Consider the following 57,671-nt stretch of genomic DNA (forward strand, 5'->3'; position numbering starts at 1 on the left):
CGATGGGTCCGCGCCCCCGCCCCCCGACGCGGCCTGCCCCCCCGGTGGGGGGGCCCCTTTTACCACACCCGCCCCCCCGGCGGGGGGGGGGGGGCCCCGGCCCCCCCCCCGGGCCCCCCCCCCGCCGGTCTGCTGGCAGGACGTCGCGCTGGCGCTCGCGGCCGTCGTCCCGGAGCTGTTCTACTTCGGGACCGTGCTCGCCCCCTGGACGAGCTGGGACCAGCGGGTGTGGATGTTCCTGCTCGCCCTGGGCGAGGCCGCCGCCCTGGTGGTGCGCCGCCGGTGGCCGGTGGCGGTGTTCGGCGCCGTGTGGGTGGTCTCCGCCGGCTCCGACCTGCTCTCCTGGGCGAACACGCTCGACTACGTGCCCTGCTTCGGGCTCCTGATCGCGCTCTACACCGTCGCCGCGTCGTGCCGGCGACCGGTCGCGTACGCGGCCCTGTTCCTCACCCTGGTGCCGCTGGGGCTGGCGATCGCCGAGACCATCGGCGACTACCAGGGGCCGCGCTTCGCCTCCGTCCTCGTCGCGAACCTCGCCTTCTACGTGCCGGTGACGCTGGTGGTCTGGGGCTTCGCCCGGTGGAGCCGGGCGGCCGAGGAGGCCGCCGAACGGCACCGGCGGGAGGTGGCCGACGCGCGGCTGCGGGTCACCCAGGAGCGGGTGCGGATCGCACGGGAACTGCACGACATCGTCGCGAACGCCGTGGCGGTGATCGTCATGCGGGCGGAGACGGCGCGGGTCACGGCCCTGGAGGATCCGGCACGCGGGGAGGCGTTCGGGCACATCGAGGACCTCGGCCGGTCGACGATGGCCGAGCTGCGGCACATGCTGCGGCTGCTCCGCAGTTCCGAGGCGGCGGTCGAGTCCGGGTACAGCCACGGCCTGGCCGATCTGGACCGGTTGCTGGCGGACGTCCGCAAGGCCGGTGTCCGGATCTCGGTGGAGACCCGGGGCGCCCCGCTGCGGATCGACGACAGCGTCAGCCAGACCGCCTACCGACTGGTCCAGGAGGCCGCCACCAACATCACCAAGCACGCCGGTCCCGGCACCAGGGCGGTGGTGCGGATCACCTGGGACCGGGCACTGCTGATCGAGGTGGTCGACGACGGCGCCGGGCGGCCGCCGGACGACCGGCGGGAACTGTCGACCGGGCACGGGCTGCTCGGACTGCGCGAACGGGTGGCGCTGTACGGCGGCCTGCTGAGCGCGGCCCCGTACGGGCCCGGGTACCGGGTGGCGGCGGCACTGCCGGTGTCCATGGCCGGCGGGGCCGGTCCGGGCACCGGTTCGGACGCCGGTCCGCGAGCCGCCGCGGGCACCGCTGCGGCGCCACCGGCGAACGGGGTCAGCGGAAGGCGTCGGAGAGGCGGGTGAAGGTCCGGCCGGCGGCGAGGAGGGTGGGGAGGGCGGCGGCCAGGCCGGGGGCGGTGCCGGCGGTGGGGTGGTTCATGTGGGCGATGACGATGCCGCCCGGCGCGGTGTCGAGGAGTTCCCGGCGGACCTGGGCGGCGGGGAGGGTGGCGCCGCCGTCGGCGTTGGTGCTGAAGCCGGCGATCCGCTGGCCGAGGTCTGCGGCGATCCGGGTGGCGACGTCGTCGTAGTGGGCGGTGCCGGAACGGAAGAAGGCGGGCGGGCGGCCGAGGAGGGCGGTGAGCTTGGCGAGGTTCCCCGCGATCTCGTCGTGGACCTCGCCGGGGTCGCGGGTGCCGGCGATGCCGTAGGCCGGGCGGCCGGTGACGGAGAGGGGGCGGTGGGCGGTGCCGTGGTTGGCGATCTCGAACAGCGGGTCGGCGGCGAGGTCCTCGAAGACGGCGGGGTTGGCGTCGATCCAGCGGGCGTTCAGGAAGAGGGTGGCGGGGACGCCGTGGCTGCGGAGGGTGGCGACGAGGGCGGCGTCGTAGCCCGAGCCGCCGGGACCGCCGCAGGCGTCGAAGGTGAGCGCGACGGCGGGGGCGGCGGCCCTGGGGAGGGTGGTCAGCACCCCGGGGACGTCGAGGCCCCAGGCGGCGGGGGCGGCGTCGGCGTAGCGGGCGACGACGGAGGCCCGGGTGGGGACGGCGGCGGGAACGGGGGCCGGCGCGGGGACCTCGGGCGCGGGCGCGTCGGGGGCGGGGGCCTCGGGGGTCGGGGCCGGGGTGGGAGCGGCCGTCGGGCTCGCGGTCGGCGTGGAGGCCGCCGGTTCCGAGGCCGGGACGGGCGCCGCACCGGTCACGAGCGGCGCGGTCGGGACGGGCGCACCGGGCGCCACCGTCGGCCCGGGCGGCACGGGGCTCGTCGTCGGCGCGCAGGCGGCCAGGGCGGCGCCGGCCGCGGCCGCCAGGAGGGTCCGCCGACTGAGTGACATCAATGCGCTCCGAATCTGCCTGACTGTCAGATGATCTGACTACCTCCTATTCAGGGCCCGCCCCGCCCCCCGGCGCAACCCGGGTCCGCCTTCACGGGGCCTCCGCCCGGTGGTGGGGCCCGGCTCACCGGGGGTTCACCGGAGCGAGCGGGCCGCGGGTAGGTACCGGCCGCGAGCATCCCCGACCAGAGCGGAGGCACCCGATGGCGGACGACGTGCACGAGGAGAAGGCCCGGCCGGGCCGGCGCGGGCTACTGGCCGCGGGCGCGGCGGGCGTGCTCGGCGCGGTGGCGGCGGGGGCCGGCAGCGCCCGGGCCGAGGGAGCCGCGGCCCCGGCCGCGCCCCAGGACCGGACGATCACCCTGACCGGGAAGCTGCCGACCGGCGCACCCGACTTCGTGTACCTGCCGTTCGACGTCCCGTCCGGCGTCCGCGAGGTCGCGGTCTCCTACCGGTACGACAAGCCCACCGTGCCGCCCGGCACCCCGGGCAACTCCTGCGACATCGGGCTGTTCGACGAGCGCGGCACCGACCTCGGCGGCCGGGGCTTCCGCGGCTGGTCCGGCGGCTTCCGGACCGAGTTCGCGGTGAGCCGGGAGCAGGCCACGCCCGGATACCTGCCGGGGCCGGTCCGCCCGGGCCGCTGGAACGTCGTCCTCGGCCCGTACCAGGTCGCGCCGCAGGGGCTGGAGTACCGGGTCGACGTCACACTGCGGTTCGGGGCGCCCGGCGCCGCGTTCACCCCCGCCTACCCGCCGGAGCGCGCCCGGGGGCGCGGCCGCGCCTGGTACCGGGGCGACTGCCACCTGCACACCGTGCACTCCGACGGGCGCCGCGAACCCGCCGAGGTGGCCGCCGGGGCGCGCGCGGCCGGGCTGGACTTCATCGTGTCCACCGACCACAACACCTCCTCCGCCCACGGCGCCTGGGGCCCGCTGGCCGGACCGGACCTGCTGATCCTGCCCGGCGAGGAGGTCACCACCCGCAACGGCCACTGGCTGGCGCTGGGCCTGCGCCCGGGCGAGTTCGTCGACTGGCGCTACCGCTCCCGCGACGAGGCCCTCCCCCGGTTCGCCCGCCAGGTGAAGCGGCAGGGCGGCCTGGTGGTGCCGGCGCACCCGTTCTGCCCGTACGTGGCCTGCCAGTGGAAGTTCGGGTACGAGCACGCGGACGCGGTCGAGGTGTGGAACGGCCCCTGGACGTACGACGACGAGTCGGCCGTGGACGGCTGGGACGCCCAACTGGCGGTGGCGCTGCGCGACGGGCGTTCCTGGCTGCCCGCGATCGGCAACAGCGACGCCCACAGTGCCCCGCAGGTGATCGGCTCGCCGCACACCGTGGTGCTCGCCGAGGACCTCGACCGCGACCACATCCTCGACGGACTGCGGTCCGGCCGCAGCTGGCTCGCCGAATCGGCCGCCGTCCAGCTCGACTTCACGGCGACCGGGAACGGCCGGCAGGCCGGGATCGGCGAGCAGCTGACCGTGCCCGCGGACGCGCCGGTGGACGTCCGGCTGGCCGTCTCCGGGGTGCCGAACGGCACGGTGCGGTTCCTGACCGACGAGGGCCAGCTGCACCAGGAGTCGCTGCCCGCCGACGGCACGGGCACGGTGGTCTGGCGGACGACCGCCTCGCTCGCCGCGTTCGTCCGGGCCGAGGTGCGGCACCCGAGGGCCGACGGGACCCCGGGCCGGGGCAACGCGATGGGCCCGGACCTCCCCTGGGGCCCGATGGCCGCGCTCACCAACCCGATCGTGCTGCGGGCCCGGGCGTAGGCCGCGCGGACCGGGACGCGGCGCGGACGCGGGCGTAGCGGGGAGGCGAACGGACGGCGTGGGGCCTGCGGGGGGACGGCGGGAGGTCCGGGGAGGGGAGGACTCCGGGGCGCACCGTGGACTAGGTTGATCCCCGACAGCAGTCACTCGTAGGGACGAGGCGGTCGGCTGTCCGCCTTGCCGGATTCGGCCGGTTCGTGTTCCGACTCCGGCCGGCCCCCGCGTGTTCCGCCCGTCCCGCCCGGCCCCGTCCGTCCCCGGCCCGCGAAGGGATCAGCAGCTGTGAACCGTACGACCGTAGGTGGGCCGGAGCTCGGAGGCGGACGGGGGGCGGGCAGCGTGGTCGTCCTCTCCGACCCGGCCGCCGGCGCCGGGAGCGGCGCGGTGGCCCCCCTGGTCGCGGACGCGCTCTTCCCCAGCGTCCACCTGCGCGCGGAGGACTTCCGGCGGGCGGTCCGGCAGGGCTACGTCGCCCCGGACCGCCCGGAGGCGCGGCGGCAGAACGTGACCGCGCTGGCGGCGACCGCCCAGGCGGCCTTCGCCTTCGCCTCGGGCGGCTACCAGGTGGTGGTGGAGGGCTCGGTCGCCCCGACCGCGCTGGACGCCTTCCGGCGGGAGAGCCGGGCCACCGGCGCGCCGCTGCACTACGTGGTGCTCAACGGGGGCACGGCGGGCGGTACGGCGGCCGACGGTGCGCCGAAGGCCGGGAGCCCGGCGGCGGACGCGGCCGAGGCCACGGCGGACACCGTGCTGGCGGGGCTGCGCCGGGGGGCCTACCTGCTCGGCTGGTGATCCCGCCGCCGCCCCGGGGGGAGACCGGGGCGGCGGCGGGAACGGAGCGGCGGCGAACGACGGCCGCTAACGGAAGAGGGTCGGTCGGTTCTGGGGGGACCGACCGACCCGTCGCGGCACCACGGCCCCGAGCGGCGACGCCCCGGCGCCCGCCCTCCCACAAGAGCGAACGCCGGGGCGGCCGCGGGCCCGGCGCCCGAACGGGGGTACGGACGCCGGTGGCGGTGCCGCCACAATGGTCAACGGGCCGCGGTGCGGAAGCGGTTCACGGCCTTCCGGTCCGGGTCCGCCCGGACCGGCCCCGGTTTCCCCAAAGGGCAGCGATCCGCGACGGTCCCCCGTCCGTCCGGACGGACGGACGGGCCTCCGGCCGCGGTCGTCAACCGGTCAGCCCGTCAACCCGTCAACCCGTCAGCCCGTCAGCCCGCCCAGGCCATCCCGCGGGCCTCCAGGATCGGCCGCAGGGCGCGGACCGCGTAGAAGCTGCGGGACTTCACCGTGCCGACCGGCACCCCCAGCACCTGCGCCACCTCGACCATCGACCGGCCCTTCATGTGCAACTGGACCAGGACGTCCCGGTGGTGCGGCTGGAGCTCGGCCATCGCCACCGCGACGTCCTGGGCGACGAGCACCTCGTCGTAGGGGTCGTGGGCGCCCGCGTGGTCCTCCGGGCTCTCGTCGGCGACCTCCTGGGCGCGGGCGGCCTGCATCCGGTAGTGGTCGATGGCGATCCGGCGCGCCACCGTGAACAGCCACGGACGGCTGTGCTCGGGGCCGCGCTGCACGGCCGCCGGGTTCTGCCAGGCCCGCAGCAGGGTCTCCTGGACGATGTCCTCCGCCTTGCCCCGGTCCCCGCTGGTCACCCGGAGCATCGCGCGCAGCAGGTAGCCGCCGTGCAGGCGGTACAGCTCGGCGAGAACGTCCTGGTCCAGGGTGGGCCGGGCGGCGGGCGCGGCGGGCACGGCAGGCGGGGCGGGCACGGCGGGTACCCGGGCGTCCCCGGAGGTCGTCCCGGCCAGGGCGGTTGCGTCGATGGCCACGGCTGTTGAGCCCCTCACACCATTCATCGGTACCTCGGTCGGTCGGTACCGGGGTCGATCGCTGTCTCGGTGCTCCGGGGCAGGCCACCGCGATCGGACGGCTCCCCGGGCGGTGCCACGCTGGCAGCCCCCGCCAACGCGGGGCCAACGCGGCCGCGACCGCCCGCGTTGGCGGGACGTTGGCGGGCCCCTGCGCGGCCTCACTCCGCCGGTGTCACTCCGCCGACGTCACTCCGCCGGCGGTGCCCCCGCGCCGGCCCGCGCCCCCGACCCCGCCCCGGCCCGCGCGGCCGCCCGGTTGCGGCCGACCTTGGCGGCGGCCGCCGCCAGGGCCAGCAGCGCCGCACCGCCCAGGCTCACCCCGGTGACCGCCGACGCCAACCGCACCGGCCTCCCGTCCGGCGGCGGCGGGACCAGCACCGGGTCGGCGGCCGCCGGGTCGGCGGATCCCGGGACCGCCGCCGGACCGGCGGCGGCCGGGGTGCCCACGGCCGTCACCGGGTCCACCGCCCCCCAGCCGACGCCCGGATCGGGCAGCGCCGTACCGGGCCGGTAGGCGGTCGATCGCAGCCGGTCGGCGAGCTGCTCGGCCGTCAGCGAGGGCGACCGGCCGAGCACCAGGGCCGCCGTCCCCGCCACCAGCGCGGCGGCGTAGCTCGGCCCGGAGACCGTGAAGGTGCCGCCGCCGGGGCCGGCTGCCAGCAGTCCCTCGCCCGGCGCGGTCACGTCCACCCGCGAGGCCCGCCCGGGGGCGGGGGCGGCGGCGCCACCGGCCTGGCCCGCCGCACCGGAGGAACCCGCGGAGCCGCCGGTGGAGCCGGAGGCCCCGGCACCGGCACCGGCCGGTGCGCCGTCGGCGCCGATCCCGGCCACCGCGAGCACCCCGGGGTACCCGGCGGGGTAGACCGGGCCGTTCACGGTCTGGCTGTCCGGTCCGACCGGGGCGACCAGCAGCATCCCCTTCGCCGCCGCGTAGCCGACCGCGTCGGCCAGGGCGGGCGCGGGCTCCGCGATCGGCGCCGCGACCAGGCCGATCCGGGCACCGCCGTCGGCGGCCGCGCGGATGCCCCGGGCGAGCAGGTCGGCGTTGGTGCTGCCGGCGTCGTCGGTGGCGGCCACAGCCAGCACCTTCGCGGCCGGGGCGACGCCGGCCGGGCCGCCGTCGGCGGGGCGGCGGCCGGCCACCAGGGTCGCGAGCGCGGTGCCGTGGCCGACGCAGTCCCGGCCGGCGTCGCCGTCCCCGTGCAGTCGGGGCCCGAGCGTGAGCCGCCCGGCCAGCGGGCCGGCGCCCGATCCGGTCGCGGCGTCCACCCCGGAGCCGATCACGGCCACCGTCACCCCGGCGCCCCGGCTCAACGGCCAGACGGCCTCCGGCCGCAGGAAGACCTGCGACCAACCGGGCCGGTCCGCGGCGCGGGCGGACGGCTTGCGGCACCCGTTCTGCCGGACGTCGGACAGCGTCTGCGCCAGTGGGGGGAACTCCGCCGCCTGCGTTCCCGCACCCCCGCCGGCGGCGGCACCGCCCCCGGCAGCAGCACCGGCGCCACCGGCAGCAGCACCCGGAGTGACACCCGGCACCGCGTTCCCGACGGACGGCACCGTGCTGGCCGCCGCAGGGCCGGCCACCAGCGGCCCGGCCCCGGACGCACCCGCCCCCGCGGCGGCGGCCGGAGCGAGGGCGGCGAGCGCCGCGAGGCCGCCGGCCACCGCGGTGGCGGGGCGGGCGAGCCGCCCCCCGCCTCGGCCGGTGCTCACACCGCGCTGCCGGAGCGGTCCGCGGCGATGTCCTCGGGCAGCAGCAGGCTGAGCTCCGAGAGGTCGGCGACGTCCAGCCGGCTGAGCCGCCCGGCCTGGCGGGTGATCATGCCCTCCAGGGTCTGCCGGGCGAAGCGGCCGTTGCCGAAGGTGCGGTCGCGCGGGACTCCCGCGAACAGCTGCCCCAGCGCCTCCAGCGTGTGCGGCGCGATCTCGTACCCGGCCTTGACCGCGTGGTTGCGCACGATGGTGACCATCTCCGCGTCGGAGTAGTGGCCGAAGTCGATCTGCCGGGAGAAGCGGGAGGCGAGACCGGGGTTGGAGGAGAGGAAGTGCCGCATCTCGTCCTCGTAGCCGGCCACGATCACCACCACCTCGTCCCGGTGGTCCTCCATCAGCTTCATCAGGGTGTCCACGGCCTCCTGGCCGAAGTCCCCGCCGCCGCCGTGCCGGGGCGTCAGGGTGTACGCCTCGTCGACGAACAGGACGCCGCCGCGGGCCCGGTCGAACGCCTCCTTGGTGAGCTGGGCGGTGTGGCCGACGTAGCGGCCGACCAGGTCGGCCCGGGCGGTCTCGATCAGCTGGCCGCCGGGCAGCACGCCCAGCTCGGACAGCAGCCGCCCGTAGAGCCGGGCGACCGTGGTCTTGCCGGTACCGGGCGGACCGGCGAAGACCAGGTGGTGGCTGATGGTGGCGGTGGGCAGCCCGGCCTCCTCGCGGCGGCGGACCTGCCGGATCAGGTTCACCAGGTCCTCGACCTGCTCCTTGGCGGCGGGCAGGCCGACCAGGGCCTGGAGCTCGGCCAGCGGCTCGGTGCCGTCGGCCTCCTTCACCGGCGGTTCGAGCTCGACGCCGACGTCCCCCGGGACGAGCACGGCGAGGTCCTGGTCGCTGATCTCGGCCTGCTCCGCCAGCCGGGTCGCCTGCCGGTCGACCATCTCCTCGAAGACCTTCCGGGCCGCGCGGCCGTTGCCGAAGTCCTCGCCGCGCGGCATCCGCTCGAAGAGCAGCGTCAGCGCGTCGCCGGTGCCCTCGGCGAGCTCGTAGCCGTGGCTCGTGGCGGCCCGCTCGACGATCGTGACCAGTTCGTCGACCTCGTAGTTGGCGAAGTCGACGGTCCGGCTGAACCGGGAGGCGAGACCGGGGTTGGAGGCCAGGAACTCGGTGATCTCGGCGGAGTAGCCGGCCACGATCACCACCACGTCCTCGCGGTGGTCCTCCATCAGCTTGACCAGGGTGTCGATCGCCTCCCGCCCGAAGTCCGGGCCGGAGCCGCCGGAACCGGCCGACAGGGTGTACGCCTCGTCGATGAACAGCACGCCGCCGAGCGCCTGCTGGAACACCTCGGTGGTCTTGATCGCGGTGCCGCCGATGATCGAGGCGACCAGGTCGGCCCGGGCCACCTCGGTCAGGTGCCCGCTGCGCAGCACGCCCAGGTCGGCGAGGATCGCGCCGTAGAGTCGGGCGACCGTGGTCTTGCCGGTACCGGGCGGACCGGCGAAGACCAGGTGGCGGCTCATCGGCAGGGCCGGCATGCCGGCCAGTTCTCGGCGGCGGGCCAGCTTGTTGAGGTTGACCAGGGTGGCGACCTGCTCCTTGACGCCGGCCAGGCCGACCAGCGACTCCAGCACCTCCAGCGGTCCGGGCGGTGCGGCCGGGGCGGCGGCGCGGCCGGGTTCGGCGTCCGGCCCGGGGTCGCCGTTACCAGTGGCAGCGGCCGGGCCCGAGCCGGTGGCGCCCTCGGCGCGCGGGCTGCCGGTGGCGGCCGCGGCGGTGCCGTGGGCGTCCGGAAGACCGTTCTCCTCGCTGGTCAGCTGCTCCACCGCGAGCCGCTCGCTCGGGGCCGTCTGCCGCAGGCCGGAGCCCCGGTTGCGGGACAGCGTGCAGCCGGTCAGCCGGACCGCCTCCACCGAGTCCAGGCGCACCCCGTCGCCGATGTTCTCCACCGCGTCGACCTGGGCCAGGGCGGCCCGCCCGCCCGCGCCGATCCGCACGCCGTGGCGGCGGTTGCCGTGGCTGCGGACCCGGGTGCAGCTCAGGTCGCCGCCGTCCTCGACGGACAGGCCGTCCTCGCCCGAGCCGCTCACCTCGCAGTCGCGCAGCGCGGCCCGGCCGACCTTGCCGACCAGCACGCCGGAGCCCTTGGCACCGCGCACCACCCCGGCGCCGACGAAGGTGTCCGCGCCGTCGGTGATCCGCAGTCCGGCCCGCCCGGCGTCGGTCACCTCGACGCCCTCCAGCCGGCCCCGGCCGTCCCGCAGCACCTCGATGCCGTCGGCGCCCGCGCCGGTGACGGTCAGGTGGCGCACCCGGGGGTTGGCGCCGCCGCCGATCGACAGGCCGGGCCCGGTGACGTCGCGGATCTCCAGCCGGTCGATGTCGGCGGCGCTCTCCTCGGCCAGCTCGACGCCGGCCCCGCCGCAGCCACGCACCACGGTGCCCCTGAGCACCGGACCGGCGTGCTCGCCGACCCAGATGCCGGTGCCCTCGGCGTCGGCGACCTCGCAGTTCTCGAAGTGGCCGCGCGAACGGCCGGTGATGTGGATGCCGTGACCGGCGGTGCGGGCGGTGGAGCAGCGGCGCAGCTCCGGGTCGGTGCCTGCGGCGAGCGCGATGCCGTGGCCGGTGGTGGCGCTGACCACGCAGTCCTCCAGCACCACCCGGGCCTCGGAGCTGATGTACACGCCGATGGCGGTGTCCCGGACGGCGGTGCGCACCAGCCGGGTCGTGGAGCGCTCCTCCAGCGCGACGGCGGGCTTGTCGGTGACGGAGATCTCGCAGTCCTCGAAGGTGCCGCGGGCCTCGCCGTTGGCGCAGACGCCGTTGCCGCGGGCGTCGCGCAGCACGCAGTTGCGCAGCAGCGGGTTGGCCCGTTCGCCGACCACCACGGCGGAGGTGCCGAGGTGCTCGATGACGCAGTCCTCGATCACGCTGGTGCCGGTGGAGGTCTCGACGATGCCGGCGCCGGCCGGGTTGGTGACCCGGCAGTCGCGCATCGCGAGCGAACCCTGCTGGCGGGTGAGGACGGCCGTCCAGGAGCTGCCGACCACCTCGCAGTCGGACAGCGCTGCCTGGCCGCGCGGCACGTCGACGGCGGGGAGCTCCTCGTCCTCGCCCTGGACGACCAGGCCGGTGAGCTGGACGGCCTCGGCCACCACCTGGACGACGCAGCCCCGCCGGGCGGTGATCCGGACGCTGCCGCGCGGCTCCTCGGCGGTGATGGTGACCATCTTGGTGATGACCAGGTTCTCCTCGTAGCGGCCCGGGCGGACGGAGATCACCGCTCCGCTGCGGGCCGCCGCGAGCGCGTCGCCGATCGTGCGGTACGGGCCGCCCCGCTGTTCCGGGCACACCGTCAGCACATGGCGCGACATGGCCGTCCTCTCCTGGGTCTTCATGGGTACGTCGTCGTCGGGCGGGTCGGACGGGGCGGGGCCGGGGCGGGCGCGGTCAGGAGGCCGTGCAGTCGGCCCTGACGGCGGAGGCCGCGATGTGGGCCTTGTCAGTGGCGGTGCCGGCCCAGTCGAGGCCGCGGGAGTGCAGCATCACCGAGATCTTGCCGCCGGAGACCGCGAACGCCTTGCTGGTCACCCAGCTCCCGCGGCTGCCGGTCTGGTTGACCGAGAAGTCGCCGATGACGCCGGAGTTCGGGGTGGAGGAGTTCTGGACGGTGTAGTAGGCGGGCTTGCCGCCGACCAGCTTGTAGTCGCTGTTGTTGGGCACGTACACGGCGATCGTGCAGCTGCCGGTCGTGACCGGGGCGGTGGAGAACGTCCAGACCACCGAGTTGTCGTTGTCGTCCTTGGTGTCCGAGCCGGACATCGGCATCGACACGTACTTGCCGTTGCAGCCGGAGCCGCTGTACCCGCCGGTCGAACTGCTGAGCCAGCCCTTGGAACCGTCCTCCCAGTAGCCGTGCTGGGCGTAGGCGACCGAGCCGGTGCTGCAGTTGCCCCCGCCGATGGCACTGTAGGTGGCCTTGGCGGCGGCGGGCGGCTGGACGGGGGGCTGGGAGGCGGGCGGCGGCTGCGGCGCCGGCTGCTGGGGCGCGGGCTGCTGCGGGGCCGGCTGCTGGGGCGCCGGCTGCTGCGGGGCCGGCTGACCCGGCGCGGGCTGCTGCGGGGCCGGCTGCTGGGGCGCCGGCTGACCGGCACCGGGCTGCTGCGCGGCGGGCTGGCCCGTGACGGGCTGCGTCGACTTGCTGTTGCCACTGCCGCCACCGGTGCCGCTGCCGCCGGCGTTCTGGGTCCCGCTCTGCGGTGCCTTGCCCACCGGGACAGTGGTGCCGACCGGCTGACCGCCCGGTACCGCCGGGGTGCCGACGCTGCCGCCGAGGGCGATCCCGGGAACGGTGCCCGAGCCGTCCGGCGAGGGCGGGGTGAGCGCGGGGTCACCGGTCGCGGGCGGATCGACGGGCGCCGGGAGCGGGAGTCCGGTCGTGGGCGGGTCGGTCGGCGCGGGCGGCTGGACGTCGTCGATCTCCGGTCCGTCGACCAGCTGGGGGTCCGCGCGGTTCACACCCCGGTCGTCGCCGTGCTTGTCCGCGCCGTCGGTGATCAGGAACGGAAGCCCCATCAGCACCACGCCCGCCGTGGCGGCGGCGACCAGCGCGGGCCGCCGGAACCGGGGACGGCGGGAGCTCTCGTCCGGCTCCTCGGCCTCCGCGTGCTCGGCCCCGACCGGCTCCGGCGCCCCCGGCTCCTCCCCCGGGCCGAACCCGTCGGCGGACATGGACGCGCGGACGACCGCGACCGGCGGCACGGCGGCCGCCGCCATGGGCGCGGCCGGCCCGTACTGCGGCACGGCGACCTGCTCGGTCGGCGCCTCCGCCGCCGGGGCGGCCGCGGCGGCAGCGGCGGCCGTGCCGGCCGAGGCGGCCGGAGCGGCGGCCACCGGAGCCGCGGCCGGCTCCTCCTCCATCTCCCAGTCCATCGACGGCAGCTGGATGCCCGCCGCCCCGCCCCGAGCCCCGTTCCCGCCCGTACTCGTGCTCACCGCAGCTCCTCCGGCCTCGCATGCAGTCCCAGTCGACAGGACCACCCCGCCGACTGGACCTCGGGTGCTCCTACTCCGTTCCTACGGCCGGACCCGGCCGGACGGTTCACGACCGCTCACCGCCGCCGGGGAACCACTGCGTCAGGGCGCTGAAGATGCTGTCCTCCAGGGTTTGCGCGGGGGCCGGCTCCTCGACCTGCGGAGGCCCGTCGGCCTCGTGCGACGGCAGCGGCGTGTTCGACAGGTGCGGGGGCGGGACGTTCGGGGCCCGGGTGTTCGGGGCCTGCCCGTTCGAACCTTGCGGGGCCTGCCCGTTCGAACCCTGCGGGGGCCGGACGCTCGGGGGCGGGAGCACCACCCAGGAGTCCTCGGACGTCCCGCTCCGGGAATCCGACTCGTCCGTCAGGTCCGAGTGGAGCGAGGTGTTGTCCGAGTCCCCGCCGTCGAAGGGCAGGGCCGAGTACCAGGTGTTCGTGGTCGACTCGCGCTGGTGCGGCGCCTCCGGCAGGTCCAGCAGATCCGTGTCCACCGACACGTTGTCCGACTCGTCCCCCAGCCGGGCCCCCTCGTGCAGGTAGAACTCCTCCGGGGCCGTCGCGTACGAGGCGCCCGTGGCCTCCCGCCGGTGGTCGCCCGACACGTCCTCGGGGAGGAGTGTCCGCCTGCCGGTGTCCTGCACCAGGTCCGGAGTGTCGTGGTCCGAACCGTTCCGCGACGGCGAGGGAGCGGAGGAGTCCGACGTCAGGGGCTCGTCGACCGGGGTGTGCGGCAGACCCTCCGTCGGCGCACGCCGCACGGGCGGAACCTGCACGGGCGGGGTCTGCACAGGCGGGGTCTGCACAGGCGGGGTCTGCACCGGCGGAACCTGCACAGGCGGAACCTGCACGGGCGGGGTCTGCACAGGCGGAACCTGCACAGGCGGGCCCTGCACAGGCGGGCCCTGCACCGGCGGAACCTGCACAGGCGGGCCCTGCACCGGCGGAGTCTGCACCGGCGGAACCTGCTCAGGCGGCCCGACCCGGAAGCTCCGGACACCGCCCACGGGGCGGCCCGCCTCGGGTGCCTCCGCCCGCTCCACCCGCGCCGTGGTGGTCACGATGACCACCTCCACCTCGCGCCGGCTGCTCCGGAGCACTCCGCGCAGCGTCCGCTCCAGGCGGTCGGCCTCCCGCACGGCCCGCTCCGCCGGCGCGTCCAGGGTGATCTCGACCCGCCGGGGCGCGGTGCCCTCCGGGGCGAGGACCGTCCGCCGGACGTTCTCCAGCAGCCTGTTGAGGCTGCCGCCGCTGCCGGCGTCGGCGGCCAGCCGGATCGTCGGGTCCGGTTCGGGTGACGGTTCCCGCAGGCTGAGGTCCGCGTCCCGGCGGGGGCCGCCCGAAGCGTTCCAGTGGGTGTTCACCTCGGCCGCCGACAGGTCGCCGTGCTCGCCGACGTGCTCGACCAGGTGCTGGAGCCGGCGCCGGTCCGCGGCCGGGACGGCCTGACCGTCGCGCACCCGGCGGATCTGCTCGAAGGCTCCTCCGTTCGACTCGTCCGCGGCGAGCACGAGCGTCCGGTCCAGGCCCCTGAGCCACCGCACGGCCCGGTCGCCCTCGGTGGTGAGGGAGTCCGCGAGCAGGTCCCGGGCGACCCGGCCGACACCCAGGATCCGGGAGCGGTCGTCCGGAGCGGCCGGGTCCAGCCGCAGCGCCCTCGCGACCGACTGCACCGCCCCCGACGAGGCACCGTGCAGCCGGAGTTCACCGTCGCGCGCGTCCTCGTCGAACCGCAGGTAGCCGCCGGCGGGGACGTCCGCGCTCCCCTTGACCTGGTCGACGGGGATGTCGATCTCGATCGCCATCAGCTCCTGCCGGGGGAGCGTCTTCCCGTCCTTGTGGTAGACCACCTCCACCTCGGCGAAGCCGTGGTACCGCGCGGTGTCGGTCTTGATCTTGGCATTGTTGACGATCTGGCCGCCCTCGCCGGTCGCGAGGTCGGTCCGGTGCTGGTAGGCACCGTCGACGTAGACGCCGGCGCGACCGCCGACGTGCTCGTTGATCTCGCCCTTGCCGCCGCCGGTGAGGCGGACCGCCGCCTGGACCGAACGCTGGGCGTTGGCGCCGTCGGTGACCGAGGTCGTGTTGGTGGGGTTGGACTCCGACGTCGCGTCGGTCCGGACGAACTCCAGCTGCTTGATCCTCACCCTGACCTCCACCCGGGCGTCGCCGGCCAGGTCGGTCGGTCCGATCAGGAGGGTGGAGTTCCCCGGGCCGTGCGTGATCGTCGGCACCGACGGATCGGGAGCCGCGCCCGCGTTCTCCGCCGGGGTGCGCGGAGGGATCGGGGTGACCGGACTGCTGAGACGGCTCGCCAGCGCCACCGGGTCGATCATCCGGTCCACCGTGCCCCGGATCCGGTCCCAGGTGCCCGCGCCGAGGAACTCCTCCGCTCCTGCCTTCAGCTGCTGCCGCGCGTCCGGCCCCATCTCGACCTTCCGGACCACGTCCGTGTCGACGAGCCCGTGCGTCCACACCCGGTCCGGCGGGATCCGGACGGCCTGGCCCGCGGACGTGTGGTCGGTGAGGCCGCGCAGGGCGGCTCCGCGCGGCGCGGTCGCGGCGTCGAAGACGTTGCGGGGGTTGGGCGTGTCGCCGACCGGCGCCCGTTCCCTCGTCTCGGCGACGTCGATGACCGTCTCGATGCCGAGCGCGCGCCGGAAGTAGGCGTGCTTGGTGGCCATCACGAACGGCGGCGTGGTGCTGACCGGTTCCTTCCACTCGACCCGGAAGTGCAGGTCGGCCTCGCCGCTGAAGATGCTCGCGTTGGCGGGCTTCACCTTGGTGGTGTTGCCGGAGCCCGCACGGTTGGACCAGGTCTCCTGGGTGTCGTGCCCGGTCGCCCCGGTCAGCGACCCGCCCGCGTACCAGGGGCCGCCGCTGACCCCCAGCGTGGCGCGCAGCTGGTGGCCGGAGCCCGCCCCGCCGCCGGTCGCCCCGTCGGCCGCCGAGTGGCTGTGCTCGTTCTGGGTCCCGGTGTTGAACTCGGTGGTCTTGGTGCTGCCGGTGTGCTCCAGCGTGCGGACGGACGCGCCGATCCGAATGGTCACGCCCCCGTCGGAGACCACCAGTTCGCGGCCGGACATCATGGTCCTGAGCTGGTCGTGCAGGGTGTTCGGGGTGAGGACGTCGTAGAGCTTGTGCCGGAGGCCGGACCTGCCCGGGCCGGACAGCCACTTGGTGATGTCCCTGCCGCCGAACTCGCCCGGGTCGCCCTGTCCGCGCAGGAGGTCCTTGGCGAAGTCGGGCCTCCTGACGCCGGTGTCCGTGGTGGTGCTGTTCGTGTCGGCACTGTTCGCGACGATGGTGTTCGTGCTGGTGTTGTTCGTCGCGAGGCTGTCCATGCCGAGGCTGTTCCCGCCGGCGCTGTTCTCGTTGGCGTGCCCCGCGCCGGCGTTCCGGTCGGAGGACACCGATCCGGTGCTCCCGTGGGACGGCGCCGCGCCGTTGTTCCGGGCGTCCGGCACGAACACGTTGGTGACGACGTCCGAGGACCCGAGCCGGTGCGTCTGCCAGATCCGGTCCGGGACGGCGCGCGGCGCCTCCACCGGGCTGTACTGCGGCGTGATGACCTCGGCCGCCGCCCGGATGTCGCGGAGCTTCGTGGTGCTGGGGATCAGACCGCCCGTCCAGCCCCGGATCTCCACGTCGAATCTGACATCGGCGTCGGACACGGCGGCCCGCGACACGTTCTTCGCCCGGTTCACCGTGGTGCCCGCGGTCTCCAGGGCGACGCCGGTCGCCGAGTCGTGCCGGTAGGAGTAGTCGACCGTCAGCACGCTCTTGCCGTCCGCGCTCGGCTTGCCGGTCGCACCGACGGTGCCGGTGATGCGTTCCCGCTGGTCGTACGAGACGCCGTGGCCGGTCCGGTTCTGCGTACCGACCTCGATCTCGGCGTCACCCACCTCGCGGCGCAGCACGGGGGCTTCCGTCAACCTGGCCCGGACGACCACCTCGGCCGACCAGCCGGGGCCCCCGACCGGCACCTTGAGCGCCCCGCCCCGGGTGAGCTGGGACAGGTTGGCCTGGAGCGCCCTCGGCCCGAGTTCCTCGGTGAGGGTGCGCTCCAGTTGCCGGGAGACGCCGCCGCGCGCGGCGAAGCGCTTCTCCAGGGCGGCGCGGACGTCCGTGAGCACCTGGGTGCCCCCGCTCCGACCGTCGGGGAGGTCCTTGAACGAGACCACCGAGGAGGCGCCGAGCTGGTTGCGCGGCAGGACGGTGTGGGTCCGCAGGTGCGGCTCCAGGGGCAGTTCGGCCTTCGGGCCGCGAACGCTGAACTCGGTGCTGAAGTCCCCCTCGACGGGGCGCGGAGCGCCCCTGCCCTCCAGGGTCAGGGTCAGGGTCACCCGTCCGCCGAAGACGTCCTGCGCGTCGCGGACCTTGCTGTTCGCGTAGAGCTTGTCCGCGGCGGAGTCGCGGGTGCCGACCCGGACCCGCTCCTGCGAGCCGAGGTCCGCGTTGGCGTAGGGCGCGCCGGTGACACCGGGGAATCCGACGCCGCCCTGCTTGACCTCGTGCTTCCCTTCCTGCCGGCGCTCCGACTCGAAAGTGCTGGTCTCGTTCTGCCGGCTGAGGTCGGCCGCGGCGCTCTGCCTGAGGTACTTCGGGTCCGTGAGCGTGGCGGTGACGGTCACCTTGAGGTTGCGTCCGAGCACCGTGTCCTTGAGGACGCCCGGCTTGCTCTGGTCGAAGGAGTTCAGCTCGAACCGCTCGCCCCGGGTCATCGCACCGAGCCTGGATGCCAGCGCGGGCTGGGTGACGAGCTGCATCACCTCGTCCCGGACGGTCGGCCAGAGGTTCCCGTAGTACTCCTTGCCGGCCGTCTCCAGATCGGTCCGCAGCTTTTCGACGGAGCCGATGTCGCGGACGACCGTGGACTCCGGCAGGCGCTTCCCGACGAGCCTGGCCACCGCGGCCTCGGCCACGGCCTCATCGTGCTGCGGCGGTGCCACCAGGTCCGACCGCGGCATCACCGTACGGAACCCGACCGGGATCTCGACGGGATCGCCCACCTGCCGGTCGCCCTTGTGGACCACGACCTCCAGGTAGCCGTCGCCGTCGAGGATCGCGCCGGGTTCCTTGGTCTTGGTGGTGACCGCGGTCTCCAGGGTCCGGCCGGAGATGTGGATCGAGTCCGACCCCTTCCGGCCGCCGTAGGAAGCGCTGACATTGAGTTCGTCGGGGCCGATCCGGCCACCGCCCTGGATCTGCCGGAGCCCGCTCACGACCTTCCGCCGGAGCCTGGTGACCATGTCGCCCGCGCCGGTGTTGAACTCGGTCTCATTGGTGAGGGCCAGGACGTTCAGTTCGCGGTTGGCGGCCTTCACCTCGATCCGGACGTCGCTGCCGGGGACCCGCAGGACGACGGCCTCGCCGTTGGTCATGCCCTTGAAGTCCTGCTGGAGGCGCTGGTAGCCGAACTCCGCCACGAGCCGGTCGGACAGCAACCTGCGGTTGCTCCCGAGCGCCTCCCTGACGTCGGCGTTCCCGGCCAGGAGGTCGACCACGCCCGCCATCACCTGACGCTGCTGCGGTCGGCCCGGCGGGGTGTTCAGGACCTGCATCTCCACGGTGCCGGCGGCGTCCTCGCCCGGTGCGACGCGCAGCCGCGGCTCACCCTTGGCGTGGACGTCCAGCATGACGTGGGACAGGTGCAGCCGTGGCTGCGTCCGGCGGGCGGGGTCGAAGTCGTCCGGCCAGCCGAGGTGGACGGGGTCGAGGGCGTCGGCGGAGGCCCTGGTCTCGCGCTGCGGGATGCCGACCTCGATCGGGGTCGTCACGACGTTCGCGGCCGCCGGGTCCAGCCGGACCGACAGGTCCTCCGTCCCCCGCCGGCCGGCCGGCTGGTAGCCGACCTCCAGCCGCAGCTTGCCGTCGAACATCTCGGTCACCTCGGTGGTCTTGGACCGCGAGAAGAGGCGCGCCCGGGTGGTCAGGCCCTCCCAGGACATCAGGTCGCCCTGGACGCCGCCCGCGGCCTGGACCCGGAACAGCTTGACGAAGTCGAACCGCCCCTGGAGGCCGAGTCCGCCCCGCTTGCGGCCGCCCGTGGTGGTGCCGAGCGTCACGACGCGGTCGCTGCCGCCCTCGTACTCGAACTTGGCCTTCGCCTTGTCCTTCGACCGGTGCACCAGCTCCGCCACCTCGCCGCGGACGGTGATGGTGCCCTGCCGGGCGTCGGTGCCGACGGGGATGTGCAGGACCTCGCCCCGGGAGAGGGACGACACCTGGGCGCGCAGCCCGGAGTCGCTGAAGAGGCTCTCCGCGAGCGTCCTGGCCAGGGCCTCGCGGTTGACGGTCGCCGGGGGCAGGGCGTCGGCGATCCGCGCGGCGAGGTCGACCGTCAGGACGCTGCTCGGCTCGCCGATGGCGGTCACCATGTGCGAACCGGAGAGCATTCCGGACTCGGTGACGGCCCGCGGCGGCAGCAGGGGCGCCCGCTCGGCGGGCTTGGGCGGGACCGGAGCCACGGCGATCTCGTCCTTGGGCGGGTGCGCGGGCGCCTCCTGGATCTCGTCCTTGGGCAGGTGCGCGGGCGCCTCCTCGACCTCGGACTTCGACGGCCGACTGGTCGAACTCTGCCCCTCCGTCGACGCGTTCCTCGCGGCTTCGGCGTCCTCCATCTCCCTGAACCGCCGGTTGATCTCGGGCAGGTCCAGTTCCTCGGTCTCCCGCTTGCCCGGCACGAGGTTCTCGTCCACAGGGTTGCGGCCGTTGTCCTCGCCCCCGTCGACCGTCCTGGGAGCCTTGGCCTTGCCCTCCGCGTTCCTCCGGATCTGCTGCAGCTCCTGCTCGGTCGGTTCCTCGTCGCTGTCCTGCCTGAGCCGCTCCCGGTCCTGGTCCTGCTCGTCCTCGCTGGCCCGCCTGACCTGCTCCTGCTCGTCCTCGCTCGCCCGCCCGACCTCCTCCTGGTTCTGCTCCCGCTCCCGCCGCTGCCGGTCGAGCCGCTCCTGCTCCTGGCGGCGCTCGGCGGCGGCGACGGCCGAGTAGCCGTCCTGCTCGGTGTGGTCGATGGTGGTCCGGCGGCCGTTCGCCGTGCCGAACTCGGCGAGCGGCGCCCGCCCGTCGCGGACGTCCACGAGCGTGACCCGCAGGTCCAGCGCGGCGGCCGTGAGCACCGCGAAGGCGTCCCGCACGATCCGCGGCTCGACCGCGCCGCCCCCCTCCGTCCCGGGCCGCGCGGTGATCTCCCGCCGCAGGTCCTCGACGAAGGGCTGCCAGTCCGCGGGCTCGATGCCCAGCCGGCGGGCCCAGGCGGTGTGGAGTTCGTGCGCCTCCCGTGCCAGCTCGGGGTTGTCCCGGAACCGCTGCTGGACCAGCTCGTGCAGGGCCCGTTCCGCGGCGGCCGGGTCGGCGGCGAGCCGCCCGCCCTCCTCCTCGCCGAACAGCTTCCGCAGCAGCTGCGGATCCTCCTCGACGAGCGCGCGCAGCAGCGGCGAACCGGCCTCCGGAGCCTCCCCCTCGACCTGAGGGGTGTGCGGCTGCTGGTGCTGCTCGTGCGGCTGCGACCCGGAGGGGTGCAGCGCCTGCAGGGGCGGCTGCTGCGCGGCCGGGGGCCGCCGGCGCTGGGGGGCGAACTCCTGGCCGGGGACTCCTTCGTAGTCGGTGATCTGCCCGTGCCGCAGCGTCCCCCGGATCCGGACGCCGGCGAACTCCCCCTCGAACGGGCTGTTCGGGCCGTCCGACTGGTTGGCGACCATCCGGGCCGCGTATCGGCGCTCGGCCTCGGCCCACTCGGGCGGCAGGCCGCGCCCGGCGTCCTTCGCGAGGTCCTTGTGGAAGTCCGGCGAGAGCTCGGCCGGGTTCTCGTCCTCCTCGCGGGTGCGGGTCGGCGGACGCTCACCGGTGCCGGGGGTGACGGGGGCCCTGAGCGTGGACGCGGGCGGGTCGCCGGCCGGGCCGGCCGCCTGCTGGTCGTCGGTCGGCCGGTGGACGAGGTGCTGGCCGTCCCGGACGATGCCCTCGATCCGGACACCCCTGGACCGGCCGGTCCAGTGCACGCTGCCGTCGGGCAGCCGCGTCGAGCTCGTCCGGTTCCGGTAGGCGTAGTCCACCCGCTCCAGGGTGTCCTCGGGGCCCCAGTCCTTCGGGTAGAAGGTGTGGCCCTGTTCGTCGGCGCGGCGGTGCCAGCGGGACGGGAACCGGCTCATCGGCGAGCCCGGCGCGACGGTCGGGTCCAGGAAGTAGGCGTGCGCCCGCCTGGTGTCGTTGCTGTTGGTGATCAGGTCGGGCCCGACGTACAGGCCGCGGTCGGCGAGGTGGTCCGGCCTCGGCCGGTCGTTGTGGAAGCCGGTGAGCGTGTGCCGGTCGCCGTAGCGGTTCAGTTCGTCGACCCGGTGGCCGAACGGCGTGACCCGGACCTGCGGGACGAACGTGGTCGCCTCGAGTCCGTGCTGGTTGTCGGAGGGCCGGAACCAGATGAACTCGCCGCCCAGGATCTCGCCCTCGATCCGCACGCCGCCGTACTCGCCGGTCCACCGCTGCCGGCCGTCGACCGGCCCGGTCACGCCGTTGGTCCGCCGGGCGTCCAGGTACGCCTGCTTCGCGTTGTACACCGCGTCGTCGGCGTCCCAGTGGTCCGGGAACATCATCCGGTACCGGTCGCCGGAGCGTCGGCCGTCCGCCGGACCGCCGACGTCGGTGCGGTAGGTGCCGTTCGGGTTCTCCGAACCGGGCACCGGCGGCAGCCGGCGGCGTCCGGAGGCGGGCGGCGCGGGCAGGTGCCCGCCCCGGCCGTCCTGTCCGTCCTCCAGGGAGGTCCGGCGGGCGTCCTCGCCGAACTCCGCCCGCCGCTGCTGCGTGCCGGGCGGGGTCACCGCCGGGGGCCTGCCGAAGGCCCGGTCGAGCACCGCGCCCAGCTGGTCGAGGTGGTGCGGCCGCACGGCCGCTTCCGGCATGTCGGTGCCGATGTCCTGCCGGGGATGGGCCGCGTCGAACGAGGGTCGGCCGTACCGGTCCAGCGACGCGGAGCTCATCAGCCCGAGCCCGGGGTAGACGGGACGGGGGTCGCTGCCCGGCCGGCGGTACTCGTCGTCCAGGCCGAGCAGGTGGCCGATCTCGTGGGCGATCACCCGCGGATGGCTCTCCACCCCCCAGGTCCCGGAGTCCTCCGGGACGGTTCCGTCCCAGAGTCCGACGGTGTGGTGCGGCGCCTCGGTCGGGCCGACGAACCGGACGGCCACCTCCAGCCGGGAGCCGTCGGGCAGCCGCTGGCCCCGGTCGTAGACCTGACGCAGACCCGTCTCGGCGGAGAGGTGCACGTGTTCGATGTCCCAGGTCCGCCGCGCTCCGGTGCTGGTCAGCCCGTCCGTGTCGAGATGCACCCGGACGGTCAGCACGGTCCGGGTGTCGCCGTCGGGGTCCATCACCCGTCGGGCCTCGAAGGCCTGGATCCGCTGGGCCTGCAGGGAGGACAGGAACCTGCCCTCGGGCGTCCCGGTGTCGGGCGGCCGCACCTCGACCGTGCGCAGCACCCGGCCGGGCGCGGGCGGCGGCACCGGGGAGGCCGAGGCCTGGTCGCCGAACCGCTGGCCGGACGGGGCGTGGTAGTCGAGGATCCGGCCGTTGTCGACCAGCAGCCTCATCCGGACGCCGGCGAACTCGCCCTCGACGATCGCCTGCGTCCGCAGGCGGTCGCGGTGGTAGTCGCTCGCCCTCAGCACCTGCTCCGCGGCGTGGTGGCGCTCGTCCGCGATCCACTCGCGGGGCAGGCCGAGACCGCTGTGCACGAGGGCCTGGGGCTCGAACAGGCGGCGGTCGAAGCGGGGCGGCACCGGCCGCAGTTCGGGGGCGGCCGGCGGATCGTCAGGATCCGGGAACCGGAGCATGGGCGCCGACTCTCCGTCCATGCCCTCCCGGACGTGCTCGGTGCCGTGGAACACCGCGTCGATCAGGCCCTGCTCGTGCTCCCGCTGGAGCGCGGCCGGGAGGGTGATGCGGCCGACTCCGATGTGCCAGGAGGCTTCCTGCGGCGAGTCGGTGAAGTCCAGGGTCGCCCGCAGCTGCCGGTGGGCGGTCGAGTCCTCGAAGAGCCTCTCGACGTGGTCCGTCAGCCGCGCCCGCACGGATTCGGCCTGCCCGGGCGTCATCCCGCTGGTGTCGAGGTGGACGGGGAGGACGAGCAGGTGCACCTCGTGGCCGCTGTCGAGCAGGCCCCACCGTGCACCGAAGCGGACGCCGCCCAGGTCGATCTCCGCCTCCTCCGACATGTGGAGCTGGCGGGAGTCCGTCCAGTCCGGGGCAGTGCTGTCGGGCCGGTGGTCGGCCGGGCCGTGAGCGAGGATCTCCTCGCCCCGGGAGATCCCGGTGATCTCCACGCCGTCGTGGACGCCGGACCAGCGGTGCCGGCCGTCCTCCAGGTCGAGCCGCCGGTCCGGTCGTGCCGCGACCGTGCGGGCGGCCTCGGCGATCCCGTCGGCGCTCCAGTGCGCGGGATAGGCCAGGGGCCCGCGGGGGTCCTCGGGGGACCACCAGCGGGACGGGAAGCGGGAGAGCGGGGATCCGGGTTCCACGGCGGCGTCGAGGTGGCCGAGGGTCTGCTCGCGGACGCCGTCGGCGCGGACGTGCTCCCCGATGACCGTGCTCTGCCGGATCGGCCCGTCGAGGTGGGACGGCGGTGTCGGGGCCACCAGGTCGGTGAGCGGCGGGGCCCCGGTCTCCCGCACCGGCGCGGCCACCGGGGTGTCGTCGCGGAGGAGGACCTGGGTGGCGGTGTTGTGCGGGCCGAACCCGGCGGCGACCGCCCCGGCCTCGTCGACCACGACCATCCGCACTTCGAAGGTGTGGGCCAGCAGCGGGGCGAGCGCCCCGCCGAGTCCGCCGTCGCCGTCGAGCGCGGGGTCCCAGTTCAGCAGTCCGTGCCGCAGGCCGCGCAGGGCGTCCGCGGTCGCGGAGTTCGGTTCCAGGTCCGGACGGAAGCCGGCCACCACCTCGCGCGGGAGGTCCTCGGGTCCGGTCCGCTGGAGGTACTCGGCCACCTCCGCCATCATCAGCCGGTGGACCTCCGCCGGCGGGGCGTCCTCGGGCAGCCCGAAGTACTGGCGGAGGCCGTCGGGGTGCGCGTCGGCGACCGTCCGCAGCAGCCCGACCGGGTCGGGGGCCTCCAGCACCGGGCCGTCGGCTCCGGGCGTGAGGAGGACGGGGACGTTGGCCGGACCGGCGGCGTGGGTCTGCGGGGGCACGTGCAGCTGCGGCACGTCCCGCTGGTCGCCGACGCCCTCCACCCCGACGATCAGCCCGTCGTGCAGCTCGACCCGGATCCGGACGCCCTGGTAGGACCACTCGACCACGCCGTCGTCCGTGCCCTGGCCGGCCGCGTCGTCGTGCTGGGTGACCGCCCAGTCCGCGATCCAGTGGGTGTCGTGGGCCGTCCACTCGCGGGGAAGGCTGCGGTCGGCCGGGAGGTCGCGCGGGTCGGCGGCCCAGGCCCCGGGCGAGAAGGCCGCTTCGAGCAGCCCCAGGTCGGCCATCGGCAGGAGGTCGGCGGGCGGCGTCTCGCCCGGCCGCAGCGGCCCGGGCTCGCGCAGGTCGGCGGGGCGGGCGGCGGGGCCCGCGGCGGCGAAGAGCTCCTGGTGGGTGGGGGCGAGATGGGTGAGGAGGCCGTGCACCACCCCGGCGAAGCTGTCCTGCCCGCCGTGCACGACCAGCGGGCCGAGGACCTCCACGAGACCCGGCTGCGCGCCCTGGCGGACCCGCACGGCGGTGAACGCGACGGCCGGGTCGGTGACGAACTCCACCCTGACGTTGAGCAGGACCGGCGGTACTTCGCCCTCGGGGACGCCCTGCATGGCGCGATCCTGGACGAAGGCGGCCACGTCCCGGTGGATCCGAAGGCCCGCCGCGTCCCGCTGCTCGGCCGTCATGGCCGGATCGATGTCCGGGAGGACCCGCACGGTGATGTCGAGACCGACCTGGTCGGAGTCGAACAGCACCCGCCTGGCCGGCAGCGGCCGGCCTCCCACCAGGACCTCGGAGAACTCGGTGACCGCCCGCACCCGGTTGCCGTCCCAGACGGTCATCGGCTGCGCGTCGGTGGGCCGGTGGGCCAGGTGGGCGCCGTCCCGGGAGAGGCCCTCGATGCGGACGCCGCCCGCCTCGCCCACCCAGTAGACCGTCCGGCCGTCCGCCTGGGGCACGGCGTGCAGGGCGTTGCTGTAGGCGTGGTCGACGTTGGCGAGCAGCTCCGTCGCCGTCCAGCCCCGGGGGTACATGGTGCGCCGGCCCCTGGTGGCCGCGTCGGTGCGCCAGCGGGTCGGGATCTCGGCGAGCGGGGAGCTCGGGGCGACCGTCGGGTCCAGGAAGTACGCCTGGGCCCGGTAGGTGCCGTTGTGGATCGGGTCCGAGCGGTCGGTGACCATCGCGCCGTGGCCGCGGAGCACCGGATTGGGGTCGGAGGACACCGCGGTCGGCAGGGCGGGGTTCACCGTGGCGACCGGGGTCACCTCGTGGTGCAGACCGGTGAGGTGCTGCCGGTCGCCGTAGCGGGCGACGTCCTCGGCCAGCTGGCCGAAGACCGGGACCGGGCGGCGCGGGGCGTTGCGGGGCGGCGGCGCCGGAGTGCCGCTGCCCGGCGGGGGCAGCTGGGCGCCGAGGTCGGTGGTCACCGGGTTCGGGCGGGGCTGGGCGAGCGACTCCCGCAGGTCGGCCACGGTGCGGATGTCGGCCGCCCCGGGCTGGACGTCGGACGGCCGGAACGACCGGAACCGGCCGGCGCGGAACTCGCCCTCGATCCGCACCCCGGCGTACTCGCCCGTCCACCGGTGCAAACCGCCGGGGACGGCCACCACGCGGCCGGTCCGGCGGGCGTCCAGGTACGCCTGCTCGGCGGCGTACACGGCGTCGTCGGCGGTCCAGTGCCGCGGGAACATCCGCCGCCGCACCGCGGTGTCGGAGGAGAGCAGGTCGCCGGCGACCGCCGGGCCGGCCACGGTGACGGCGCGGCGGCGGCCGTTCGGGCCGGTGGCGCCGGCCTGCGCCGGCTCGAACTCGACGTGCAGCACGCCGTTCTCGTGCCGTTCGATCAGCGCCCACGGCCTGCGGCGCTCCGCACCGGTCGGCGGGATCAGGTGGCCGCCCGACGTGCGTCGGTCGCCGTACAGCGAGAGCTGCCGGGCGTCCAGGTCGAAGGCGGCGCGCGGCGGCGGCGTGCCGGCGTCGTGCGGCGGCACGACGTGGGTGCCGAACGCCCCGTCGATCGCGGCGCCCAGCTCCCTGAGGTTGCGCGGGGCGAGCGTCTGGTTCTGGATGGTGCCGTCCGTGCCCGCCATTCCGGCGTCCTGGTCGTAGCGGATCCGGCCCTCGGCGAGGAAGCCGGGGCCCATGATGCCGCCGTCGGGGTAGGCGGGCCGGGCGCGGCGCTCCGGGTGGGCGACGCCGTTGTCGTCGGTGCCGGGGATGCGGCGCTCGCGGTACTCGTCGGCCATGCCGAACAGGTGGGTCATCTCGTGGGCGAGCGACGGCTCGTCGGTGTCCAGGCCCCAGCGGGCGCTGTCCTCGCGGAAGGCGCCCGGGTAGACGGTGACGTGGTGGTGCGCCTCCCCGGGGGTGTCGACGAACTCGGTCCGGACCAGCAGGACGTCGCCGCTGGGCAGCCGGTGGCCGATGTTGAGGCGGTTGTCGAGGGAGCGCCGGGCGCGCTGCCGCAGCGCGGCGACGGCTTCCGCGGTCGCCCGGCCGTCCGGGAGCTGCCCGGTGTCGAGGTGGATCCGCAGCACGAGCTCGGTCGCGGCCTCGCCGGTGGTCAGCCGGCCGCGGCGGGCGTCGAAGCCGCGCAGCTCGGCGCCGCCGGACGGGCCCAGCAGCCTGGGGTCGCGGGGCGGTCCGACGGTCACCGGGAGGGTCTCGGCCAGGAAGCGCGGGGCCTGCGGCTGGTGCGGCGGGACGTTCGCGGCCCCGTCGTCGGAGCCCATCTCCGAGTCGAGGTCGGAGTCCCGGTCCGAGTCCATGTCGGTGTCCCGGTCGGACGCCTCGTCCCGGGGGGACAGCGGCTCCTCGTCCATGTCGTCGGAGCTGTGCAGGGAGTCCGTGTCGTCGCTGTCGGACTCGTACACGTAGTCGGAGTCGTCCATGTCGTCGTCGGAGTCGTCCAGGTGCTGCTGCGTGCCGTCGTCGGCGGCGTCCTGGCGCGGTGCCAGGGGGGCGTTGGGCTCCTCGGGGCCCGGGCGACGCGATGCGTTCGACCCGGTGCCCGACCCGGCGTCCGACCTGCCTCCGGGCTCCGGTACGGCGCGGGTGAGCTGGGGCGGGAACGTCCCGTCGCCGACCACCTCGACGCCGACGATCCGGTTCCGCTCGTCGCGCACCAGCCGCAGCGTGACGTCCTGGTGCTCCAGCACGTCGAAGGTGTGGCCGGCCGGTCCCCCGTCCACCGGCTGCCGCCGGAGCGTGAACACGCCGTCCGCCTCCGCCCGCCCGAGGTGGTCCAGGGCGTCCGCGCGGGTCCAGTGGACCGGCAGACCGGACGACACCGGGGCCCAGTCGGCGGGCAGGTGGTAGCCGCTGTCCGCGCCGGGGCTCTCCGAGGCGCGCCAGCTGACCGTCTCCGGTCGCCGCGCCGTCCCGGGGCTGTCGGGCTCGCGCAGCGGCACCGCGGCGGGGCGCGGGTCCCCGTGCGGCGTCCAGCCGTCGGCGGGGGCCCGGTCGCGGGCGTGGTCGGCGAGGTCCCGGAGGTCGGTGAGGCGGCCGTCGATGTCGGGCATCAGACGGCCCAGCGCGACGCCGTCCGCCGGGAGGTCCGCGGTGACGTCCGCCGTGCGGTGGCCGGGGCCGTCGTGGTCGACGAACTCGGCGACCACCCGGACCAGTCGGCCGTCCGAGTCGCGGACGTCCGCGGTGAGCCGGTCGGCGGCCTCCTGCACGGCGGCCCGGTAGGCCGCCGTCTGCTGGGGCGTGGCATCGGCCGGGAAGCGCAGGCGGACCGGTACGTGGAGTTCGACGCCCTGCTGCCCGGCGGCGAAACGGACGTGCCGGACCGTCAGTTCGGAGTCCCCCGGGCCGTACCCGACCGGTCCGCCCGTGGCGGACCGCTCGACGACCTCCTCGTCGTGCCAGCGGCTGATCGGCTGGTCCGCGGTGGGGCGGTGGACCAGGTGGACCCCGTTGCGGGTGAGGCCCTCGATCCGCACCCCGTCGTGGGTGCCCACCCAGTGCTCGGTCCCGTCGCCCGCCGGCTGCGGGTCGAGCCGGTTCCGGTAGGCCTCGTCGACGGCCCTCCGAATGGTCGACGGCGTCCAGCTGTCCGGGTACATCGTGTGCGGAGCGTTGTCGGCGCGACGGAACCAGCGGGTCGTGAACGTCGCCAGGGGCGCGTCCGGGCCGACCACCGGGTCGAGGTACCAGACCTGTGCCCGGTAGGTGCCGTTGTCGTTGGTGTGCAGCGCGGTCGCGTCCACCTGGACGCCGTGCACGGTGGCCACCGCCGCGGGGGGACGGCTGTGGACGCCGGTGAGCGCCTGGCGGTCCCCGAACAGGACGTGGTTCTCGCCGTGCAGCCCGAACCGCCGCTCGCCCAGGTTCGGCGGCTCGAAGGTGGGGGTGGCGATCCCGTCCTGGTCGTCGGAGGGACGGAAGGCGCCGAAGACCCCGAGCGTCACCTCGCCCTCGATCCGCACCCCGCCGTACTCGCCGGTCCAGTGGTACGTGCCGTCGCTCTCGACGACCCGGTCGGTGCGGCGGGCGCTGTGGTACGCCTGCTCCGCGGCGTAGACGACGTGGTCCGCCGACCAGTGCGCGGGGAACATCGTGCGGGTGACCGGCTCCCGGCCGGCGTCTCCCGTCCACATGTTGCCGGCCGTGTCCAGGTGCCGCGGGGCCGGGCCCGGGTCGGCCGCGAGGACCCGGAAGGTGCCGTTGCGGTGCTCCGAGCCCGGGACCCGCTCCGGGCGGGGCCCGGGCTCGGCGGGCCCGGGGTAGAGGTGGCCGCCACGCCCGCCGGGGCCGCCCTCCAGCGCGGTGCGCCGGGCCTCCTCGCCGAAGGCGGCGCGCGGCGGCGGCCCGCCGGGCGTGGCGGGGCGGCGGGGTGCGCCGAGCGCGCCGTCGACGACCGCGCCGAGGTCGCGCAGGTAGCGCGGCGGCAGGCCCTGCGCGGGGTGGAAGTCCGCCGTGCTGCGGTCCAGGCGGTCCATGTCGGTCAGGAAGTGGCCGTACCGGTCGGTGTTGTGGGCGGTCATCAGCGCGCCGTCCTGGTACACCGGCCGGGAGTTCCACGCGGCCTCGCGGTACTCGTCCGGCAGGCCCAGGGCGTGGCCCAGCTCGTGGGCGAGCGTGCGTTCGTCGGAACCGAGGTTCCAGTTGTGCAGGGACTCCCGGTTCGTGCCCTGGTGCACCCTGGCGTCGAGGTGGGCGTCCTCCGGACGGTCCACGAAGGTCACCTCGACCCGCAGCAGGTCGCCGTTGGGCAGCCGCTGGCCCCGGTTGAAGTGCTCGCCGACGCCGTTGACGGCCCGCTGCCGCAGGCCCTGCAGCCCGGCCTCCAGCTCGTCCTTGGGCAGGGTGAGGCCGGCGGTGTCGAGGTGGACCCGCAGGCGCAGCACGGTCTCGGTGTCGCCGTCGGCCAGCCGGACCCGGTCGGCCTGGTAGGACTGCCACTGACGGCCCGACATCCGCAGGCCGAAGGCGTCCCGGGGCGGTTCGACCTCGGCGGTGGAGAGGATCCGGCGCGGGCCGGAGCCGGACGCCGGCAGTTCGGCCCCGGGGCCGGGCCGGGACACCGAGAACCCGGCGATCCGGCCGTCGGCGGACATCGAGACCCGCACGACGGCGCCCGCGACGGTGCCCTCGATCACCTGGCCCGCCACCTCCGTGGACCGCCGGGGGACGAGCACGCCGGGCACGGCGCCGGTCGCGACCGCGTGGGCCGCGTACCGGGCGTCGTCGGCGGTCCAGGTCGGCGGGACGCCCTGGCCGGGCCGGTCCCACGCCGCGTCGGTGAAGCCCCGGCGCATGAACGGCAGGTGCTCTGCCATCAGGTCCGCGGTCCGCGGCGGCCCGGCCGGGTCGGCGACACCGGGCTCGCGGAGGCTTCCCGGCACCGGGTCCGGCAGCGGCACGTCGAGCGGGGTGTCGGGCAGGTTCCTGGCGAACGTATCGGCCACCAGGTCCAGCGCGCTGTCCCCGCCCGCGTCCAGCAGCGGCCCCAGGTGGTCCCGCAGGACGGGCTGCCCGCCGGCGGTGGGCCGGGCGCTGGAGAACGCCCCGGCCGGGTCGTCGGTGAACTCGAGCCGCAGATGGACCGGCGTGGACGGGGCCTGGTCCCGCACCAGGCGGTCGGCGGCCTCCTGGAGGCGCTGCCGGTAGGCGGTGACGTCCGCGGGGGTCATGCCCTCCGACTGCAGGTGCAGACGGACGCTCACCTCCAGGCCCGCTTCCCGGGTCCCGAACAGGGCCCTCCGGACGGTCACCGGGAGCCCCCCTCCGACCGTGTTGACGGAGGATTCCGTGCCGCGGGCGACCACCGTGTCGGGGTAGCCGTCGCCGTAGCTGCCGCCCCGCCAGGCGACCTGCCGGTCGAGCGGCCGGTGGACCAGGAGCTGTCCGTCCCGGACCAGTCCCTCGAACCGGATGTTCCACGCCTCGCCGACCACGTGCTCGGTCCGGCCGTCGCCGAGCGGCACCCGCCGGCCGGGGTTGACCAGCAGCGCCTCCTCCGCGGCGAGGCGGACGCTCGCGGCCGGCCAGTTCGCCGGGTAGTGCATCGGGTCCTCCGCCGCGTCCGCCCGCCGGTGCCAGCGGCTCGGGAGGTCGGCGAGCGGGGAGTCCGGCCGCAGGGACGGGTCCAGGAACCAGACCCGGCGCCGCGCGGTCCCGTTGGGGTTGACGGTCCGCGCCGGATCGAGCCGGAGGCCGTGGGCCGCGCCCGTCGGCGGGTCGAAGGCGTGGTGCACACCGGTCATCGAGCGGCGGTCCCCGAACTCCTCGGGCCGCCCGAAGTCCTCGGGGCCGGGCGGCGCGGGCCGCCTCGGCGCGTACGGCGGCGGGGCCTGCGTCCCCTGGTCGGCCGCGGGCCGGAAGCCGGTGATCAGGCCGTCCTGCTGCTCGCCGACGATCCGCACGCCCGCGTACTCGCCCTCCCAGCCGCGCGCGTCCGGGTCCGGGTCGCGGGTGCGGGCGTCCCGGAACGCCTGCTCGGCGGCGTACACGACCTCGTCGGCGGTCCAGTGCGGGGGGAAGAAGGTCCGGCCCTGCTCACCGCTGTCGGCCGACGGTTCCAGGTGCACGGTCCGGTTGCGGTTCTCCTGGAACTGCCCGTCGGTGTGGGCCCGGCGGACGGTGTCGCGCAGCAGGTGCCCGCCCGCGCCCTCGGGGCCGCCGGTCCCGTACAGCGAGGTGGTGCGGACCGTCGGCGCGACCAGCGGAGGCACCGGGGCGGCGGTCGGGCCGTCGGGGCCGTGGTCCGGGGCGAAGGCCTCGTCGACGGCCGAGCCGACCGTGCGCAGCCGCTGCGGCACCGGGCCCTGGACCGGCCGGTCGACTCCGCCCTCCCGGTACACCTCGCGGGAGCGGTCGTTCAGGCCGAGGACCCGTCCGATCTCGTGCCCGAGGGTGTCGCGACCGGCCCGCAGGCCCCAGTTCGCGGTGTCCTGGCGGACGGTGCCGTCGTGCAGCCGCACCGTGTGGTGGGCGGTGCCGGGCGCGTCGACGAACTCGACCCGCACCCGCAGCACGCTGCCGTCGGGCAGCCGGTGGCCGCCGTTGTAGGCGTCGGCTACGCCGTCCAGGGCCCGCCGCTGCAGGGCGGCGACCCGCTGGACGGACTGCTGCCCCAGGCCCGTGCCGTCCAGGTGCAGCCGCAGGACGAGCTCGGTGGCCCGCTCCCCGGTGGGCAGGGTGCCGCGCCGGGCCTCGTGGGGACGCAGCGGGGAGGGCGCCTCGTTGGCGGCGCGGGGGCCGGCGGGCGGGTTGACGGTCCGGGTGGTGTAGTCGGGCCGCAGGTCCGAGCCGCCGGCCGCGTTCGGCAGGTGCGTCGGGTGCGCCGGTGCGGACGGCGGCACCGGGAGCGGGACGGGCCCGGGGTGGACGGTGGCCGTCTGCTGGTGGGGCGGCACCGGCTGCGGGGTGTCCTGGTGCCCCGGGCTGCCCGGACTGCCCGGACCGTTCGGGTTGCCGGGGCTGCCCTGGTTCTCCAGGCCGCTCGGGGCGGGCTCGCGCTGCGTGGTGGACGGCGGGACCGGGAGGTCGGTGCTCGAGGCGGTCGGCGGTGCGGGGCGCGCGGGGGCGGGGTCCAGGCCCGGTGCGGGCGGGTCGGACGGCGGGCCGCCGGCCGGCTTCGGGTGCGGCACGGGGGCCGGCGCGGCGGAGGACGTGGGGACCGTCGCCGTGGCCGGGTCCGGCGCGGCGGAGGCCGTGGCCGTCCTCGGGGGCGCGGTGGACGTGGACGACGTGGACGTGGAAGTCGTGGACGTGGGCGACGTGGAGCTCTCGGACGAGGTGGAGGTCGTCCGGACCGGCGAGGGGCGAGTGGTCTCGCCGGTGGTCGGATTCGGCTGCTGGCGCTGGGTCTGGCCCTGCCCCTGCGTCTGGGTCTGCCCCTGCTGGTGGCCCTGGCCCTGCGTCTGGGTCTGACCCTGCTGCTGACCCTGGCCCGGGGTCTGCGTCCGGACGTTCTCGCCCCCGTGCGAGACGGTACCGACGGGCGCCGGCGCGGTCGCCCCGGGCATCCACTCGTCGAAGGCGTCCTCCAACCGCACGTGCTCGAGGGTCTCCTTGAACACCTTCGCGTACTCGACCGCGTCCGGGTCGTCCGGGGTCTTGAAGACGTCCTCGATGTCCCCCCGGCCGAAGGCCTCGCGGAAGAGGTCGCGGATGTCGTCGGCCTCGTCCCGGAAGACGTGCTCCAGGTCGGCGTTGCCGAACGCGCGGTGGAAGGCCGAGGCGATGTCGCCGTCCGCCGGACCGCCCTCCCCCCGGGAGAAGCCCAGCAGGCGCTCGTGGCCCCCGGAACCGCCGTCCGACCCGAGCTGCGGTCCGAGCCGGGGCACCGGGAACGGGGCCGGGTTGCCGGACAGGTTGCTCAGCAGGGCCAGGATGGTCAGCGGGTGGTGCGGCGGGAAGTACTTGGACTGGCCCTCGGCGATCGCCTTGAACTGGGTGTCCCGGACCCAGTCCATGTACCGCCCCATCAGGGGCGTCGCGGCGTGGTGCAGCCCGCGGGCCATCAGGCCCATGGCCATGCCGGAGCCGAAGGTCGCGAGGGTGGTGGTGAACTCGTGCTTGTCGGTGAAGAGGAGGTTGTAGAAACCCTCGGTCAGGTTGCCCTGGACGCCCTCCTTGAGCTGCTCGCCGATCGCGTAGCCGAGGTGGAACATCCGGTTGCCCTGCGACATGTGCTCGCCGACGTCGACCATCCGGTCGGCGAGGGCACCGACGCCGCGCTCGCCGAGCTTCTTGCCACTGTTCTCCAGGACCTCGCGCAGCCCGGCGCTCAGCGCGGCGTGGTCGACGCCGCTCTTGCCCCAGCCCTTGACGAAGGCCTCGCCGAACTCCCGGCCGAGCTTCTCCGCGGCCACGTCCCCGAGTTCGCCCTTGAGGTGCTTCTTGAAGCTCCCGGCCAGGCTCTCGACGAACTTGTCCGCCGCCGAGCCCGCCCCGGCCTTGCCGAAGCCGTGCCGCAGGAGGTTCTCGTTGGACTCCAGGATCGATCCCAGGTCGCGTGCGAAGGCACGGGAGCCTGCCTTGTTCAACCAGGTGCCGGTCCCCTCGGTCGCGGTCGACTTCAGGGTCACGCCCGCGACGTCCCCGAGCGTGCCCTTGCTCCCCTTGGCCACGCCCTCCAGGCCGGCCTTGAGTGCCTCGTTCAGCGCCTTGCGGTCACCGTTGATCATGAAGTCGGACAGCTTGTCGGCCGCCACCCGGCCGCCGCTCTTGCCGAGCAGCCGCCCCAGCAGCTTGCCCAGGCCCATGCCGATCAGGTTGAGCGGGCCGGAGATCACGCCGCCGATGACACCGAACAGCACGGCCTGCTTCAGGGCGTCCTTGTCGATCTCCTTGCGGTTGCCCTGGCCGATCTGGATGTTCTGGATGACCAGGTCCATCGTCAGGCCGCTCATGATGCCCGCGAAGGTGTGCAGCAGGATCGTCTTGAAGAGGAACTTCATCAGCGTCTTCAGCACCTCGCGGGTGAAGATCGTCTTCAGGGTGATCCCGGCGAGGCTGGCGCCGAAGGTGAACGGCGCCCAGAGGATGGCCAGCGCGATCTCCAGCAGCAGCTGGACGAGCTGGGCGATGGCCATCCACTTGGTGTACTCGGCCGCGGTCGCCACGTCGTTGGCGCACTTCGCGAGCGCCTCGGCGGTCTTGGTCGCCGAGGCGATGTAGTCCGACGCACCGGTATCGCCGATGAACTGGCGCATCTGCTCGGAGAAGGCCTGGGCGGCCTGCCCCTCGAACTGCTGCCGCGCCTTGATTGCGACCTCGGCGATCAGGCGCCGCAGCTCCGGCAGGTCCTTGGCGAGCTTCTGGTAGGCGTCCCGGACCTCGCGGAGGTCCCCCTCCCGGATCTCCGGCCAGGGCATGCCGGTGACCTTGGAGAAGAAGTCCGCGGTCGTCTTGTCGACCACGATCGACGAGTAGGGCACGTGGATCAGCCTGCCGTTTCCGGTCGTTCCAGGGGGTGGTGCGGGTCCTGCCGAGGTCCTGCGGGACCCTGTCGGGGTCCTGCGGAGCCCGCCGCTAGCGGTGGTTGGCGATCTCGGTGGCGAGGTCGTCCGCGCGGTCGAGCTTGTCGGCGAGCTTCTCGCCGTTCTCGCCGACCGTGCCGACCACCTGCCGGACCTTCTTGATCAGCTCGGTCAGGTTGGTCGTCGGCTCGTCGATCTGCTCGTGGTACTGCTTGCCGATCTCGTCGTCGCCGCCGACCGTCTTGTTGAGCTTGTTGATCGTCTGGACCTCGGTCTCGATCTCCTTCAGGAGGTCCTTGAGCTCGATGAACTCCGCGAAGGCCTTCTTCATGTACTCGGTCTTCGCGAGCACATTGGGGTCCTCAGCCACCGAACTCCTCCTGCTTGCGGGTCTTCTTCTTCTCGGCCTCGTCCGCGTAGCCGGGGCGCATCGACCACAGCGGCTCCAGCAGGTCGTCCAGGTCGCTGCCGCCGGTCATCGACAGGCGCAGGCTGTCGGCCACCCCCTCGAACTCCCCGATCCGGGCCGCGACCTGCTCCCCCACCTTGGCGCGGGCCTCGTTGAGGACGTCGGTCAGCAGGGCGCCGAGTTCGGCCGGCGCCTTGTCCCGGTAGCCGGTGGTGTGGAAGGTCAGCGCGAGGACCTGGCCCTGCGGGCCGACCTTCACCGTCACCAGGCGGTCCTTGGAGGTGACGGAGGCGGTGAGCTTCTCCAGCTCGGCCTGCGCCTCCTCGGCCTTGGCGAGCTGGGTCCGCATCGCCTCCATGGTCTGGGCGATCTGGTCCGCGAAGGGGTTGCTCATGGTGGTGCTCCTCGTTTCTCGTTGCGGTCGGGGCGGGCCGGCACCGGGCGGACGGGCCCGGTGCCGGTGACGCGCCGACGTCGGTGACGCGTCGGCCCGGTGGGCGGTGACGCGCCGACGCCGGTGACGCGCCGGCCCGGTGGGCGGTGACGCGGTGGGCGGTGACGGCCTCAGCGGCCGATGACGCCCTCCACGGCCCCGCTGTCGGTGCCCCAGACCTCTTCGTCCTCCGCCAGCCAGGTGGTGCGCTGACGGTCCTTCTCGTTGCCGCCGGCCCCGGCCCCGGCGCCCGCGCCCGGCGGCATCATCGGCGGCATGCCGCTACCGCCGGTGGTGGTCACCTGGCGTCCGGTCAGCGCCGACTGCTCGGCGGCCGCGGCGCGGGCCGCGCGCTCCGCCGCGAGCCGCTCGTTCGCCGCGTCGGACGCGGCCTTGAGCACACTCGGATCGGCGCCGTTGGCGATCGCCCGCGAGCCCAGCCCGGAGCCGACGCCGGTGATCGGGGAGATGCCGCCCGGACCCAGCACGGCGGAGCCGCCTCCCGCGCCGGACCCTCCGAACACACCCGCGCCGCCGAGACCCGAGAGACCGAGGCCGAAGTCGTTGGGCGCGAGGAGGTCGTCCTCGTCCAGGTAGCTGCGGCCGAGGTCGTCGATGATCTGCCGGCTCTCGGGCACCGGGACGCCGCGACCGTCCAACAGGGTGCCGTCCGGGCCGACGGTGTAGTCCCGGCCGACCACCATCGGGTTGCCGCGGGTGTCCAGGACGGGCCGCCCCTCGCTGTCCACCACCCGGCCTTCGTCGGTGATCCGGGACCCGGGCGGCAGCACGACGTTCCGGCTGCCGGAGCCGGTGCCGATGCCGCCGGTCCAGCCGCCGGATCCGGCGCCGTCGCCGAGGAGGTCCGGAACGCGCACACCGCCCGGAAGGATCGTCCCGCCACCGGGCAGGGTGGTCCCGCCACCCGGGAGCGTGGTCCCGCCGCCGCTGCCGCCGGGGACGATCTCCGGGAGCTTCACGTCGCCGGGGAGGCTGGTGGGCGGCTTCGCGCCCCCGCCCGTGCCGCTTCCGCCACCGCTGCCGTTCCCGCCGATGTTGCCGATGCCGCCGATGCCGCCGGGGCTCCCGCTGCCGGTGCCGGCACCGCCGCCACCGCCGTCGAGCTTGAAGTCCTTGCCGCCCGGCCCGGCCCCGAGGTCCTGCTTGAGGTCCTTGGTGTCCTTGTCGAGGTCGTCCTTGGCGCCCGCCCCGTTGCCGCCGGTCCCGGGCGGCGTCTCCACCTTCGGCTGGACCGGGGGCGGCATCCGCATCTCGACCCTGGGGTGGTTGGTGTTCATCTGGTTCGACAGGGCGCTGTAGGCCTGCTCCAGGGTCAGCAGCGCCTCACCGGCCGCGGTGTCCAGCGGGGCGAGGTGGGCCAGCCAGATCTCCTTGCCGCGGGCCACCACCTTCTCCCAGAACTCCTTGGTGGTGGGGTCGCCGTACGGGGACTGGGTGACCTTGAACGTGAGGTCGCCGTACCCGTCGGCCTGCGAGATGTCCGTCGACTTCTGCGACTCGTCCCAGGTGGTCCCGGTCACCGACGTCCGCCACTTGACCTCGACCGTGGCGCCCGCGAGGGCGTCGGCCATGGCCGCGTTGAGGGCGTTGGCCGGGTGCCAGAGCTTGTCGGCCTTCCAGGTGGTGATGGCACCGCTCAGCCTGGTGAGGGCCTTGTCCAGCTGGGGCTTCACCGCCTGCAGCGCCGTCTCGATGCCGTTGTCCGCCAGTTGGCCGCGGAAGCTGGCCACCTCGCCGTAGAGCGCGCCGAGCACGGTGTGGAAGGCGCCGGCCGCGGAACCCTGCCAGTCACCGTCCGGCGCGTCGACCTCGTCGACCCACTTCTTGGTCTCCTTCGTCCAGCCGTCGAGGAAGAACCGGGCGTTCTGGTGCGACATGACCACCGCGTCGAAGCACTTCAGGTCGATCCGGTCGTTGGCGAACGGTTCCTTCCGCAGCGGCTCGATGATCAGCGCGGGCTCGTCCTCGAAGCGCTTCCACGGCGACCCGGCTCCCAGCGTCGAGTAGTCGTAGTTGATCCCGTAGTAGTACGAGCCGTACTTCACCTCGTTGTTGTAGGTGAAGTGGAAGTTCCAGAACCACCAGGCGTCGTTGGGCATCCCGTCCTGGCCGGTCTTCAGCCACTCGTGGTAGACCCTCGGGTGCCCCATGCCGTCACCGGGCGTCCACTTGACGTCCTTCCCGGCGATCGCCCCTCGGTCGGCGATGCTGGTCTGGGCCGACGACGCGAAGATCGCGAGGACGTCCTCCCACTTGCCCACGGTGAACCCCTTCGAATGGACCGGCGCGGTCGGGTCGGATCGGAACGGCCCCGGAGGGCCGGGAGTGCGGGCCGGCCTGCGCCGGGGCCGGCCCGCGTGACGGCACGGCGGCCGGGTCAGCGGGGCCCGGTACCGGAGCCGCCGCCGGGAACGACGTTGTTGAGCAGGTACATCAGCTCGGCGACGCTGATGGCGTCCTCCTCCCCGTTCTGCAGGATGAGGTCGGCGTCCTTGAGGTCCTGCTTCATGTTCTTGACCTGGGTGTTGATGGTGTTGAAGCCGGCGTTGACCGACCCGAAGTAGCCCTTGAACGCGGTGGTGAGCGCCCCGATCGAGGGAGCGGTCGCGCTCGAGTTGCCCAGCAGCAGGTGGGACGGGCGGTTGGCGCTCACCATGCCGCCGTCGGTGGCGTAGAGGGCGATGTCCCTGAGGTTCGCGCTGCTCGTGAGACCGTTGATGAAGTTCTGGAGCTTCTTGTCCGCGAACTCCGCGACGTAGCCCTCGGTGATCTTGGTGACCCCGTGCCCGCCGGAGTCCTTGTCCTCGTCTCCCATGGTGCCCGGACCCTCCGTCAGCCCATGCCCCGGCCGGCCTCGAAGTCGGCCGACCAGAGGATGTGGTGGATCTTCGCGAGGTCCTGGGTGGCGGAGTTGATGTCACCGATCATCACGCCGTCCTTCTGACGGAGTGCCTCGGAGAGGTTCTCCGCGGCGGTGGAGAACACACCGAGGAGGGGGCCGCCGTAGAAGCTGTCCAGCTTCTGCTTGGTGACGCGCATGGCGTCCTCCATGCGCTCGGCCGTGTCGCTGAGGTACTGGATGGCGCCCTCGACGCCCGCGTGCTCGACGAACACTTCGCTGACTCCCGTTTCGTTGGGGGTTGGAGAGGGGGAACGACCGGACGCACCGCCCGGCCGGTGGGGCTGGGGTTCGGTCCGCCTACTTGGGGTTCAGGGCGTCCTTGATCGGGTCGTACCCGCCGCTGCCGGTCTTGTTCGCGACCGACAGGGCGCTCTCCTCGGCGCTGTTGAAGGTGTTCTCACCGGCGGCCAGCTTGCCCAGGAAGTCGTTGTAGAGGCCGATCACCTCCTGGTACTTCTGCTGCCACTCACCGATCTTCTGCACGAAGACGACGCTCGACTTGGCCTGGAACTTGGTCTCCAGCTCCTGGATGCTCATGTCGATGTCCCGCTTGACTCCGTCCATCACCCCCATCTGCGCCTCGATGGTGCTCTTCACGGCCTGGATCGAGGCCGGATCCGCCTTCGTGACGGCATTCGGGTTGGTGTTGGCCATCTCGGTCCCTCTCGCATCTCACGTCTCGGGGGCGGGCCCGCGCGGCGGCGGGCCCGCCAGGCTGAACGGCCCCGGGGGCCCGGCCGGTTCAGTGCACCGGCGGAGCGGGGCGAATCACCTCAGCGGGCACACTTGCCGTCGGTGGCGGGCGGCTGGACGAGCCCCGTCCCGGTCAGCGCCGCCGGGTCCAGGCTCGGCCCGGTGGGCAGCAGCGACAGCAGCCGTCCGGGGACGGCCACCGGGGCGGCTCCGGCGAGACCCAGCCGCTCGGCGGCGGCCGGGGCCAGCGGGTAGCGCACGCCGTTGTCGGTCACCAGGTAGAGCGTCGAGCCCTGCCCGGCACCGGACAGCGCGCGCACCAGCGCACCGCCCCCGGGCCGCACGGCGATCCGGTCGGCGGGCGTGCAACTGGGCACGACGCCCGGCTCGGTGGTCGGCGGCAGACCGAGGACGGCGGTCGCGTCCAGCACCCGCAGATCGACCTCGCCCGCCCCGGTGGTGGCCAGGCCCGCGCACAGCGCCTGCCCGGCCCCCACGGGCACCAGGCCCGGCGGTCGGGCCGGCAGGTTCGTCTGGAGGATCTCGGCGGCCGCGGCGGCCGGCGCCGAATGGGCCGCGAGGTCCGCCGCGCCGACCGGATCGACGGTCACCGCGCCGCCCCCGTACGCCTGCTCCTGGGTGCGCGGATCACCCTGGAGCAGGGCCAGCAGCGTCGTGGAGACCTGCACCAGGCCCTGCGCCGTGAGCACGTAGCGGTCCTCGCCCGCCCCTGCGACCAGCTGGCCGACCCGGGTCTTCCGCCCCGAGAGGTCGGGCCCGGCGGTGCCCCGGCCGGGCAGCTCGGGGCGGCGCAGGTCGGGCCCGGGGGCGAAGGTCTGCAGGAAGGCCGCCGGCACCGGCGCCGGGGTGGCCGCCGCGTACCCGAGCGCGCGAACCGCCCCTCCCTCGACGTCCAGCGCGTAGCGGCGCCCGTGCCAGAGCAGGTGCGGCACGCCGTCCGGCCCGGCCACCAGCGCGGCCCGGTCACCGGCGGGGAGGCCGCCGGGCCGGCTGCCCACGGCCAGCGACAGCAGCGGCGCGGCGCGGCCCGCCGGACCGCCCGCCGCCTGCACGGTGCAGGCCAGCCAGTCGGAGCGGTCCAGGTCGGCGGGGGCGGGCACGCCGTCCGGCGCCCCGACGATGCCGACCGCGGTGCCCCGGTCGGTGCCCTCCAGCGAGCGGCGCGACACCTCGTCCACCTTCAGCTGGTCGCCCGACAGCAGCCGGGCGCTGGCCTGGTTGAGGACGGGGTGCAGCTGCCCGCCGGCGAACAGGTAGCGGGTTCCGGTCTCCTTGACCACCACCACCGTGCCGGCCTTGCGCCAGCCGGTCGCGCCACCGGGCTTGACCAACCCGTAGACGCCCGCGCCGAGTCCGATCAGCAGCGCGACGGCCAGGCCGATCACGGCGCCCCGGTTGGTCCGCCCGGTCGGGCTGTCGGGGGCGTCCGGCTCGGCCCGCAGCAGGCCGGCGGAGACCCGGCCCATCACGAAGAGGTGGGCCTGCACCTGGTCACGGCGGGACTGCATGCGGTGGTCCTCCTGGGGGGGCGGTGGTGGCGGGCCCGGACGGCGCCGCGCCCCGGGTCGGGCGACGGCCGGGGCGGGGCGGGGCGCGGGGTCAGCCGCCGAGCCCCCGCATGGTCCGGTAGAAGCCGAGGGCCTGGAGCGCGAGCGGCAGCAGCGCGATCGCCGACAGCGTGTGCGCCACGTCCCCGATCCGCCCCCAGTACGGCAGCAGGCGGCGCCCCGGCACGGTCCAGGACGCGATCGCGAGCGCCACCGCGGCCAGCAGCAGGACCGCGAACAGCGCCAGCCGCTCGCCCCGGTCGCCGTCCGCCCCCAGCCGCGCCGCCAGCAGCGTCAGGCCCAGGATCCCGGGCAGCAGCACGGACAGCCGCTGCCGGATGCCGCCGATGTCCCGCGCGTGCAGCAGGAGCAGCAACGACAGGTCGGCGGCCGTGCACGGCGCACCCCATCCCGCGTCCCGGGTACCGGCCAGCACGACCAGCGCGCCCGCGCAGACGGTGCCGAGGGCGGTCAGGAAGGCGCACAGGTAGCCGTCGGCCACCGTGCTGCGCGCGAGCACGTCCTCGGCGGGGAACGGCTCGATCTCCTCCTGGAGTTCGTCGGCGTTGCGGGGCAGCGCGGGCAGCCGGAGCCCGGCGAGCTTGAAGGCCAGGCCCGGCACGAAGGCCCCGAGCGCCACCGCCCCGCCGGCGACCAGCGCGGCGATCCCGGTGGCGGTGACCCCGGCGGCCGCCAGCGAGCCCGCCACCAGCGCGAACACGGCGGCGGCCAGCAGTCCGAGGAAGAACGGCCCGCCGCCGACCACGGCCAGCGCCACCGCGGCGGCGCCCACCGCCGCCGAACCCCCGGCGAGCATCCTGGTGGACCCGTCGAGGCCCGGCAGCAGCGCCGCGGCGGCGGCCGCGTACCCGACGGCCGCCGTACCCAGCGCGGTGCCCGCGGGGACGTCGCCGATCATGCGGCAGGCCGCGCCGGCACCGCCGAGCAGCAGCACGGCCGTGACGGCGGCGCACACCCCGCGGACGCCGTCCGGGCCGGGCAGGGTCAGCAGCAGCAGTCCGCCGACGAGCGCGAGCACCGCGAGCGTCAGGGCCAGGTGGTGGCTGACCACCGGCCGCCAGGAGTCGGCGCCGGACGTCACCCCGGTGCGCACCCCGTCCACCAGGTCGTCGAAGTGGACCTCCGGGAGGGCGTCCCGGCGCGGACGCAGGAACAGCTCCTCGCCGTCGTGGACGGCGAGCGCCTCCAGCGTGAGTTCCTCGTCCAGGGGGGTGCCGCCGGCGCGTTGCAGCACCCAGCCGTCGTGTTCGACGCCGCCCTCCTCGACCCCCTGACCCGCGTAGCCGAGCACGGTCGGCAGCAGGTCGGCGAGTACGACGTCACCCGGTACCGCGAGTTCGAACGCGGTCTCGGGTGCGCGGAAGCGCAGCCTGCACAGTCCGGTCGCCGCCACTGCACCGCTCACCTTGTCCTGCCCCTCCGTCACCCCGGTGTGCCCGGCCCCGGCCGGTCTCCCACCCGCGACTACGCGCGGCGCGGCCCCGGCGGTTCACCGGCCCCGGGAACGGGTACGCGGGCCGGCCCCGTCGCGGTGCCGCGCGGGAGCCGGCCGCCGGGGCGGTGAACCGCGCGCGCCGCGCGGGCCGTAGGCCAGGGTGCGGTCCCCGCGCTGCAGCCGCCGGCCACGAGGCCCGGTGAGAGGAGAACCCCCTTTGAGCGTCGTCCTGGTCGACCGTCCGCCCCGCCGCCCCGGGCCGGAGATGCCGGACGGGGAGATCCAGCTGCAGGAGCCGCCCGGCCTTCCGGAACCGCAGAGCGGCGTCTCCCAACTGCTGACCATGGCCCCGATGGCGCTCAGCTCGCTGTCGATGGTGATGATCTTCCTCAACCCGAGCGGCGGGAGCGGGCCGCTCCAGTACGTCGCGATGGGCATGATGGGCCTGTCCGCCGTCGGCATGCTGGTGACCCAGCTGATCCGCACCTCCGGGGACCGCAAGCGCCAGCTGCGCGGCGAGCGCCGCGACTACCTGCGCTACCTCGCCCAGATCCGCCGCCAGGTCCGGCGGCACATCGTCAAGCAGCGGCTCGCGCTCGCCTGGCGGCACCCGGAGCCCGGCTCCCTCGCCTCCCTGGTGCGCACCTCCCGTCTCTGGGAACGGCGTTCGGCCCACCCCGACTTCGGCGACGTCCGGATCGCCCGCGGCCAGCAGCGGCTCGCCGTCCGGCTGGCGCCGCTGGCGACCAAGCCGGTCGAGGACCTGGAGCCGCTCTGCGCGCACGCCCTGCGCCGCTTCATCCACGCCTACGGCTCGATCGCCGAGCAGCCGATCGCCGTCCACGTCCGCGGCTACGCCCAGGTGCTGGTGCGCTGCGCCGCCGCACAGGACGAGGACGACGACAGCACCCCGGTGGCCGTCGACCCGGAGCCGGCCCGCGCGCTGGCCCGGGCGATGATCGCCCAGCTCGCCTTCTTCCACGCGCCGGACGAGCTGCGGATCGCCGCCGCCGTCTCCCCCGAGCGGCGGGAGGACTGGGCCTGGCTCAAGTGGCTGCCGCACGCGCTGCACCCGACCGACACCGACGGGGCCGGCCCGGTCCGCCTGGTGGCCGGCTCCCTGGTGGAGCTGGAGCAGCTGCTCGGCCCCGAGTTCTCCGAGCGCCCACCCTACGAGCCCGACGCGCAGCCCGCCCGGGACGAGCCGTTCACCGTGATCGTGCTGGACGGCGTCCGCCTCCCGGCCGGCAGCCGGGCCGCCCTCGCCGGCTACCGCAACGCCGTCCTGCTGGACATCGGCGACGCCCTGGAGTGGAAGCACAACAAGTACCGGCTGCGGCTGCGGATCACCGACGGCGAGCTGGAGCTGGTCGGCGCCGACCGCAACCGCAACGACGAGTCCTCCTCACTCGGGCGCCCCGACGCACTGACCGTCCCGGCCGTCCGCCGCTACGCCACCGCGCTGGCGCCCTACCGGCTCGGCGACTCGGTGGACAGTGCCGAGCCCCTCAACACCGACTTCGACCTCACCGCCCTGCTGGGCATCCGCGACCTGCACCAGCACGACGTCCGCCGGGCCTGGGCCGACCGCGGGAGGACCAACCGCCTGCGCGTCCCGCTCGGGCTGGGCGCCGACGGCTCCCCGGTGGACCTCGACCTCAAGGAGTCCGCCCAGGGCGGCATGGGCCCGCACGGCATGCTGATCGGCGCCACCGGCTCCGGCAAGTCCGAGCTGCTGCGCACCCTCGTCCTGGCGCTCGCGCTCACCCACTCCTCGGAGATCCTCAACTTCGTCCTGGTGGACTTCAAGGGCGGCGCGACCTTCCTCGGCCTGGACCGGCTCCCGCACACCTCGGCGGTCATCACCAACCTCGCCGACGAGGCCGCCCTGGTCGACCGGATGCGCGACGCCCTGCACGGCGAGATGAACCGCCGCCAGGAACTGCTGCGGGCCACCGGGAACTACAGCTCGCTGCTGGACTACGAGACCGCCCGGGCCGCCGGCACCCAGCTCGACCCGCTGCCGACGCTCTTCGTCGTCGTCGACGAGTTCAGCGAACTGCTCTCGGCCCACCGCGACTTCATGGACCTGTTCATCATGATCGGCCGGCTCGGCCGCTCCCTGGGCGTCCATCTGCTGCTCGCCTCGCAGCGCCTGGACGAGGGCCGGATGCACGCCCTGGAGTCCCATCTGTCGTACCGGATCGGCCTGCGCACCTTCTCCGCCATGGAGAGCCGCGGCGTGCTCGGCGTGCCCGACGCCTACCAGCTGCCCTCCCAGCCCGGCAACGGCATCCTGCGCAGCGACATCGCCACCCTCACCCGGTTCAAGGCCTCCTACGTGTCCGGCCCCTACCGGCGCCGCAGCGGTGCCGCGCAGCAGGCCGCGGCGGCCGGGCAGATCGTGCCGTACGACACCGCCTACGTGACGCCCAACCGGCCCGCCCCGGAGCCGGTCGAGCAGGAACCGGCGGAGGCGGAGGAGACCGTCACCCTGCTGGACCTCGCCGCCGAGCGGCTGCTCGACGCCGGGCCGCCCGCGCACCGGGTCTGGCTGCCGCCGCTGGACGTGCCACCGACGCTGGACGAGCTGCTCCCGCCGCTCGCCCCCGGCGCGCACGGCCTGGCCCCGGAGAGCTGGCCCGAGCGCGGCCGGCTGACCGTGCCGATCGGCGTGGTCGACCGCCCGTTCCAGCAGCTGCGCGAGATCCACACCGCCGACCTCTCGGGCGCCGGCGGCCACGTCGGCATCGCCGGCGGCCCGCAGAGCGGCAAGAGCACCCTGCTGCGGACGCTGATCACCGCGCTCGCGCTCACCCACACGCCGCAGGAGGTGCAGTTCTACTGCCTCGACTTCGGCGGCGGCACGCTCGCCGCCCTGGGCGGGCTGCCGCACGTCGGCGGTGTCACCGGCCGGCACGACCCCGAGCGGATCGGGCGCACCCTGGCCGAGGTGGCCGGCGTGATCGCCCGCCGCGAGCAGAGCTTCGCCCGGCTGGGCATCGACTCGATGGCGACGTTCCGCCGCCGCCGGGCGGCCGGGGACCGGGAACTCGCCGACGAGCGCTACGGCGACGTGTTCCTGGTCATCGACGGCTGGAACACCGTGCGCCAGGACTTCCCCGACTTCGTGGCCGCGGTCAACCTGATCGCCGGACGCGGCCTCAACTACGGGGTCCACCTCGTCATCTCGGCGGCCCGCTGGGGCGAGGTCCTGGGTGGGCTGCGCGACCAGCTGGGCACCCGCTTCGAGCTGCGGCTCGGCGACTCGATCGACTCGATGATCAACATGCGGGCCGCGGCGACCGTTCCCCGGATCCCCGGCCGCGGCCTCACCGAGGACCGGCTGCACTTCCTCACCGCGCTGCCCCGCATCGACGGCACCGGCACCACCGAGGACCTCGTCGACGGCGTCAGCGACCTGGTGGACGCCGTCAACGAGCACTGGACCGGCCCGCGCGCCCCCGAGGTGCGGATGCTGCCGCTGCTGCTGGACGCCGCCGACCTGCCCGCCCCGGAGGGCGCGCTGCGGGTCCCGCTCGGCCTGGAGGACACCAACATCGCGCCGCTCTGGCACGACTTCGAGGAGTCCCCGCACCTGCTGGTGGTCGGCGACACCGAGAGCGGCAAGACCAACCTGCTCAAGCTGCTGATCAAGAACATCACCACCGCGTACACGCCGGAACAGGCCCGCATCATGCTGGTCGACTTCCGGCGCGGGCTCTACGAGAGCCTGCCGGAGGAGTACCGGCTCGGGTACGCCGTCTCGGTGGACGTCGTCAAGCAGATCGTCACCGGCGGCGCCCGGGCGATGGAGGCGCGGGTGCCCGGCGAGGACATCAGCCCGGCCCGGCTGCGGCTGCGCGACTGGTGGACGGGCCCGGAGCTGTTCGTGATCGTCGACGACCTCGACCTCATCCCGGCGACCTCGCCGCACCCGTTCGACGCCCTGCTCCCGCACCTCGCCCAGGGCACCGAACTGGGCCTGCACCTGATCGTCGCCCGCGGCGCCAACGGCATCGGCCGGTCCTACTCCGACCCGGTGCTCCGCCGGCTCCAGGACCTCAACACGCCCGTCGCGCTGCTCTCCTGCCCGCCGAGCGAGGGCACGCTGTTCGGCAGCGTCAAGCCGCGGCAGCTGCCGCCTGGTCGCGCCCTGCACATCACCCGCCGCCGGACGGTGCAGGTGCAGACCGCGCTGGTGCCGGAGCCGGAGGGACCGGACGGGACCGGCTGACCGGGCCGGGGCGGAGGCTCCGGCCGCGGCCCCCGCCGGACCCCGGTGAACCGGGCACCCGGCGGGGGCCGTAGTCCTGGACGATGAGCCTCTCCCGCACCGGTGCGCGCTCCGGCGACCCCGCACCCCCGGCCGAGCCCCGCCGCCGCTTCGGACTGCGGCGCGGGGCGCCGCGCGCGCTGCCCGCCGGGGACCCTCCCGCCGCGTCCGGCCCCGCCGGGACCCTCCCGGTGCCGGCCTCCGCCCGCACCGCGGAACCGGGCCCGTCGGTGCTGCGCGAGGTCGGCCCGCACTTCGTGATCGCCTCCGCCACCGCCCACCCGAACGAGCTGCGGGCCGCGATCGGCGCCCTGCGCCCCGTCCCCGACGCCGTCGTGGTGATCGCCGCGGCACCCGACTCGGCCAAGGTCCTGCGCGACCGGATGACCGACCTCGGCGTGATCACCCGCGCCCGGGGCGCCACCCACCTGGTGCTCGCCGCCTCCGGACTGGCCGCCCTCGCCCCCAACGGCCGCCGCCCGGCCGAGGTCGTCGCCGAACGCTCCGGGGTCCCGGTCGTCGCCCCGGACGGCCTGGTGGAGATCACCCCGGCCGGCCACCTCACCGTCAACGACCCCGAGGGCGCGCTCGCGCGCTCCTCGTGGTGGCGGTGCGAACCCGGCGCGCAGCCCCGGCGGGTGGCCGGCACGATCGGCGCCGTCGCCCCCGTGGAGTCGCGGCGCACCCGGCCGACCGCCTTCGTCGAACCGCCCGCCGTCCCCGCCCCCGCCGCCCGGGGCAGGGCGAACGCCGTCCGCGTCCTGCGGCTGCCGGCCGGGTTCTGGCTCACCGACCCGGCCGACCCGGCCACCACCCCGCTGCCCGACCTGCGGCTGGCGGCCGCCGCGCCCGGCACCGCCGTCATCGTGATCGGTACCCCGACCCGGCCCGTCCTGCTGCCCGAGGACTTCGCCGAGGCCGTGCTCGCCCTGCCGCTCGGCTCCGACCGCCCCCTGATCAGCGCCCCGTGGGCGGCGCCCGACGAACTCTCCGCGCTCATCGGCGCCCTGACCGCCCGAACCGCCCGGCCGGTGCAGGCCGCGATCGGCCTGCCCGTGCTCGGCCACGGCGGCCCCACCTCGCGGGTACTGGACCGCGAGGGCCGGATCGGGTGGGAGCCGTTCCTTCTGCGCCTCTCCTCCGCCCCGGGCTGTCCCACCACGCCCGCCGCCTGGCGCAACGGGGGCGCCGACTGGCGGACCGCCGGGCCCGGGGTGTTCCAGGCGTTCCCGTACTGGGCGCTGGAGGCCGTCCCGGCCGGGCTCTGGCTCCGTCCCGAACCGCCGCACGTGCTCACCCCGCGCTTCCGCCGGCCCGAGCCGAGCCGCCCGCTGCTGATCGTCGGGGAACGGGACCGCCCGGTGCCCGCCGACGCCTTCGAGGAGCTGGGTGCCCTCCTGGGCCGGCTGCCGGCGGTCGGCGCCGAGGGCTTCGGCCTGCTCGTGCACGGGCTGCTGGAGCCCGCCGCCGAGACCGTCGGGCGGTTCGTCGCCCGGACGTACGAGCTGGAGTGGCTCGGCGCCGAACAGCCGGCGGGCGGCCCGCCCGCCGTCGCGCCGGTGTCGTACGGGACCGGCGGCGCGGGCTCGACCCGCCGGGCCGCCGCGCCGGACCCGGCGGCGGTGCCGGCGGGCGCGGCGGCCGCCGCCGTCCCCGGAACGGCGGGAGGGGCACCGGCCGCCCTCGGGCCGGGCACCGCCCACCGGGTGCCGCCCGTCCCCGCACCGGCCTCGCGGTCCGAGGTACCCGCAGGGGTGCGCACCGGGTCGGACACGGGGACGCGGACCGAGCCCCGCGCCGAGCTGCCGACCGCCCACCGGGTACCGCCCGTCCCGGCTCCCGAGCCGGAGAGCGGGACCGCCGCCGAGGTCGAGGCCGGAGCCGGAGCCTGGGCCGGAGCCGGAGCCTGGGCCGGAGCCGAGGGCCGGGACGGGACCCGGTTCGGGGCCGCCGTCCCGGCACCGGAACCCGAAGCGGGTCCCGAGCCCGGGGCCGAGCCCCTCCCGGATCCCGAGCCGGTACCGGTCCCGCCGCCCGCGCCCGTCCGAGCCACCGCCGGACCGGCCACCGGCAGCGCCGTCGGGGCCACCGCGCCGCCCCGCCGGGTGCCGCTCGCGACCGGCGGGCCGACCGTCGCGCCGACAGCCCCGCCGACAGCCGGAACCGTCACCACCGCGGCCGGGTCCGGCCCGGACCTCGACGGCCGACGCGGACCGGCCGGTGCGCCCGTCGCGCCCGCCGGGGGTGCGCCCCTGCCTTTCCGCACTCCCGAGGTCCCTCCGGGGGACCCTGCGGCCGAACCCCCCGCGGCCGAACCCCCGGCGTCCGGGCTTCCCGGCGCCGCCCCGTCCGCCCGGCCCTCGACCACCGAGCCGTCGAGCACGGAGCCGTCGAGCACCGAGCCGTCGACCACCGAGCCGCCGGACACGGAGCCGTCGGCGGGCGACCCCCTGTCCGCGGAGCCGCCGGGCGTTCCCGTCCCGCCCCAGGAGCCGTCCCACCCGTCCCCGCAGCCACAGCCGCGGCCGGCCCGGTACTTCGGTCTCGACGACAGCCCGGTCCCGGTCACCGCGAGCACCGCCGCCGAGCGCGACGCCGTCCGCGCCCTGCTCGGCGACCACTACCACCGCTGCACCGGACGACTGGACCAGCTCGCCACCCGGCTCCCCGGTCTGCGCTCCACCTCGCAGGACGACTTCAAGCCCGACCTGGCCGCCGTCCTGCTCCACCACACCGACAGCGGCGTGCCCGTGCCCCGGGCCGCCCTGATCGCGGCCGCGCGGTCCGGGGCCCCGGAGCTGCGGCCGTTCCTGCACTGCCTCGGCGCCGGTCTGCGCCGGCTGCCGAGCCACCACGGCGCGGTGCTGCTCGGTGCCGGGGCCGGTCTCGACCCCGAATCCGTGCTGGCGCACTACCCGACCGGCCGGCAGTTCCGGGAACCGGCACCGCTGGCCGGGCTGACCGCGCCGGGGGCCGAACTCCCCGGCTCCTCCGTGGAGTTCCTGGTCTGGTCGGCCACCGGCCGGCGCACCTCGGTCTTCGACCCGACCGACGGCCCGGCCCAGGCGGCGTTCCCGCCCGGCACGGCGTTCACCGTGGTCGGCCAGGTGCCGGCCGACGGCGACCGTCCGGCCTGCGTCCTGCTCCGGGAGTCGGGCGGCGACCCGTCCGAGCGCAACCGCAACTCGCTGACCCGGCTGCGCGCTTGGCTGGAACGGCGGGCGGCGATGCCCCCGGCCGAACGCCCCCGCGCCGACGCCCCCGAGCGCTTCCACCTCACGCCGGGCGTCCACCTCGACACCCCCGAACCGCCGGACACCTCCCCGGACGGCCCCGACACCCCCGAGGACCCGGACACCGCCGCCGCCCCGGACACCGCGACGGCCGCCTGACCGGCGTTCGTCGGCCGGTCCCCCGAGCCCCGGCCGACGAACGCCCTCCTACCAGCCGGTCCCCCGGGCCTCGGCCCGCGTCACCGGCTCCGCCCGCTCCGCCTCCACCGCCACGGCCTCCACCGCCCGGGTCGGCACGGCCCGGACCGTCGGCGCGGGCCACACCGCCGGGGCCACCCGGCCCGTCGACAGCACGCCCGCCGACAGTCCGCCCGGCTCCAGCCGGGCAGCGGCCGCGGACACGCTCGGCAGGGCCTCCGCCACCCCGACCCCCGGCACCGACCGCGCGACCTCCGCCCCGGACACCGCGGGCACCCCCGGCATCGCGGGCACCGCCCCGCCGACCGTGCCCAGGCCCGCCCCGGAGCTGGTCCGCAGCCCCCCTCGGAGCGCCGGGCCCACCGCCTCGGCGGTGGCCGCGGCCGCGCCCGGACGCTCGGCCACCGTCGCCGAGAGCCGCAGCACGAAGTTGCGCTCGGTCGGATCGCCCTGCGGCCAGTCGCAGTCCTTGCTGCGGACGATCCGGCTGCGCAGACCCCCGGAGGTCTGCCACGGGTACGGCAGCACCCGGACGTTGGGACGCCAGCCCACACCCGGCACGCAGTGCTGGAGCTCCAGCTCCCACTCCTCGGCCCGCACGTCCAGCGAGGCCCCGGCCCGCCCTTCCAGCACGATGGTGCCGTACGGGGTGCGCACCACCGCGCGCTGCTCGTAGTAGGCGTCCTTGTCGAGGACGGTGATCCGCAGCGGCCCGTTCATTCGCAGCATGGTGGCCCTTCCCGGTGGTCGAAGCTCTCGGAACCGAGACGGCCCCGCACTCCGATCGACGGGGCGTCCGCAGGCCCGGGTTCACCTCCGGACCGCAGGTGAACCCCAGGTGGACGTCCGTCCGTTGAACCCCGGGGACGGCGCGTCCGGCTTTCCGCCCCGGCGCGCGCCCCGGCTTCCGCCCGGGGCGCCCGCGGCCGGTCCCGGGACTCGGACCGAGGCGTTCCCCTTGGGGCAGCCCGGCAGGACCGATCGCGCACACCTCCCGAACCGCCGGGCACGCGCTCCGCCCGGACGGTCCGCGCCACTGGGACCCCGCTCCCGGGCCGCTGCTCCCGGTCGCCGCCACCGCCCGCCCGCCCGCACCCGCCGCCGCGGCACCCGGGCTGCCCGTCGTCCCTTCGTCAGCACGCGGACGACAGCGCCTCACCGGCGGCGCGGCAGCGGAGCCGGGAGCCTCGCACGGCCGGAGGACACCTCCCCGCGCGCCTGCGAGGACGACGAACCGGCTGCCGTCAACCCCCCGGTCGGACAGATACCCACCATTCCCGAAATCGCACACCGAACGTCACAGAACGAACCTCCAGCGTGGCTAGACTGCGCCCCGCACAGGGATGGAAACCCTCGTCCACCCGCTCTCACCAGGGAGGATCCGTGTTCGTTCGGCTGCTGGGCCCGGTGGAACTGCGGACCGCCGACGGCCGGTCCGTCGAGCCCGCCGCCGCCAAGCGGCGCGCCACGCTGGCCCTGCTGGCGCTCGAACTCGGCCGTACCGTCCCGGTCGGACGCTTCTTCGAACTGCTGTGGGGGGACGCGCCGCCGGCCCGGGCCCGGGCCGCGCTGCAGGGCCACATCGCCGCGCTGCGCAAGCTGATCGCCGGTTCGGGCCTCGTCCTCTCCACCCGTCCTCCGGGCTACCGGCTGGACGGCCCGGCGGACGCGGTGGACTCGCTGCTGTTCGAACGGCTGGTCGCCGACGCCGCCGCGCGGAGCACCCCGGACGGCGACGAGGCGGCGGCCGGACTGCTGCGCCGGGCGCTCTCGCTGTGGCAGGGGCCCGCCGCGCTCGCGGACCTGCCCGAGACCGACCTGCGCGACGCGCTCGCCGACCGGCTGCGCAAGGACCGGACCCTCGCGCTGGAAGCCTGGGCCGACCGTCTGCTGCGGCTCGGGCTGGGCGCGGACGCAGTGCCCGAGCTCGACCGCGCGGCGGAGGCCGATCCGTGGAACGAGGCGCTGGCCGCGCGGCTGGTGCTCTGCCTGCAGCAGTCCGGCCGTTCGTGGGACGCGCTGAACACCTATCACCGCACCCGCCGCAGGCTGGCCGCCGACCTCGGCGTCGGGCCGGGCAGCGCGCTGCGCTCGGCGGTGTCGGGGGTGCTGTCCGAGGACGGGGCACGGCGTCCGGCGGCGGGAACGGCAGTGGGGACGGCGCCGGCACCGGTCCGCCTCCTCGGCCGCCCCCGGCCCGGCACCGCACCGGCCACCGCCGCCCCGGCCGCCACGGCCACCGCCGCCCGGGCCGCTTCCACCGCCGCCACCGTCCGACCGGCGACGGCGACGGCGACGACGCCGTTCGCGAGCTGCAAGGCGGCCCCGCGCCCCGCCGACCGCGGACGCCCGCCCGTCGCCCGGCCCACGCCCGTGTCCACGCCCGTGTCCACGTCCGCCGGGACCCCCACGACCGCCAAGACCGCCGCCCCCGCCGCCGCACCGCCGGCCCGGACCCCGGTCGCACCCCCGGCCCCGGCCCGTGCGCAGCCGGTCGCCGCTCCCGACCAACTCCCCCGCCCGGCCTCCGGTTTCGTCGGCCGGATCCCCGAACTCGACTGGCTCTCGGACCGGTTGCGCGGCTCTCGCGCCGTCGGCCCGGACGCCGTCGACGCGCCCGCCGTCGACGCGCCCGGCACCGGCACGCTCGCCGTCCTGGTCGGCCCGGCCGGCACCGGCAAGACCGCGACCGCCCTGCGCTGGGCCCACGACGCGGCCGCCGGCTACCCCGACGGGCGGCTCTTCGCCGACGTCAACGCCTTCGGGCCGGGCCGCCCCGCCGGACCCGGCGCCGTGCTCGGCCGGTTCCTCCGCGCCCTGGGCGTGCCGGAGTCCGAACTGCCCGAGGACCGCCCGGCCCGCGCCGCCCTCTACCGCTCGCTCAGCCGGAACCGCCGCCTGCTGGTGGTGCTGGACGACGTCGCGGACGCCGGGGACGTCACCGATCTGCTGCCCGCCGGGCCCGGCTGCGCGACCGTGATCACCAGTCGCAGCACCCTGGCGGACCTCGTGGTCACCGAGGGCGCCGCCCTGCTGCGCCTCGGCCCGCTGCCCGCCGAGGACGCCGGGCGCCTGCTGGAGCAGCTGCTCGGCCGCCCCCGGGTGGCGGCCGAACCGGAGGCCGCCGCCCGGCTCGCCGAGCTCTGCGGCGGGCTGCCGCTCGCCCTGCGGATCGTCGCCGCCCGGCTCGCCACCCGCCCCGCCTGGGCGATCGCCGACCTGCTGCCGGAACTCGACGACGAGCGGACCAGGCTGCACGCCCTGGACACCCGGGGCAGCAACAGCCTCCGCGCCGCACTGGACCGCACGCTCCGCCACCTCGGCGGTACGGCGGCCCACCTGCTGGCCCTGCTCGCCGTCCACCCCGGCCGGGAGACCGACGTCCCCGCCGCGGCCGCACTGCTCGGCGCCGGCCCGGACGAGGCCCGGGACGCCCTGGCCGCCCTGGCCGCGCACCACCTGCTCACCGAGATCGCGCCCGGCCGCTACCGCCGCTGCGACCTGGTCCGGCTCTACGGGGCCGAACTCCTCGACGAGCGGCACGCGTCCGAGCACGCCACCGCCACCGCCGCACTGGCCGACCACTACCTGGCGACGGTGGCCCACGGCGCCGCCCTGCTCCAGCCCGCCCCGGGCGCCACCGCTCCCACCGGCCCCGTCGGCCCGCCGTCGAGGCCCGGCGGCCGACGTGCCGCCCGGCCGCACCTGCCCACCGTCCGCTCCATCCTGGACTGGTTCCAGGCCGAGGAGCCCGCCGTCCGGGGCCTGGTCGCCGCCGCCTCCGAGAGCGGCGACCACGACCGCGCGTGGCGGCTCGCCTACCGCGCCGACGGCCTCTACTACAGCGTCGGGCGCCGACCGGACCGGCTGGCCTGCCTGCGGACCGGGCTCGACGCGGCCGGCCGCACCGGAGACCCGGCCGCGGTGGCCGCGATGGAGGCCGTGACGGCCCGCGCCCTGAGCGGCCGGGGCCGGACGGTGGAGGCGCACCGGCTGGCCCGCCGGGCGGTCGACCGCAGTTCCGGCACCGACGACGCCGTCCGGGTGCAGGCGCTCACCGTGCTGGCCGTGACCACGGCGGCCGGCGGCCGGCCCGCCGAAGCGGTCCGGCTGGGCGAGCGGGCGATCGCGCTGGCCGAGACGCACGGCCACGCCGAGCACGCCCCCTACGCGCTCAGCAACACCGCCGGTCTGTACGGCCTGGCCGGTGATCCGGCCCAGGCGCTGCGCCGGGCCCGGGAGGCCAGGGCCCTGCTCGTCGAGCACCCGCTGGCCGTCTTCCACCTGTCCGCGATGATCAACGAGGCGCACGCCCTGCAACTGCTCGGCCGCCACGCCGACGCGGAGGAGGCCTGGCGGCAGACGGTGGAGCGCTGCCGGTTCGCCGGCGCCGTCCATCTGCACGCGGTCGCCGAACGCCACTTCGCCGACTTCCTGCTGGCGACCGGCCGCACCCCGGAGGCCGTCGGCACCCTGCGCGCGGCCCGCGGACTGTACGGGCGGCTCGGCGACACCACGGTCGTCGGCGAACTGGACCGGCGGCTGGCGGTGTTAGCCGGCTGAGGCGCGTCCGGACCCCGGGTCCCCCACCCCGGGCTCCCCCTGCCCCGCCAGCTCGGCCGTCAGCATCGTGACGCCGTCCTCGCCGAAGCGGTGCAGCAGCAGCGCCACCCACGTCACGGCCTCGGCCCGTTCCCGCGCCGTCCACGCGCCCGCCGACGGGTGCTCGTCCACCACCAGGGCCTCCGCGACCAGCCGCAGCCCCTCCGGCACCGCCGACGGCGGACCGTCCCCGGCCAGCCGCCGGGCGGCCGCGACCACCACCGCCCCGGCCGCCGGGGGCACCGCCCACCCGCCGCCGGCCGGTTCCCCGCCGCCGGGCCCGTCCTCACCGGTCCGCTCCGCCGCGAGCCACCCCGCGACCAGCTCCCGGACTCCCGCCTCACCCACCGCTTCCGCCATGGCGGCCAGCTTGCCAGCACCACGTCCCGAGGTCATCACTGTCACACCGACGGATACGGCCCGGACCCCGCCGCGCGTTCACCGGACCGGACGGTCCGGGCCCGGTCCGGCACCGACCGGGCGGCCGCCGGACGGCCTCAGGCCCCGACCTCCCCGTCGATCGCCTCGCGCAGGAAGTCCGCGTGCCCGTTGTGCCGCGCGTACTCGTGGATCAGGTGCAGCATCACCAGCCGCAGCGAGACGTCCGCCTGCCAGCGCGGCTGGTACCCGGTGACGTCCAGCGACGGCGCCTCCCGCTCGATCCGCCGGGCGTGCTCCACCTCCGCCTCCCAGGCCGCGAAGGCCTCGGCCCGGTCCGCGCCGCTCGCGTCGTAGGCGGCCTGGTAGTCGCCCTCGGCGGACCACACCAGCGGGACGTCCTCCCCGTCGATCACCCGCCGGAACCAGGTCCGCTCGACCTCCGCCATGTGGCGCACCAGCCCGAGCAGGGTCAGCGTGGACGGCGGACTCGACCGCAGCCGCAGCTGCTCGTCCGTCAGCCCGGCGCACTTCATCGCCAGGGTGGCCCGGTGGAAGTCCAGGAACGCCCGCAGCGTCTCGCGCTCGCCCCCGGTCAGCGGCGGGCCGATCCGCCCGTCCCCCGCGCCGCTCGCCGCGCCGACACCCGTACCCGTACCTGTACCCGTACCCATGGTGCTCCCCGTCCCCTTCGGATCCGAACGATCGATCGGCGCCCAGTCTGGCAGGCCGACCGCCCCGTCGACAGCGAGTTCCCGTCCGTCCCTCCTGACCTGCTGCGCCCCTCCTGAAACCACCTCCTTCGGGTAGTTCCACCGGTGGCCGGTTTGGGTACGTACTGCGGCGCGCGCCCGCGGGAGGCCCGGCGCACCGGCCCCTCCCCGCCCGCACCGTCACCCCGGCCACCGCCGTCACCCGGCCGTCACCACGACACACGAGGAGCCCGAGCGAACCATGAACCAGGACCGCATCCCAGGACCGGTACGCCGGACCTACGGCGCCGACGACCTCTCGCAGGCCGCCTCCTTCGCGGGCGGATTCATCAACTTCGGCGACTGGAGCGGCATCCGCACCACCGACCCGACGACCGAGGACCGGATCCGCAGCCAGGAGAACCTCTACCGGCGGGTGCTGCGCACCTTCCCCGGGCCGGCCGAGTCGCTGCGGCTCGGCGAGGTGGGCTGCGGGCGCGGGCTGGGCGCGGCGCTCGCGCTCTGCGAGTTCCGCTTCGCCGCCGTCACCGGGGTCGACATCCACCCCGACCAGATCGAGCGCGCCCGCACCGTCAACGCCAAGGCGCTGGCGACCTTCCCGGACCGGCTCCGCTACACCCTGGGGTCCGCCGACGACCTGCCGTTCGCGGACGCCTCGCTGGACGGCCTGTACTCGGTCGAGGCGGCCCAGCACTTCCGTGAGCTGACCGGCTTCGCCCACGAGGCGGCCCGGGTGCTGCGCCCCGGCGGCCGGCTTGCGGTGGCCACCTTCTTCTCGGCCGAGGGGCCCGACGCGGTCGAGCGGCTGAGCATCCTGCTCGGCAGCTTCGCCAACGGCCTGGACGTCGCCCATCCGCTGGCGGGCTTCACGGCCGACCTCGGGGCGGCCGGCTTCGCCGAGGTCGCCGCGGAGTCCATCGGCCCGGACGTCTGGCCCGGTCTCGACCGCTATCTCGAGGGCACCGTCCCGCCCGGCCACTGGACCCGCAACTTCCTCCCCGCCTGGCGCGACGGCCTGCTCGACTACTACCTGCTCACCGCGACCCGCGGCTGAGCCGCCGCCGGTCCGTCACCGGTCCGTCACCGGTCCGGCGGGCCGCGCCGCCGACCGGCACCCGAGCGATCCCCGCACACCGCGGGGACCGCCCAGCCCCGGGCGGCCGCTGTGCACCGGCAGCATGCTCCGGACGGCCGACTCCGGCGCGCCCCCGGTCCGGGCCCGCCCGACGCTCAGGCCTGCCGGGTCGGCAGGGCGACCAGGTGGCGGAGGTTCACATGGCGCGGACGGGTGACGGTGAAGGCGATCAGCTCGGCGATGTCCTGCGCGGTCAGCGCGGGCATCGCCTCGAACATGCCGTCGAGCTGCTGCCGCAGCACCGGGTTGTCGATGTGGCCGCCGAGTTCGGTGTCGGTGAGCCCGGGCTCGATCGCGGAGACCCGCACGTCCCGGGGGCCGAGTTCGGTGCGCAGCGCGGCGGAGAGCTGGGTGAGCGCCGCCTTGGTGGCCCCGTACACGGCGTAGTCGGGGAACAGCACGTGGGAGGCGATGGAGGAGACGTTGACCAGGTCGGCGGCGCGGCCCTCGGCGGCGGCCGCGACGAGGTCGGCGGAGAAGGCGCGGACGATCCGCAGCGCGCCGGTCAGATTGGTGTCGATCATCCGGGTCCACTCGTCGATCCGCCCGTCCGCGAGCGGATTGGGCAGCATCACCCCGGCGTTGTTGACCACCAGGTCGACCGGGCCCCAGGTGTCGTGCACGGTCCGGACGGCGGCGTCCACCGAGGACTGGTCGGTGACGTCGGCGGTGACGGCGAGGGCCCGGCCGCCGTCCGCGCTGATCGCGGCGGCGAGGGCGTCCAGCCGCTCGGCGCGGCGGGCCAGCAGGGCGACCCGGGCCCCGCCGGCGGCGAGCAGCCGGGCGGTGGCCTCGCCCATGCCGCTGGCGGCCCCGGTGACGACGGCGGTGCGGGCGGCGAGGGCGGGCTGGGCGGTGCGGTTCATGTTCTGCTCCGGTGCGGTTCGTTGGCGCGGACGGCCTGACGGGACCACTCTGGTCCCACCGTCGCGCGCCACCCAGGGCCCTGTTCCACCCGGGTCCGGTGGACCCTGGGTCCGGCAGACCCTGGTTGCGCCGTCACGCCGTCACGCCGCTGCACCACCGCACCGCTGCGGCACGAGGTGCCACGTGCCGCGGACCGGGGCCGGTCCCGCCGATTTCGCCGCGGCCCCGGAAGGATCCGCGGGACCGGCCCCGGTCAGTGCTTCATCAGCAGGTGACCGGCACGGTGACGGTGGCGGTCGACGGCGGCCAGCCCCACTGGGTCACGTTGAACGTGGCCTGGACGCTGGAGCCGCAGGGCGCGGTGCCGGAGACGTTGCCGACCGGGATGCCGCCGCCGGGGATGAGCACGTAGGGCGAGTCGCTCCCGATCAGGGCGCCG

At 75.7% G+C, this 57,671-nt stretch carries 26 protein-coding genes (1 of these 26 running past the window's edge); 7 read left to right on the forward strand and 19 right to left on the reverse strand.

From position 1 onward, the window contains the following. The first annotated feature begins 193 nt into the window (after positions 1-193). Positions 194-1,375 (forward strand): sensor histidine kinase, encoded by a 1,182-nt coding sequence (locus ACIPYS_RS06210; RefSeq protein WP_400743759.1) that lies wholly within the window; start codon positions 194-196, stop codon positions 1,373-1,375. Here ACIPYS_RS06210 and ACIPYS_RS06215 read toward each other — a convergent pair. Continuing rightward, entirely contained in the window at positions 1,347-2,345 is a 999-nt protein-coding gene (locus tag ACIPYS_RS06215; protein ID WP_400743762.1) for a polysaccharide deacetylase family protein, read from the reverse strand. The two genes, ACIPYS_RS06210 and ACIPYS_RS06215, sit on opposite strands and share 29 nt — an antisense overlap. 203 nt (positions 2,346-2,548) lie before the next feature. On the opposite strand from ACIPYS_RS06215, the gene ACIPYS_RS06220 reads away from it, so the two are divergent. Beyond that, entirely contained in the window at positions 2,549-4,120 is a 1,572-nt protein-coding gene (locus ACIPYS_RS06220; RefSeq protein ID WP_400743765.1) for a CehA/McbA family metallohydrolase, read from the forward strand. 339 nt (positions 4,121-4,459) lie between these two features. Then, positions 4,460-4,912, forward strand: coding sequence for an ATP-binding protein (locus ACIPYS_RS06225; RefSeq protein ID WP_400743768.1), 453 nt, complete (start codon positions 4,460-4,462; stop codon positions 4,910-4,912). Positions 4,913-5,331: 419 nt separating this feature from the next. Here the strand turns inward: ACIPYS_RS06225 and ACIPYS_RS06230 are convergent, their stop codons facing one another. The 13 genes from ACIPYS_RS06230 to eccD form a co-directional block, all read right to left on the reverse strand. Next, on the reverse strand, positions 5,332-5,952 hold the full coding sequence (locus tag ACIPYS_RS06230; protein ID WP_286158593.1) for a sigma-70 family RNA polymerase sigma factor: 621 nt from the start codon (positions 5,950-5,952) through the stop codon (positions 5,332-5,334). A gap of 228 nt (positions 5,953-6,180) precedes the next feature. After that, positions 6,181-7,707 (reverse strand): S8 family serine peptidase, encoded by a 1,527-nt coding sequence (locus ACIPYS_RS06235; RefSeq protein WP_400743771.1) that lies wholly within the window; start codon positions 7,705-7,707, stop codon positions 6,181-6,183. After that, complete coding sequence (locus ACIPYS_RS06240) at positions 7,704-11,081, reverse strand: right-handed parallel beta-helix repeat-containing protein (RefSeq protein WP_400743995.1); 3,378 nt, start codon at positions 11,079-11,081, stop codon at positions 7,704-7,706. The genes ACIPYS_RS06235 and ACIPYS_RS06240 overlap by 4 nt, the downstream gene beginning before the upstream one ends. Positions 11,082-11,157: 76 nt before the next feature. Then, positions 11,158-12,702, reverse strand: coding sequence for a hypothetical protein (locus ACIPYS_RS06245; protein WP_400743774.1), 1,545 nt, complete (start codon positions 12,700-12,702; stop codon positions 11,158-11,160). 106 nt (positions 12,703-12,808) lie between these two features. Then, positions 12,809-34,306, reverse strand: coding sequence for an EndoU domain-containing protein (locus tag ACIPYS_RS06250; protein ID WP_400743777.1), 21,498 nt, complete (start codon positions 34,304-34,306; stop codon positions 12,809-12,811). A gap of 94 nt (positions 34,307-34,400) precedes the next feature. After that, positions 34,401-34,718, reverse strand: a complete 318-nt coding sequence (locus tag ACIPYS_RS06255) for a hypothetical protein (RefSeq protein WP_093863197.1) — start codon at positions 34,716-34,718, stop codon at positions 34,401-34,403. Next, positions 34,711-35,151 carry a YbaB/EbfC family nucleoid-associated protein gene (locus ACIPYS_RS06260; protein WP_093863196.1) on the reverse strand — a complete coding sequence of 147 codons (441 nt, stop codon included), beginning with the start codon at positions 35,149-35,151 and terminating at the stop codon, positions 34,711-34,713. The genes ACIPYS_RS06255 and ACIPYS_RS06260 overlap by 8 nt, the downstream gene beginning before the upstream one ends. Positions 35,152-35,321: 170 nt before the next feature. Then, positions 35,322-37,472, reverse strand: a complete 2,151-nt coding sequence (locus ACIPYS_RS06265) for a hypothetical protein (protein ID WP_400743782.1) — start codon at positions 37,470-37,472, stop codon at positions 35,322-35,324. Positions 37,473-37,588: 116 nt separating this feature from the next. Further along, the gene (locus tag ACIPYS_RS06270) at positions 37,589-38,026 is read right to left on the reverse strand and encodes a hypothetical protein (RefSeq protein WP_093863194.1); all 438 of its coding nucleotides are present in this window, start codon (positions 38,024-38,026) and stop codon (positions 37,589-37,591) included. 17 nt (positions 38,027-38,043) lie between these two features. Beyond that, a complete protein-coding gene (locus ACIPYS_RS06275; RefSeq protein WP_053649016.1) occupies positions 38,044-38,325 on the reverse strand; it encodes a hypothetical protein in 282 nt (93 codons plus the stop codon). An 85-nt stretch (positions 38,326-38,410) separates the two neighbouring features. Beyond that, positions 38,411-38,767, reverse strand: a complete 357-nt coding sequence (locus tag ACIPYS_RS06280) for a WXG100 family type VII secretion target (protein ID WP_093863193.1) — start codon at positions 38,765-38,767, stop codon at positions 38,411-38,413. 119 nt (positions 38,768-38,886) lie between these two features. After that, complete coding sequence (gene eccB, locus ACIPYS_RS06285; protein ID WP_093863192.1) at positions 38,887-40,335, reverse strand: type VII secretion protein EccB; 1,449 nt, start codon at positions 40,333-40,335, stop codon at positions 38,887-38,889. A gap of 91 nt (positions 40,336-40,426) precedes the next feature. Then, the gene (gene eccD / locus ACIPYS_RS06290) at positions 40,427-41,800 is read right to left on the reverse strand and encodes a type VII secretion integral membrane protein EccD (protein WP_400743789.1); all 1,374 of its coding nucleotides are present in this window, start codon (positions 41,798-41,800) and stop codon (positions 40,427-40,429) included. 295 nt (positions 41,801-42,095) lie between these two features. On the opposite strand from eccD, the gene eccCa reads away from it, so the two are divergent. Together eccCa and ACIPYS_RS06300 are read left to right on the forward strand one after the other, a co-directional pair. Continuing rightward, positions 42,096-46,067 (forward strand): type VII secretion protein EccCa, encoded by a 3,972-nt coding sequence (eccCa, locus tag ACIPYS_RS06295; protein ID WP_400743998.1) that lies wholly within the window; start codon positions 42,096-42,098, stop codon positions 46,065-46,067. A gap of 83 nt (positions 46,068-46,150) precedes the next feature. Continuing rightward, positions 46,151-49,498 (forward strand): hypothetical protein, encoded by a 3,348-nt coding sequence (locus tag ACIPYS_RS06300; protein ID WP_400743792.1) that lies wholly within the window; start codon positions 46,151-46,153, stop codon positions 49,496-49,498. Between the two features lie 48 nt (positions 49,499-49,546). Here the strand turns inward: ACIPYS_RS06300 and ACIPYS_RS06305 are convergent, their stop codons facing one another. Then, positions 49,547-50,266: a hypothetical protein gene (locus ACIPYS_RS06305; protein WP_400743794.1), complete on the reverse strand. Its 720-nt coding sequence runs from the start codon at positions 50,264-50,266 to the stop codon at positions 49,547-49,549. Between the two features lie 654 nt (positions 50,267-50,920). Between ACIPYS_RS06305 and ACIPYS_RS06310 the strand changes: the two genes are divergently transcribed. After that, positions 50,921-54,100: a BTAD domain-containing putative transcriptional regulator gene (locus tag ACIPYS_RS06310; protein ID WP_400743797.1), complete on the forward strand. Its 3,180-nt coding sequence runs from the start codon at positions 50,921-50,923 to the stop codon at positions 54,098-54,100. Here ACIPYS_RS06310 and ACIPYS_RS06315 read toward each other — a convergent pair. Both ACIPYS_RS06315 and ACIPYS_RS06320 read right to left on the reverse strand, forming a co-directional pair. Next, on the reverse strand, positions 54,089-54,499 hold the full coding sequence (locus ACIPYS_RS06315) for a hypothetical protein (RefSeq protein WP_400743800.1): 411 nt from the start codon (positions 54,497-54,499) through the stop codon (positions 54,089-54,091). The two genes, ACIPYS_RS06310 and ACIPYS_RS06315, sit on opposite strands and share 12 nt — an antisense overlap. Before the next feature lie 137 nt (positions 54,500-54,636). Continuing rightward, positions 54,637-55,191, reverse strand: coding sequence for a DinB family protein (locus tag ACIPYS_RS06320; protein ID WP_400743802.1), 555 nt, complete (start codon positions 55,189-55,191; stop codon positions 54,637-54,639). Positions 55,192-55,471: 280 nt separating this feature from the next. On the opposite strand from ACIPYS_RS06320, the gene ACIPYS_RS06325 reads away from it, so the two are divergent. Further along, complete coding sequence (locus tag ACIPYS_RS06325; protein ID WP_400743805.1) at positions 55,472-56,284, forward strand: class I SAM-dependent methyltransferase; 813 nt, start codon at positions 55,472-55,474, stop codon at positions 56,282-56,284. A gap of 176 nt (positions 56,285-56,460) precedes the next feature. Here the strand turns inward: ACIPYS_RS06325 and ACIPYS_RS06330 are convergent, their stop codons facing one another. Together ACIPYS_RS06330 and ACIPYS_RS06335 are read right to left on the reverse strand one after the other, a co-directional pair. Further along, on the reverse strand, positions 56,461-57,231 hold the full coding sequence (locus ACIPYS_RS06330; RefSeq protein ID WP_093863185.1) for an SDR family oxidoreductase: 771 nt from the start codon (positions 57,229-57,231) through the stop codon (positions 56,461-56,463). 265 nt (positions 57,232-57,496) lie between these two features. Beyond that, positions 57,497-57,671: the end of a hypothetical protein gene (locus tag ACIPYS_RS06335; RefSeq protein ID WP_093863184.1), read on the reverse strand. It continues 269 nt past the right edge of the window; the window shows 175 of its 444 coding nt (coding positions 270-444); its start codon lies off the right edge, out of view — the gene reads right to left on this strand; it ends in the stop codon at positions 57,497-57,499.

It is taken from the genome of Kitasatospora sp. NPDC089913 (assembly GCF_044748625.1).
Taxonomy (GTDB): Bacteria; Actinomycetota; Actinomycetes; order Streptomycetales; family Streptomycetaceae; genus Kitasatospora.

What these genes read in the sequence shown, in the direction of transcription:
- ACIPYS_RS06215 (WP_400743762.1), bottom strand. Translation starts at nt 2,345, where the DNA reads ATGTCACTCAGTCGGCGGACCCTCCTGGCGGCCGCGGCCGGCGCCGCC.
- ACIPYS_RS06220 (WP_400743765.1), top strand. Translation starts at nt 2,549, where the DNA reads ATGGCGGACGACGTGCACGAGGAGAAGGCCCGGCCGGGCCGGCGCGGG.
- ACIPYS_RS06240 (WP_400743995.1), bottom strand. Translation starts at nt 11,081, where the DNA reads ATGTCGCGCCATGTGCTGACGGTGTGCCCGGAACAGCGGGGCGGCCCG.
- ACIPYS_RS06260 (WP_093863196.1), bottom strand. Translation starts at nt 35,151, where the DNA reads ATGAGCAACCCCTTCGCGGACCAGATCGCCCAGACCATGGAGGCGATG.
- ACIPYS_RS06270 (WP_093863194.1), bottom strand. Translation starts at nt 38,026, where the DNA reads ATGGGAGACGAGGACAAGGACTCCGGCGGGCACGGGGTCACCAAGATC.
- ACIPYS_RS06280 (WP_093863193.1), bottom strand. Translation starts at nt 38,767, where the DNA reads ATGGCCAACACCAACCCGAATGCCGTCACGAAGGCGGATCCGGCCTCG.
- eccB (WP_093863192.1), bottom strand. Translation starts at nt 40,335, where the DNA reads ATGCAGTCCCGCCGTGACCAGGTGCAGGCCCACCTCTTCGTGATGGGC.
- eccCa (WP_400743998.1), top strand. Translation starts at nt 42,096, where the DNA reads ATGCCGGACGGGGAGATCCAGCTGCAGGAGCCGCCCGGCCTTCCGGAA.
- ACIPYS_RS06300 (WP_400743792.1), top strand. Translation starts at nt 46,151, where the DNA reads ATGAGCCTCTCCCGCACCGGTGCGCGCTCCGGCGACCCCGCACCCCCG.
- ACIPYS_RS06305 (WP_400743794.1), bottom strand. Translation starts at nt 50,266, where the DNA reads ATGCTGCGAATGAACGGGCCGCTGCGGATCACCGTCCTCGACAAGGAC.
- ACIPYS_RS06315 (WP_400743800.1), bottom strand. Translation starts at nt 54,499, where the DNA reads ATGGCGGAAGCGGTGGGTGAGGCGGGAGTCCGGGAGCTGGTCGCGGGG.
- ACIPYS_RS06320 (WP_400743802.1), bottom strand. Translation starts at nt 55,191, where the DNA reads ATGGGTACGGGTACAGGTACGGGTACGGGTGTCGGCGCGGCGAGCGGC.
- ACIPYS_RS06325 (WP_400743805.1), top strand. Translation starts at nt 55,472, where the DNA reads ATGAACCAGGACCGCATCCCAGGACCGGTACGCCGGACCTACGGCGCC.
- ACIPYS_RS06330 (WP_093863185.1), bottom strand. Translation starts at nt 57,231, where the DNA reads ATGAACCGCACCGCCCAGCCCGCCCTCGCCGCCCGCACCGCCGTCGTC.